At 71.6% G+C, this 47,447-nt stretch carries 38 protein-coding genes; 18 read left to right on the forward strand and 20 right to left on the reverse strand.

Annotated elements, in window-relative coordinates; all coding sequences use genetic code 11:
* The first annotated feature begins 8 nt into the window (after positions 1 to 8).
* Positions 9 to 122 carry an RICIN domain-containing protein gene (locus tag AB0G16_RS30635; protein WP_362812827.1) on the forward strand — a complete coding sequence of 38 codons (114 nt, stop codon included), beginning with the start codon at positions 9 to 11 and terminating at the stop codon, positions 120 to 122.
* Positions 123 to 225: 103 nt separating this feature from the next.
* Here AB0G16_RS30635 and AB0G16_RS30640 read toward each other — a convergent pair whose 3' ends face one another.
* Positions 226 to 1,074, reverse strand: coding sequence for a fumarylacetoacetate hydrolase family protein (locus tag AB0G16_RS30640; RefSeq protein ID WP_362812716.1), 849 nt, complete (start codon positions 1,072 to 1,074; stop codon positions 226 to 228).
* A gap of 114 nt (positions 1,075 to 1,188) precedes the next feature.
* Positions 1,189 to 1,959, reverse strand: a complete 771-nt coding sequence (locus AB0G16_RS30645) for a FadR/GntR family transcriptional regulator (RefSeq protein ID WP_362812719.1) — start codon at positions 1,957 to 1,959, stop codon at positions 1,189 to 1,191.
* A 139-nt stretch (positions 1,960 to 2,098) separates the two neighbouring features.
* On the opposite strand from AB0G16_RS30645, the gene AB0G16_RS30650 reads away from it, so the two are divergent.
* Genes AB0G16_RS30650 through AB0G16_RS30665 form a run of 4 tightly spaced genes read left to right on the forward strand, consistent with a single transcriptional unit; the run spans position 2,099 to position 6,404 of the window.
* Entirely contained in the window at positions 2,099 to 3,367 is a 1,269-nt protein-coding gene (locus AB0G16_RS30650; protein ID WP_362812722.1) for an extracellular solute-binding protein, read from the forward strand.
* Between the two features lie 4 nt (positions 3,368 to 3,371).
* Positions 3,372 to 4,358, forward strand: coding sequence for a sugar ABC transporter permease (locus tag AB0G16_RS30655; protein WP_362812726.1), 987 nt, complete (start codon positions 3,372 to 3,374; stop codon positions 4,356 to 4,358).
* Complete coding sequence (locus AB0G16_RS30660; protein ID WP_362812729.1) at positions 4,358 to 5,185, forward strand: carbohydrate ABC transporter permease; 828 nt, start codon at positions 4,358 to 4,360, stop codon at positions 5,183 to 5,185. Before AB0G16_RS30655 ends, AB0G16_RS30660 begins: the two co-directional genes overlap by 1 nt.
* 25 nt (positions 5,186 to 5,210) lie before the next feature.
* On the forward strand, positions 5,211 to 6,404 hold the full coding sequence (locus AB0G16_RS30665) for a mandelate racemase/muconate lactonizing enzyme family protein (protein WP_362812732.1): 1,194 nt from the start codon (positions 5,211 to 5,213) through the stop codon (positions 6,402 to 6,404).
* Positions 6,405 to 6,500: 96 nt separating this feature from the next.
* Here the strand turns inward: AB0G16_RS30665 and larE are convergent, their stop codons facing one another.
* Genes larE through AB0G16_RS30690 form a run of 5 tightly spaced genes read right to left on the reverse strand, consistent with a single transcriptional unit; the run spans position 6,501 to position 11,347 of the window.
* On the reverse strand, positions 6,501 to 7,328 hold the full coding sequence (gene larE, locus AB0G16_RS30670; protein WP_362812735.1) for an ATP-dependent sacrificial sulfur transferase LarE: 828 nt from the start codon (positions 7,326 to 7,328) through the stop codon (positions 6,501 to 6,503).
* A complete protein-coding gene (larC, locus tag AB0G16_RS30675) occupies positions 7,325 to 8,497 on the reverse strand; it encodes a nickel pincer cofactor biosynthesis protein LarC (RefSeq protein ID WP_362812738.1) in 1,173 nt (390 codons plus the stop codon). The genes larE and larC overlap by 4 nt, the downstream gene beginning before the upstream one ends.
* Positions 8,494 to 9,294, reverse strand: coding sequence for a nickel pincer cofactor biosynthesis protein LarB (larB, locus tag AB0G16_RS30680; protein WP_362812741.1), 801 nt, complete (start codon positions 9,292 to 9,294; stop codon positions 8,494 to 8,496). Before larB ends, larC begins: the two co-directional genes overlap by 4 nt.
* Positions 9,291 to 10,571, reverse strand: coding sequence for a nickel-dependent lactate racemase (gene larA / locus AB0G16_RS30685; protein ID WP_362812744.1), 1,281 nt, complete (start codon positions 10,569 to 10,571; stop codon positions 9,291 to 9,293). Before larA ends, larB begins: the two co-directional genes overlap by 4 nt.
* Positions 10,568 to 11,347, reverse strand: coding sequence for a FadR/GntR family transcriptional regulator (locus AB0G16_RS30690; protein WP_362812746.1), 780 nt, complete (start codon positions 11,345 to 11,347; stop codon positions 10,568 to 10,570). The genes larA and AB0G16_RS30690 overlap by 4 nt, the downstream gene beginning before the upstream one ends.
* A gap of 307 nt (positions 11,348 to 11,654) precedes the next feature.
* Between AB0G16_RS30690 and AB0G16_RS30695 the strand changes: the two genes are divergently transcribed.
* The 7 genes from AB0G16_RS30695 to AB0G16_RS30725 all read left to right on the forward strand — a co-directional run bounded on the left by AB0G16_RS30695 (position 11,655) and on the right by AB0G16_RS30725 (position 23,917).
* Positions 11,655 to 13,034, forward strand: a complete 1,380-nt coding sequence (locus AB0G16_RS30695) for an enolase C-terminal domain-like protein (RefSeq protein ID WP_362812749.1) — start codon at positions 11,655 to 11,657, stop codon at positions 13,032 to 13,034.
* Positions 13,034 to 13,798: an SDR family oxidoreductase gene (locus AB0G16_RS30700; RefSeq protein ID WP_362812752.1), complete on the forward strand. Its 765-nt coding sequence runs from the start codon at positions 13,034 to 13,036 to the stop codon at positions 13,796 to 13,798. The genes AB0G16_RS30695 and AB0G16_RS30700 overlap by 1 nt, the downstream gene beginning before the upstream one ends.
* Positions 13,795 to 14,865: a sugar ABC transporter substrate-binding protein gene (locus AB0G16_RS30705; protein ID WP_362812756.1), complete on the forward strand. Its 1,071-nt coding sequence runs from the start codon at positions 13,795 to 13,797 to the stop codon at positions 14,863 to 14,865. Before AB0G16_RS30700 ends, AB0G16_RS30705 begins: the two co-directional genes overlap by 4 nt.
* Positions 14,855 to 16,417, forward strand: a complete 1,563-nt coding sequence (locus tag AB0G16_RS30710) for a sugar ABC transporter ATP-binding protein (protein ID WP_362812759.1) — start codon at positions 14,855 to 14,857, stop codon at positions 16,415 to 16,417. The genes AB0G16_RS30705 and AB0G16_RS30710 overlap by 11 nt, the downstream gene beginning before the upstream one ends.
* Positions 16,410 to 17,432, forward strand: a complete 1,023-nt coding sequence (locus tag AB0G16_RS30715; protein ID WP_362812762.1) for an ABC transporter permease — start codon at positions 16,410 to 16,412, stop codon at positions 17,430 to 17,432. The genes AB0G16_RS30710 and AB0G16_RS30715 overlap by 8 nt, the downstream gene beginning before the upstream one ends.
* 75 nt (positions 17,433 to 17,507) lie before the next feature.
* Positions 17,508 to 20,363, forward strand: coding sequence for a glycoside hydrolase N-terminal domain-containing protein (locus AB0G16_RS30720; protein ID WP_362812765.1), 2,856 nt, complete (start codon positions 17,508 to 17,510; stop codon positions 20,361 to 20,363).
* An 824-nt stretch (positions 20,364 to 21,187) separates the two neighbouring features.
* A complete protein-coding gene (locus AB0G16_RS30725) occupies positions 21,188 to 23,917 on the forward strand; it encodes a beta-L-arabinofuranosidase domain-containing protein (RefSeq protein ID WP_362812768.1) in 2,730 nt (909 codons plus the stop codon).
* A gap of 158 nt (positions 23,918 to 24,075) precedes the next feature.
* On the opposite strand, the gene AB0G16_RS30730 is transcribed toward AB0G16_RS30725, so the two are convergent.
* From AB0G16_RS30730 to AB0G16_RS30740, 3 genes are all read right to left on the reverse strand, one after another.
* Positions 24,076 to 25,335, reverse strand: a complete 1,260-nt coding sequence (locus AB0G16_RS30730) for a glycoside hydrolase family 16 protein (protein WP_362812771.1) — start codon at positions 25,333 to 25,335, stop codon at positions 24,076 to 24,078.
* Between the two features lie 217 nt (positions 25,336 to 25,552).
* A complete protein-coding gene (locus tag AB0G16_RS30735; RefSeq protein ID WP_362812774.1) occupies positions 25,553 to 27,301 on the reverse strand; it encodes a protein kinase in 1,749 nt (582 codons plus the stop codon).
* The gene (locus AB0G16_RS30740) at positions 27,274 to 28,032 is read right to left on the reverse strand and encodes a hypothetical protein (RefSeq protein WP_362812777.1); all 759 of its coding nucleotides are present in this window, start codon (positions 28,030 to 28,032) and stop codon (positions 27,274 to 27,276) included. The genes AB0G16_RS30735 and AB0G16_RS30740 overlap by 28 nt, the downstream gene beginning before the upstream one ends.
* A gap of 530 nt (positions 28,033 to 28,562) precedes the next feature.
* On the opposite strand from AB0G16_RS30740, the gene AB0G16_RS30745 reads away from it, so the two are divergent.
* On the forward strand, positions 28,563 to 29,333 hold the full coding sequence (locus tag AB0G16_RS30745; RefSeq protein ID WP_362812780.1) for an NlpC/P60 family protein: 771 nt from the start codon (positions 28,563 to 28,565) through the stop codon (positions 29,331 to 29,333).
* 160 nt (positions 29,334 to 29,493) lie between these two features.
* On the opposite strand, the gene AB0G16_RS30750 is transcribed toward AB0G16_RS30745, so the two are convergent.
* The 8 genes from AB0G16_RS30750 to AB0G16_RS30785 all read right to left on the reverse strand — a co-directional run bounded on the left by AB0G16_RS30750 (position 29,494) and on the right by AB0G16_RS30785 (position 38,171).
* Positions 29,494 to 30,732 (reverse strand): iron-containing alcohol dehydrogenase, encoded by a 1,239-nt coding sequence (locus AB0G16_RS30750; protein WP_362812783.1) that lies wholly within the window; start codon positions 30,730 to 30,732, stop codon positions 29,494 to 29,496.
* The gene (locus AB0G16_RS30755) at positions 30,725 to 31,030 is read right to left on the reverse strand and encodes a hypothetical protein (RefSeq protein ID WP_362812786.1); all 306 of its coding nucleotides are present in this window, start codon (positions 31,028 to 31,030) and stop codon (positions 30,725 to 30,727) included. Before AB0G16_RS30755 ends, AB0G16_RS30750 begins: the two co-directional genes overlap by 8 nt.
* Entirely contained in the window at positions 31,027 to 32,487 is a 1,461-nt protein-coding gene (locus AB0G16_RS30760) for an NAD-dependent succinate-semialdehyde dehydrogenase (protein WP_362812789.1), read from the reverse strand. The genes AB0G16_RS30755 and AB0G16_RS30760 overlap by 4 nt, the downstream gene beginning before the upstream one ends.
* Positions 32,488 to 32,793: 306 nt before the next feature.
* Complete coding sequence (locus AB0G16_RS30765) at positions 32,794 to 33,870, reverse strand: ABC transporter ATP-binding protein (RefSeq protein WP_362812792.1); 1,077 nt, start codon at positions 33,868 to 33,870, stop codon at positions 32,794 to 32,796.
* The gene (locus AB0G16_RS30770) at positions 33,870 to 34,937 is read right to left on the reverse strand and encodes an ABC transporter ATP-binding protein (RefSeq protein WP_362812795.1); all 1,068 of its coding nucleotides are present in this window, start codon (positions 34,935 to 34,937) and stop codon (positions 33,870 to 33,872) included. The genes AB0G16_RS30765 and AB0G16_RS30770 overlap by 1 nt, the downstream gene beginning before the upstream one ends.
* The gene (locus tag AB0G16_RS30775) at positions 34,937 to 35,848 is read right to left on the reverse strand and encodes a carbohydrate ABC transporter permease (protein ID WP_362812797.1); all 912 of its coding nucleotides are present in this window, start codon (positions 35,846 to 35,848) and stop codon (positions 34,937 to 34,939) included. Before AB0G16_RS30775 ends, AB0G16_RS30770 begins: the two co-directional genes overlap by 1 nt.
* Positions 35,848 to 36,798 (reverse strand): sugar ABC transporter permease, encoded by a 951-nt coding sequence (locus AB0G16_RS30780; RefSeq protein WP_362812800.1) that lies wholly within the window; start codon positions 36,796 to 36,798, stop codon positions 35,848 to 35,850. Before AB0G16_RS30780 ends, AB0G16_RS30775 begins: the two co-directional genes overlap by 1 nt.
* Positions 36,795 to 38,171: an extracellular solute-binding protein gene (locus AB0G16_RS30785; protein WP_362812803.1), complete on the reverse strand. Its 1,377-nt coding sequence runs from the start codon at positions 38,169 to 38,171 to the stop codon at positions 36,795 to 36,797. The genes AB0G16_RS30780 and AB0G16_RS30785 overlap by 4 nt, the downstream gene beginning before the upstream one ends.
* Before the next feature lie 439 nt (positions 38,172 to 38,610).
* Here AB0G16_RS30785 and AB0G16_RS30790 point away from each other — a divergent pair, with 439 nt between their 5' ends.
* The 3 genes from AB0G16_RS30790 to AB0G16_RS30800 all read left to right on the forward strand — a co-directional run bounded on the left by AB0G16_RS30790 (position 38,611) and on the right by AB0G16_RS30800 (position 40,852).
* The gene (locus AB0G16_RS30790; RefSeq protein ID WP_362812806.1) at positions 38,611 to 39,354 is read left to right on the forward strand and encodes a GntR family transcriptional regulator; all 744 of its coding nucleotides are present in this window, start codon (positions 38,611 to 38,613) and stop codon (positions 39,352 to 39,354) included.
* 87 nt (positions 39,355 to 39,441) lie between these two features.
* Positions 39,442 to 40,011 carry a DJ-1/PfpI family protein gene (locus AB0G16_RS30795; RefSeq protein ID WP_362812809.1) on the forward strand — a complete coding sequence of 190 codons (570 nt, stop codon included), beginning with the start codon at positions 39,442 to 39,444 and terminating at the stop codon, positions 40,009 to 40,011.
* Between the two features lie 19 nt (positions 40,012 to 40,030).
* On the forward strand, positions 40,031 to 40,852 hold the full coding sequence (locus tag AB0G16_RS30800; RefSeq protein WP_362812812.1) for an alpha/beta hydrolase: 822 nt from the start codon (positions 40,031 to 40,033) through the stop codon (positions 40,850 to 40,852).
* A 194-nt stretch (positions 40,853 to 41,046) separates the two neighbouring features.
* Here the strand turns inward: AB0G16_RS30800 and ligA are convergent, their stop codons facing one another.
* Both ligA and AB0G16_RS30810 read right to left on the reverse strand, forming a co-directional pair.
* Entirely contained in the window at positions 41,047 to 43,167 is a 2,121-nt protein-coding gene (gene ligA, locus AB0G16_RS30805; RefSeq protein WP_362812815.1) for an NAD-dependent DNA ligase LigA, read from the reverse strand.
* 162 nt (positions 43,168 to 43,329) lie between these two features.
* Positions 43,330 to 43,554: a ricin-type beta-trefoil lectin domain protein gene (locus AB0G16_RS30810; protein ID WP_362812818.1), complete on the reverse strand. Its 225-nt coding sequence runs from the start codon at positions 43,552 to 43,554 to the stop codon at positions 43,330 to 43,332.
* Positions 43,555 to 44,173: 619 nt separating this feature from the next.
* On the opposite strand from AB0G16_RS30810, the gene AB0G16_RS30815 reads away from it, so the two are divergent.
* On the forward strand, positions 44,174 to 46,054 hold the full coding sequence (locus tag AB0G16_RS30815; protein ID WP_362812821.1) for a ricin-type beta-trefoil lectin domain protein: 1,881 nt from the start codon (positions 44,174 to 44,176) through the stop codon (positions 46,052 to 46,054).
* 132 nt (positions 46,055 to 46,186) lie between these two features.
* Positions 46,187 to 47,447, forward strand: a 1,261-nt coding sequence (locus tag AB0G16_RS30820; RefSeq protein ID WP_362812824.1) for an arabinofuranosidase catalytic domain-containing protein, incomplete at its 3' end; no start/stop codon positions are given.

A 47,447-nucleotide genomic window follows, 5' to 3' on the forward strand; every position in this document is an offset into this window, starting at 1 on the left:
TCACCGGCGTGCAGTCCGGCAAGTGCCTCGACGCCAACGCGGCCGGTACGGCCAACGGCACCAAGCTCATCCTCTGGGCCTGCAACGGCGGCACCAACCAGCGCTGGAGCCTGCGCGGCTGAGCCGGTCGTCTCTCATGCACTCACCCGGGACGGTCCTCCCCGGGGCGGTCCCGCCGCCCCGGGACGGTCGCTCACACGCGGCCGGGGAGCGTTCCGTCCGCTCTCACGCCTGCCCCATCCGCTGGCGCTGGCGGCCCAGGCCGTCGATCTCGACCTCGACCACGTCGCCCGCGCGCAGGTACGCCTCCGGGCCGATGCCCAGGGCGACCCCGGCGGGGGTGCCGGTGTTCACCACGTCGCCCGGCTCCAGGACCATGAATTGGCTGAGGTACCAGATCACGTGATGAACCCCGAAGATCTGATTCTTGGTGCTGCCGTTCTGGCGGAGCCGGCCGTTGACCCACAGGCGCAGGCCGAGCGCCTGCGGGTCGCCCACCTCGTCCGGCGTGACCAGCCAGGGTCCCAGCGGGTTGAACGTCTCGCACGACTTGCCCTTGTCCCACTGGCCGCCGCGTTCGTTCTGGAACTCCCGCTCGGAGACGTCGTTGGCGATCGCGTACCCGGCGATCACGCCCGCCGCCTCCACCGGGGAGGACAGGTAGCGGGCCGTGCCGCCCAGGACCACCGCCAGCTCGACCTCGTAGTCGGTCTTCACGCTGCCGCGCGGCACCAGGACCTCGTCCTCGGGGCCGACGACGGTGTTGGGCGCCTTCATGAAGACCACCGGCTCGGCGGGGACGGCGGCGCCGGTCTCCTCGGCGTGGTCGGAGTAGTTCAGCCCGATACAGATGATCTTCCCCGGCCTGGCGACCGGAGCGCCGATCCGCTCGTACGGCCCGGCCTCGGGCAGGGCGCCCCCGGCGAGGGCGGACCGTACCCGCTCGACGCCTCCTCCGGCGAGGAACGCGCCGTCGATGTCGGCCGTCAGACCCGACAGGTCCAGCGTCCTGCCGTCGGGGCCCATGACGCAGGGCCGCTCCCGGCCCGGCGGACCCACCCGCAACAGTTTCACGAAACGCCTTCTTTCACGTGGTTCGCAGGCACGCCCGTCGGGCCGGGCCTGGCGGATTCATCGGATCGGGGGAAAGTCTCCGGACGCCGCGTCCCGGCCGGGCGGGGTCCGCGTTCAGCGCTCCAGGCGCACGGGCTCGTCCGGCCCGCCGCGACGGACGATCCAGGCGTCGGTGATGTGGGTGAACATCGCCTCGGCGGCGCCGCCGGGGTCGTGGGCGGCGATGCGCTCGTAGATGCGGCGGTGGCCGAGGTTGGAGGCCACGCACAGGGCCCGCTGGGGCTGGCCCATGTAGCGGGCGGTGTTGACGACCTGACTCTCCAGGGCCCGCACCACGCCACGGGCGATCCGGTTCCCGGACGCCTGCATGATCGTGTCGTGGAAGGCGAGGTCGTGCTTGGCGTACGTGACGTGGTCGTCCACGAGCTCGTCCATCCGGTCCACCAGCGCGCGCAGCCGGTCGACGGTGTCCGGGCCCGCGAGACGGGCGGCCAGGTTCGCCATGTCGGACTCCAGCACGCGCCGGGTGACGACGAGGTCGTCGAGGATGGCCAGGCCCTCGTCCTGGGCGATGCTCGCCGCGAGGACGTGCTCGTCGAGCATGTCCCACATCGTCGGCTGGGTGACGACGGTGCCGCTGCCCTGGCGGATCTGCACCAGCCCCTTCTCCTGAAGGATCTTCAACGCCTCGCGGACGACGGTCCGGCTCACCGCGAAGGCGTCGCAGAGCGCGGGTTCGGCGGGCAGCGGCGTGCCCGGGGGGTGCACTCCACGGACGATGCGCTCCACCAGCTCGGCCGTCACCGCCCTCGCGAGGTTGGCCGGGCGGCGCACCCATGCCGGCGGGGACGCGACGCCCGGCGGCGACTCCTGCGATGTCGTCATATCTCCTCCGCTGCCGCGGACGGCGCCACATTTCAACATCAGTATATGACACACATATTGACGTAAGACGTCATACGAATTACGTTTCGCCTCACATCGCGGCCGGGCGAGCCGGCCGTCCTCTGGAGAGTGAACATCGATGAAGCAGCGAATAGTGTGGTCCGCCGTCCTGGTCACGGGGCTGGCCCTGGCCGGCTGCGGAAGCGCCAGCCGTCCCGCGTCGTCGCCGAGCGACTCCGGCAAGGTCACGAAGCTCGTGGTCTGGGACTGGAAGTCCGGTGACGCGGCCGCGGCCTCCTACGTCAAGAAGGCGAAGGACGACTTCGCCAAGAAGCACCCCGGTGTCACGGTCGAGTTCGTGGCCCAGCCGTTCGACCAGTACTACACCCTGCTGGGCGCGGCCATCCAGTCCGGTGCGGGACCGGACGTCATGCTCTTCAACGGGGGCGGCCAGATCCGCGACCGCGTGGACGCGCTCCTGCCGCTCGACCAGTACCTGGCCGAGGACAAGGAGCGCCTGGCGGGCTGGGACGCGTTCAGCAAGGACGGCAAGGTCTACGCCGCCCCGGTGACGTTGCAGGGCCACCCGATCTACTACAACAAGACGCTGTACGAGAAGGCAGGGCTCGCCACCCCCGCCACGACCTGGGAGAAGTTCATCGGCGACTGCGCCGTCATCAAGCAGAAGACCGGGGCCAGGTGCTTCGCGCTCGGCAACAAGGAGGGCGCCGGGATCCAGTTCTTCATGTCGGGCCTCGGCTCGGGCATCATGACCTCGCAGGAGTACGACGACTGGATCGCCGGCAAGCGCGACTGGGACTCCCCCAGCGTGAAGAAGATCTTCAAGCTGTGGAAGGACGCCGGTGACGCGAAGCTGAACAACGACGGGGCCAACTCGACCGCGATGTTCAACGACGCCTTCACGATCTTCAACTCCGGCAAGGCCGCCCACATCATCGGCCTGATGTCGGACATCGGGCACTGGAAGGACTTCAGCGAGTTCCTGGGGCCCGACAAGGTCGGCGTCATGCCGTCCCCGGTCGTCACCGACGGGACCACCCCGAGCCTCGCCTACGACGGCGGCATCGGCTACGCGGTCGCGAAGTGGGCCAAGGACCCGGGGCTGGCCGCCGACATGGTGCGGTCGCTGACCACGACCGACGCCCTGACCTCCTTCTACTCCGAGGCCGGCGCGATCGCGTCCGACACCACGATCGACGTGTCGCAGGGCCCCGCGGCCGTCGGCACGATCGTCTCCCAGCTCAAGGCCGGCAAGCCCGCCCTGCACGTCGCGTTGTCCTCCAAGACGCTGGACCTGATGGGCAGGCTGTCCCAGCAGCTCCTGAGCGGATCGGCGACCGTCGACGAGGTGGTGGAGCAGCTGGCCGCCTCGGATCGGGCGAGCTGATCGCGTGCCGATCCGAGACTCGTCACCGCTGGTCCGCCCGGTCGGCCCCGGGCGGACCGGCGGGGGGGAGACCGGCCGGCGGGCGCGCCGCGGTGACACCGCGACCGCCTCCCGGCCGGCCTCCCGCGCGCTGCGTTCCGAACGCCTCGCGCCCTACGTCCTGGTGGCCCCGGCCGTACTGATCATCGTCGCGCTGCGGCTGTGGCCGCTGCTGATGGGCGTCAACTTCTCCTTCACGGGCGACGGCGAGCGCAACGGGACGATGGTCGGCCTCGACAACTACGTGGAGATGTTCCAGGACGCGACGTTCCAGAGCGCGCTGCGCAACGTCGGGCTGCTGGTGCTGCTGCTTCCCGTGGCGGTGGCCATCCCCGGCCTGCTCGCGACGTTCATCTACCTGCGCGTTCCCGGGCACCGGGTCTTCCGCGGCGTCTACTTCTTCCCGGCCGTGCTCTCACCGGTGATCATCGGTGCGATCTTCAACCTCCTGCTCGCCTTCGACGGCCCGCTGAACACCGCCCTCGCGGCGATCGGCGCCGGCCCGGTCGACTGGCTCGGCGACCCGGACGTCGCGATGTTCGCGGTCGTCGGCGTGCACGTCTGGGCGACCTTCGGGATGTCCCTGGTGGTGTTCCTCGCCGGGTTCGCCACCCTGGACCCCGCGCTCCTGGACGCGGCCCGGGTGGACGGCGCGTCGCTCCCCCAGATCATCCGCCACGTGATCATCCCGGGCCTGACCCGCACCATCCAGTTCGTCTTCGTGACCACGATGATCGGGATGCTGACGTCCATGTTCGGCCTGCTGTACGTCATGACCAGCGGGGGCCCGGAGGGGTCCACCTACCTGCCGGAGTACTACGTCTGGATCCAGCAGGGGCAGATGAACCGCCCCGCGCTCGCCTCGGCCGCGTCGACGGTCCTCTTCCTCGTCATGCTCGTGGTGGGGCTCATGCAGATCAGCGTGCTCCGCCGCGCCGGAAGGGAGGACTGATGTCCGGCAGCCGCCTGACCAGGTGGGTGGTCGCCGTCCCGATGGCGCTCCTCGCGCTGGCGACGATCTACCCCCTGGTGTTCACCACCAACGTCGCCATGAAGAGCCGGCGCGAGTACGTCCTCGACCGGTTCTCCCCGACGACCTCCCTGCAGTGGGAAAACATCGCCACCGCGTGGAACAGCGTCGGCATGGCGCGGTACTTCGCCAACTCGCTCGTCGTGGTGACGATCTCGGTGGTCGTCCTGCTGCTGCTGGGGTCGATGGCGGGCTTCGCGCTGAGCCAGCTGCGGTTCCGCGGTTCCAAGGCGCTCTTCCTGGGCTGTCTCGCGGCCCTGTTCATCCCGTTCCAGGTGATCATGGTGCCGCTCGCCCGGGTCATGGCGGACACCGGCCTCATCGACACCTACCCGGGGCTGATCCTGGCCTACGTCGCGCAGTTCCTCCCCTTCACGATCTTCCTGATGACGAGTTACTACAGGACCGTTCCGGGGGAGATCGTCGACGCGGCGAGGATCGACGGGAACACCACCTACGGCGTCTACCGGCGGGTCATGCTGCCGATGGGCACCCCGGCCCTGTTGTCGGTCGGCATCCTCAACGCCCTGTTCTGCTGGAACGACGTCCTCATCTCCCTGCTGATGATGCCGTCGGCCGACCACCGCACCCTCATGGTCGGGGTCACCTCGCTGCGCGGGCAGTACTCCGACGACATCCCCACCTTCGCCGCCGGGGTCCTGATCGCCGCCGTACCGGTGCTGATGGTCTACCTGTTTCTCCAACGCCAGATCGCCGACGGTGTCACCGCCGGTTCCACGAAGGGCTGACATGCGTATCTCGGGGTATCGCACGTTGACGACGGTCCAGGAATGGGACCGTCCGGTCGGCGACGCCAACGGCGTCTACGCCGACGGGACCGTCCCGGTGTCGATCATCATGGTGGACACCGACGAGGGGATCACCGGCGCCGGCATAGGGCCGCGCGTGGAGCTCGACTGCGTCTTCGCCGCCATCGAGGGTGAGGACCCGCGCGGCGTCACGGCGCTGTACGACCGCATGCTGCGGCAGACCTTCAAGGCGGGTCACGCGGGCGCGGTGTTCGGCACCATCGGCGCGCTCGACACCGCCCTGTGGGACATCAAGGCGAAGGCGGCCGGCGAGCCGCTCTGGCGCCTGCTGGGCGGGCGCGACAGGCGGGTTCCCGCCTACGCCTCGGGCCTGGACATCGGCCTGACCGACGACGAGCTCGTCTCGGCGTACGAGGTCTACGCCCGGCACGGCCTGCGGGCGGCCAAGATCAAGGGGGGCCTCGACATCGAGCGGGACCGGCACCGCCTGACGCTGGTCCAGGAGGTCCTGACCGAGGCCGCACGCGGCACGCGGCCGGGCCTGATGCTCGACGTGAACGAGTCCTGGTCGCGCAAGCAGGCGATCCGGCACGTGCACGAGCTCGAGCGCACCCTGGACCTCATCTGGATCGAGGAGCCCGTCCGGCGCTGGGACGCCGAGGGCCTGGCCGTCGTCGGCCGCGGGATCCGCGCGTCGGTCGCCACCGGGGAGAACCTCACCGGGCTGGAGCAGTACCGTCCGCTGCTGGCCGCGGGGGCCGTCGACATCGTCCAGACGGCCTCGGTCTGGGGGGTCACCCACTTCCTGCGGGTGTCGGCCCTGGCGCACGCCCACGACCTGCCGGTCAGCCCGATCGGCAACATCCCGGTCGGCCTGCTGCACGCCGCGACGTCGGTGCCGAACCACCTGGTCAGCGAGCTGCAGGACCTGCGGCCACCGGTGGGGGTGTCGGTCGACCTGAGCGTCGAGGGCGGCGCGTTCCTGCTCGGGGACTCGCCCGGCCTGGGTCTCGCGATCGACGAGGACGCCATCGGGGGGCTCACCCGCCTGCCGGGCACCCTGACGGCCGACGGTCCCGGCGTCCGGCCCGAACAGGCCGGGCGGCGGCTGCTGCCGGGGTCCGACAACGGCCACGTCGAGCGGCAGCGCCCACTGGCCCCCCTGGTCGTGGACGGCCGGCGTCCGACGCCGGGGTGAATCCACGACGCGGGCCCCACCGGCCCGTACCGCGGCGCTCCCGGCCGGCCGGGCGTGCCCCGCGCGCGTCCCCGCGCGCGGGGCACGCCCGGCCGGTCACGGGCGGAGCGGCTCGATGTTCAGTGCCCCGGAGCGGAAGGCCGACACCTCCACCTCGGCGCCGGGGAAGCCGGCCTCGCGCACGGCCGGCACCAGGCCCGCCAAGGCGGCGGCCCGCGACGTCAGGCCGGCGTCCAGCTCCACCCGCACCCGGTCGCCGAGGTCGCGCACCCTCAGGTCGGTGACGAGCAGGCCGGCCCGGGCCAGCAGGCGGCGCACCGCCCGCTCGGCCGTCTCGACCCGGTGCAGCCGGGCCGGCGTCACCTCCACGCCGTAGGCGATCCGGCTGGCCAGGCAGGGCGCGGCCGGCTTGTCCCAGACGGCCAGCCCCCACGCCCTGGCGGTCCGCCGTACCTCGGCCTTGGTCATTCCGGCGTCGCGCAGCGGGGCGATCACCCCGCGCTCGTCGGCGGCCCTGATCCCCGGCCGGAACGGGTCGACGGCGTCGTCGGCGTTGGTGCCGGTGGCGACGTGCGCGAAGCCGTGCTCCCCCGCCACCCGGCCGATCACGTCGAGCACCTCCGACTTGCAGAAGTAGCAGCGGTCGCGGCCGTTGGCGCGGTAACCGGGGTTCGCCGTCTCGGCGGTGGCCGGCAGCAGGTGCGAGACGCCGAGGGAGGCCGCGAACCGCAGGGCCGTGTCGCGTTCCTCGGCCGCCAGGCTGTCGGAGACCGCCGTCACGGCCAGCACCCGCCCCGTCCCGAGCGCCCGGACCGCCGCCGCCAGCACCAGCGCGGAGTCGGCCCCGCCGGAGAAGGCGACGGCGAGCGAGGGCAGGGCCGCCAGCCGTTCGAGCAGTGCGTCGATCCTGGCGTCGGGATTCATCCCGCTCCCTCCTCCTGCGCCGGGCGCCGTTCGCGGGCCGACCGCAGCGCGCGGGCGGCCGTCTCGCGCAGGGACAGGCCGAGGGCGGCCGAGGCGGCGGCCACGTCGTCGTGTTCGGGTTTGGCCGAGTGGGGACCGTGCTTGACCCGCACGCGATGGCCGGCCAGGTCCACCTCGACGGTGTGGCGGGGCAGGGCCGTGCGCCCGACCGCGACCTCGCGCACGCCGAGCGCGCCGGTCTCGGCGAGGACCAGCTCGCGCAGGGCCGGTACGGCGAGGGGGCGGCACAGCACGTGCAGCACGTGCGCGGGCCGGCCCTTCTTCATGACGGCCGGGGTGACCCAGGCGTCCAGGGCGCCGGTGTCGAGGGCCCGTGCGATCGTGTGGCCGAGCACCTCGCCGGTGACGTCGTCCAGGTTGGTCTCCAGGACGACCAGGGACTCGGTGCCGGCGTCGCGGGCGGGCTCGGCGACGGTGACGGCGACGACGTTCGGGCGGTCGGGAAGCTCACGGGTGCCCGCGCCGTAGCCGGTCGCCACCGGGATCATCGCCGGCGGCGGGGTGTGGCGCGCCCCCATGGCGCGCAGCAGCGCCGCCCCGGTGGGGGTCACGGTCTCCCCGGGCAGGTCGCAGCCGGTCACCACCGCCCCGCGCAGCAGGGCCGCGGTCGCGGGGGCCGGTACGGGCAGCACGCCGTGGCGGGTGGTCACCGTGCCGGTGCCGAGGGGGATCGGGGCGCAGTGCACGTCCGTGACGCCGAGCAGGTGCAGCGCGGCGGCCACGCCGACGATGTCCACGAGCGCGTCGTGGCCGCCCAGCTCGTGCAGGTGCACCCGCCCGGGGTCGGTGCCGTGGATCGCCCCCTCCGCCTCGGTGATCGCCCGCAGCGCGGCGGTGGCCAGGGCGGCGACCGGTTCCGGCCGGGCGGCCGCGGCCATGGAGATCAGCTCGGCCGCCCGCCGTTCGGTGGCCGTGTCGGTGGCCGTGACCCGTACGCGGGTCGCCGCCAGCCCGTGGGTGAGCACCCGCCCGGCCGTCAGCTCCCACCCGGTCAGGCCGGTCGATCCCACCGCCGCGCGGATGCCGTCCGGCGGTGCCCCGGCGTCGACGAGCGCCGCCAGCAACATGTCCCCCGCCAGCCCGGTGAACGGGTTGATCCAGCAGATCACGGCCCGTCCCCCTGCTCCGCCGCCGCCCCGCCCGCCGGGAGCGGGGTGGGCGCGGCGGCCGGGGACGGGGAGGACGCGACGGGCGGGGCCGGGGCGGCACGGCGGGCGGCGGCGCGGGCGAGCCGGTGGGCGGCCATGGCGGCGCCGAAGCCGGAGTCGATGTTGACCACGGTGAGGCCGGCGGCGCACGAGGACAGCATCGCCAGCAGGGCGGTGACGCCCTCCAGGGCCGCGCCGTACCCGACGGAGGTGGGCACGGCGATCACCGGCGCCGCCACGAGACCGCCGACGGCGCTGGCCAGCGCGCCCTCCATGCCCGCGACGACGATCACCGCGTCGGCGGCGCGCAGCCGCCCGGTCTCGGCGAGCAGCCGGTGGATGCCGGCCACGCCCACGTCGCGGATCACGGTGACGTCCAGCCCGAGCGCCCGGCCCACGGCCGCCGCCTCTGCCGCCACCGGCCCGTCGGAGGTGCCCGCCGTGACCACCGCGACCGCGAAGGCGCCGGTCGCCACGGGCCGCCACACCAGCAGCCGCGCCACCGGGTCGTACGACCCTCCCGGCACGGCCGCCAGGACGGGCCCGGCGACCGCCTCCTCGACCCGCGTGGCCAGCACCGGGCCGACGTTGCGGTCGAGCAGGGCGGAGACGATGGCGGCGACCTCCCCGGCGGTCTTGCCCGGCCCGTAGACGACCTCGGGCGTCCCCTGGCGGGCCTCCCGGTCCACGTCGACCCGGGCGAACCCCAGGTCCACCGCGTCCACGGCGTCCACGGCGTCCACGGCGCGTTCGCTCATGGCCGGCCGCCGGACAGGTAGGGAATGGTCTGCGGGCCCTCCGGCAGCACGCACACGCGGGCGCCCGGCCCGGCGGCGGCCAGCGCCTCGGTCACCGTGGCCGCGATGTCGCCGGTCCGTTCCAGGTGGGCGGCCGCCAGGTCGGCCTCGCCGAGGTGGGAGGTGTGCATCACCACCCGCGCGCCCGCCTGGACACGCGCCTGGATCTGCACCTGCCACTGGTCGGGGACGGTCACCGGCCGGGCGGCGATCGCGTCGAGCAGCGCCCGCGGGGAGGACTCCGAGGCCAGTACCTCACGGTAGGAGCCGTGGTCGGGGAAGCCGTCGCGGCACTCGGCGGCGCAGACGATCACACCGCCCGGCCGGACCACCTGGAACGCCGCCGACATGCCCTTGACCGACTGGTAGAGGTTCTGGTCGAGGGGGTAGCCGGAGTTGGTGGTGACCACCACGTCGAAGGGCTCCTCGACCCGCCGCATGGCGACCCGGCGGGCGGCGGCGGTGGCGGCGGCGTGCATGGGCAGGATGTCGCCCCCGAAGGCCGCCACGATGTCCTTGTCCCGGTTGAGGATCACGTCGAGGGCGAAGGTCACCCCGGTGCCCTCGGCGATGGCCCGCACGTCGTCGTGCACGGGGTTGCCCTCGATCACTCCCCAGGTGGCCCGGGGGTCGCCGATGCGCGCGGCGTCGTGCAGGGTGAGCACGGTCTCCAGCGCGGCCAGGCCGGGGGCGACCAGCTTGGGGCCGCCGGAGAAGCCGGCGAAGAAGTGCGGCTCCACGAAGCCGGTGGTGATGCGCACGTCGGCCTCGACCCAGGCGGTGTTCAGCCACACCGGCACGTCCTTGCCGAAGCGGCCGAGGTAGGTGAGCGATCCCGGGTCGCGGGCGTCGTGGTTGACGATCCGCACGGAGTCCACGACCGTGTCGCCGAACATCGCGCGCAGTTCGGCCTCGGTGTTGCCGCGGTGGGTGCCGGTCGCGACGAGGATCGTCACGTCGCCGGGGTCGACGACGCCGTCGAGCTCGTCGAGGATCGCCGGGATCATCAGGTGCCGCGGCTGGGGGCGGGTGATGTCGCAGGCCGAGATGGCGACGGTCTGGCCGGGCCGTACCCTCTCGCGCAGCGGCGGCCCGGAGACCGGGTGGCGCAGGGCCGCCCGCAGCGCGCCCGTCTGGTCGGGCGCGGCCGCCTGGTGGACGGGGGTGACCACCGTGGTGGCCTCGTCGGGCAGCTCGATCGTCAGGCCGGTCTCCCCGTAGGCCAGGCGGATCCTCATCGTGTCCCCTCGTCGGCCGGCTCCGGCCAGAGCCCGCCGGCGATCCCGGCGCCGGCGGGGGGCCGATCGCCGTCGGCCCCGGCCGGGGAGCCCTCCACGTTCTCCAGCACCGAGCGCAGCCACGTCTCGGTCGTGCCGATGTGCACCAGCGCCGCCGCCTGGGCGAGCGCCGCGTCACCGGCGGCCAGGGCGTCGTGGATCGCCTCGTGCTCGGCGATGGTCGTGTGCGAGCTGCCGGCCTCGACCGTGCCGCGCCACACCCGCATCCGCAGGGTACGGCCGGAGATCCCCTCCAGCAGGGTGGACAGCGTCTCGTTGCCGGCCGCCCGCACCACGGCGTGGTGGAAGGCGGCGTCATGGTGGTTCAGCTTCTCCACGTCGTCGCGGGCCGCGCGCATCGCGGCCAGGTGCTCGCCGACCTCGGCGAGCTGTCCGGCGGAGATCCGGGACGCGGCCAGCGCGGTCGCGGCGGGTTCCAGCATCCGCCGCACCTGGACGATCTCCAGCAGGGTGTCGTCACGCAGCAGCTCGACGGCCAGCCCCAGCCCTTCCAGCAGCAACCGCGGTTCCAGGCTGGTCACGTAGGTGCCGTCGCCCCGGCGCACGTCGAGCACCCGGGCCACGACCAGCGCCTTGACCGCCTCGCGCAACGGGTTGCGGGAGACCCCGAGCTGGGCGGCGAGCTGGTGCTCGGGGGGGAGCCGCGCCCCGGGGGGAAGGTCGCCCGACCGGACGAGCGCCCGGATGCGGGAGATCGCCTCGTCGGTCAGGGACATGGGCACGGCCTCCGGTCGCGGGAGCGCTCGATCGGTACGCGGGTCACCGCGGGAACATAACAGACATCCCATGTTCGCGCGAGAGGCCGGCCCACCGCAAGACCGGCGTGGGCTACGCGCGCACAGTGGCGTCTGAAATATTCAGCTTTTTCATCATATTTGCGGTATTTCGCCGCTGGGTCTGGACACGTCGCGTGCGGCGGATTACAAAGACATCCCATGTCCATGTGGTGAAAATTTCTTCACCGTCCGGAAACATTCGCTGGAGGTAGACCTTCGTGCGCACCCATCGCCGGAACGGGGCACCGTGACGGAGCTGATCACCGCGGTCGAGGCCCACGACATCCGGTTCCCCACCTCTCGGCACCTCGACGGTTCCGACGCCATGAACCCCGAACCCGACTACTCCGCCGCCTACGTGATCGTGCGGACCGGCGGCGGGCAGGAGGGGCACGCGCTCGCCTTCACCGTCGGGCGCGGCAACGAGCTCGCCGTCGCCGCCGTGGAGTCGCTGGCGCCGCTGGTCGCCGGCCGGCCGGTGGCGGAGGTGCTCGGCGATCTCGGCGGGGTCTCGCGCCGGCTCACCGGCGACAGCCAGCTGCGCTGGCTCGGCCCGGAGAAGGGCGTCATCCACATGGCGGCGGGGGCCGTGCTCAACGCCCTGTGGGACCTTCGCGCGCGCAGGGCGGGCAAGCCGCTGTGGCGGCTGCTGTCGGAGCTGTCGCCGGAGGAGATCGTCGACCTCGTCGACTTCCGCTACCTGGAGGAGGCGCTCACCCGCCAGGAGGCGCTGACCATCCTGGGCGACGCCGAGCCGGGCCGCGCCGGGCGCCGCGCGCGCCTGCTGGCCGAGGGCTACCCGGCCTACGCCACCACCCCCGGCTGGCTCGGCTACACCGACGACAAACTGGTCCGGCTGGCCAAGGAGGCGGTCGCCGACGGGTTCGGCCTCATCAAGCTGAAGGTCGGCGCCGATCCGGCCGAGGACGTGCGGCGCGTGCGGCTGGCGCGCGAGGCGGTCGGCCCCGACGTGCGCATCGCCGTGGACGCCAACCAGGCGTGGAACGTCGGCCAGGCGATCGAACGCCTGGCCCCGCTCGCCGAGTTCGACCTGTACTGGATCGAGGAGCCCACCTCCCCCGACGACGTGCTCGGCCACGCCGCCGTCCGGAGGCGGGTCGCGCCCATCAGGGTCGCCACCGGCGAGCACGCCCACAACCGGGTGATGTTCAAGCAGTTCCTGCAGGCGGACGCGATCGACGTCCTGCAGCTCGACGCGGCCAGGGTCGCCGGGGTCAACGAGAACATCGCCATCCTGCTGCTGGCCGCCAAGTTCGGGGTGCCGGTGTGCCCGCACGCGGGCGGCGTCGGCCTGTGCGAGATGGTCCAGCACCTGGCGATGTTCGACTACGTGGCCGTCAGCGGCACCGTCGAGGACCGCGTCATCGAGTACGTCGACCACCTGCACGAGCACTTCACCGACCCGGTGGTGATCGTGGACGGCCACTACGTCGCTCCCCTCGAACCGGGCGGGGGCGGCGAGATGCACCCGGCGTCGCGCGCCGAGTACGCCTACCCGCACGGCCCCCGGTGGGCCACCGGCGCGGTCACCGGCACGGCCATCGGCACCGGCGCGGTCCTCGGCACGGCCTTCGACACGGCCGCCGGCGCCGGAGAGGTGGCGTGATGGGCACCTTCGACGGGCTCGCGGCCGTCGTCACCGGCGGCGCCTCCGGCATCGGCCTGGCCACCGCCACCCTGCTGGCCGGGAGAGGGGCCCGCGTGGCCTGCCTCGACCTGTCCCCCGGCGTGCCCGAGCCCCTGCTCGGCATCCGGGCCGACGTGACCGACGACGCGTCGGTGCGGGCCGCCGTGGCCGAGGCCGCGGACCGGCTCGGCGGCATCGACGTCCTGGTGAACAACGCGGGGATCGGCGCCCAGGGCGGGATCGAGGACAACGACGACGACGAGTGGCGCCGGGTCTTCGACGTCAACGTGTTCGGCATGGTCCGGGTGGCCAGGGCGGCGCTGCCGTACCTGCGGGCCTCGCGGGCCGCGGCGATCGTGAACACCTGCTCCATCGCGGCGACCGCCGGGCTGCCGCAGCGGGTCCTGTACTCCTCCACCAAGGGCGCGGTGCTGTCCATGACGCGGGCCATGGCGGCCGACCTGGTCGCCGACGGCGTCCGCGTCAACTGCGTCAACCCCGGCACCGCCGACACCCCGTGGGTGAACCGGCTGCTGGAGGCCGCCCCCGACCCCGAGGAGGAGCGCCGGGCGCTCGCCGCCCGCCAGCCCATGGGCCGCCTGGTCTCGGCCGACGAGGTGGCCGAGGCCGTCGCCTACCTGGCGAGCCCTCTCTCCGGCTCGACCACCGGCACCGACCTGGCCGTGGACGGGGGCATGCACGGCCTCCGGCTGCGACCGAGCACAGGAAAGGAACGACCATGAGACGAGGACTCGCCCTGGCGGCGGCCGTCGCCCTGGCGGCCGGTCCGGCCGCCGCCTGCGGGGGCGACGCCGGCGGCGGCACGGCGGCCGCCCCGGGAGGCGACAGGCCGGTCGTCGGGGTGGACTACCCCCGCTCCGACACCGACTTCTGGAACTCCTTCATCACCTACGTCCCCCGGTTCGGCGCCGAGAACGGGCTGGAGCTGAAGACCACCAACTCGCAGAACGACATCTCCACGCTCACCGCCAACGTGCAGAGCCTCGTCGGCCAGGGCGTCAAGGGGCTCGTGCTGGCGCCGCAGGACACCGCCGCCGTGGCGCCCACCCTCCAGCAGCTCACCGCCAAGAAGATCCCCGTCGTCATGGTCGACACCCGCCCCGAGCAGGGCGAGGCCTACATGGTGGTACGCGCCGACAACCGGGCCTACGGGGAGAAGGCGTGCAGGTTCCTCGGCGAGAAGCTGTCCGGCAAGGGCAAGGTCGTGATGCTCCAGGGCGACCTGGCCTCCATCAACGGCCGCGACCGCACCGAGGCGTTCAACGAGTGCATGAAGGCCGACTACCCCGGCGTCACGGTGTTCGGCGAGGCCACCAACTGGGACGGCGCCGTCGCCTCGCAGAAGCTCCAGACGCAGCTCACCGCCCACCCCGACATCAAGGGCGTCTACATGCAGTCGAGCTTCGCCCTGGCGGGCACCCTGCAGGTGCTCAAGCAGCGCGGCCTGCTGGTCCCGCCGGCCGACCCCAAGCACGTCTTCGTCATCTCCAACGACGGCATCCCCCAGGAGCTGAAGGAGATCGCCGCCGGCAACATCGACGCCACCGTCTCGCAACCGGCCGACCAGTACGCCAGGTACGCGCTGGAGTACACCAAGGCCGCCATCGAGGGGAAGACGTTCAAGCCCGGCGCGACCGACCACGACAGCACCATCGTCCAGGTGCGTCCGGGCCTGCTGGAGGACCAGCTCTCCGCGCCCCTGGTCACCGCCGACGGCGGCACCTACGGCGGCGTCCCGAGCCTCAAGGCGGACGACTCCTCGCTGTGGGGCAACAACCTTGGCGGCTGACCCGGCGCCCGCCCCTGTCGTCGAGGCGGTGGGCGTCAGCAAGCGATACGGCGAGACCGTCGCGCTGGACCGCGCCGGAATACGGGTCATGCCCGGCCGGACCCACGCCCTGGTCGGCCGCAACGGGGCCGGGAAGTCCACCCTGGTCTCGATCCTCACCGGCCTGACCTCCCCCGACGAGGGCGAGGTGCGGTTCGGCGGCGAACCCGCCCCGCGCCCGGCCGACCGCGACGCCTGGCGGCGGCGGGTGGCGTGCGTCTACCAGAAGTCCACGATCATCCCCGAGCTGAGCGTGGCGGAGAACCTCTGCCTGAACCGCCACGACCTGAACCGGTTCGGGCTGGTCCGCTGGGGCGCGCTGCGGCGCAAGGCGACCACGCTGCTCGCCGACTGGTCGGTGGACGTCGACGTACGCCTGCCGGCCGGCGAGCTGGACGTCGAGCGGCGGCAGTTCGTGGAGATCGCCCGCGCGCTGTCCTTCGGCGCCCGGTTCATCGTCCTCGACGAACCGACCGCCCAGCTCGACGCCGCCGCCATCACCCGGCTGTTCACCCGCGTCCGCGCCCTGCAGGAGCAGGGGGTGACCTTCCTGTTCATCAGCCACCACCTGCAGGAGATCTACGAGATCTGCGACACCGTCACGGTCTTCCGCGACGCCCGGCACATCCTGACCACCGCGGTGGCCGACCTGACGCGCGCCGAGCTGGTGGCGGCGATGACGGGGGAGGCCACCGGCCTGACCGAGGCACTCCCCCGGGCGCCCGTACCCGCCGGCGCCGGCGAGGTGCTCGGCGTGCGCGGCCTGTCGTACGGCGACGCCTACCGGGAGGTCGACCTCACCGTCCGGGCCGGCGAGATCGTCGGCCTGGCGGGCGCGGCGGCCAGCGGCCGGACCGAACTGGCCGAGACCGTCGCCGGGCTGCGCGCGGCCGAAGCGGGCGTGATCGAGGTCGCCGGCCGCCGTCCCCGTCCCGGCAGCGTGCCCGACGCGCTCGCCGCGGGTGTCGGCCTCGTCCCCCGCGACCGGCACCACCAGGGATTCGTCCCGATGATGTCGATCGCCGACAACGCCACCATGACCGTCCCCGAACGGCTCGGCGAGGCCGGCCTGATCAGCGGCCGGCGGCGTGACCGGCTGGCCAGGACCCTGATCACCAATCTGGCGATCAAGACCCCCGGCCCCGGCCTGCCCGTGACGGGCCTGTCCGGCGGCAACCAGCAGAAGGTCGTCATGGCCAGGGCGCTGGCCTCCGGCCCCCGGCTGCTCGTACTGATCACCCCCACCGCCGGGGTGGACGTGAGGTCCAAGGAGTTCCTGCTCGGCAAGGTGGAGGAGACGGCCGCCGGGGGAAGCGGCGTGCTGATCGCCTCCGACGAGCTCGACGACCTGCGGCTGTGCGACCGGCTGCTGGTGATGTTCCAGGGCCGTCTCGTCGCGGAGATGGCCGCCGGATGGCACGACCACGACGTGGTGGCGGCCATGGAAGGAGTCCGGCTCGATGTCCCCCACGCCCCCGACACCCTCGATGTCCCCGATGACCCCGATGTCTGAGAAGACCCTCACGCCCGCCGCGGAGAGCGCCGCCCCCCGGCGGGAACGGCCACGGGTGCGGCTGGCCGGGCTGCGCGACTTCGCGCTGATCCCCGCGATCGTCGTGATCGCCGTCGTCGGCCAGACCGTCAACCCGATCTTCCTGCAGGCCGACAACCTGATCAACATCCTGCAGACCATGTCGGAGATGTCACTGCTGGTCATGGCGCAGACGATCGTCCTGGTCGCCGGCAAGATGGACCTCTCGCTGGAGTCGACCTTCGGCCTGGCGCCGGGCGTGGCCGCCTGGCTGACCGTCGCCGTCGGCTCGGGCGCCGGGCTGGGCGTGCTGTCGGGCGTCTGGGCGATCCCGGTCACGCTGGCCGTCGGCGCGCTGATCGGCGCGGTCAACGCCCTGCTGATCGTGCGGTTCGGGCTCAACGGCTTCATCGTCACCCTCGGCATGCTGATCGTGCTGCGCGGCCTGCTCACCGGCGTCTCCGGCGGCCAGACCTTCTTCAACCTGCCGCCGTCGATGCTCTACCTCGGCTCGGCCCTGTGGCTCGGCGTGCCCGCCTCGATCTGGCTGTGCCTGCTGCTGTTCGCCTTCGGCGTCGTGCTGCTCGGCTTCACCCGCTACGGCCGCGCCCTGTACGCCATCGGCGGCAACGTGGACGCGGCCAGGGCCGCCGGCATCCGTACCGGCCGGGTGCTGTGGACCGCCCTGGTGGGCGCGAGCCTGCTCGCCGCCCTCGGGGGCCTGCTGCTGTCGGGACGCCTGGCCTCGGTGGCCGCCTCCCAGGGCGACGGCGCCATCTTCACCGTGTTCGCCGCCGCCGTCATCGGAGGCGTCAGCCTCAACGGCGGCAAGGGCACCATGTTCGGCGCGTTCACCGGCATCCTGCTCCTCTACATGATCCAGAACGTCCTCACCCTGGCCGGCGTGCCCGCCCAGTGGATCCAGGCCCTCAACGGCGCCATCATCCTCATCGCCCTCGTCCTGTCCCGACTGACCGGGGGCAAGGTCCAGGAATGACCTCCCCCGGTCGTCCCCTCCCGTTCCTCCGCCCTGGCGCCTCCGGGCGCCGCACCCCCTACCGATGGGAACGACATGTCCGACGAGAACCACCTGTCACGCAGACGACTGATGCAGATCGGAGCGGCCGGAGCCGGCTCCATGCTGTTACCGCTGCAGTGGACGGCGGCCGCGCGGGCCGCCTCGGCGCCCCCTCCGGCGGTGAGCGCCGCCGGTGACCTGGCGCTGTGGTACGACGAGAGCGCCGGCAACGACTGGCTGCGCGCGCTCCCGATCGGCAACGGCCGCCTGGGCGCCATGGTGTTCGGCAACGCCGACACCGAGCGGCTGCAGCTCAACGAGGACACCGTCTGGGCCGGCGGCCCCTACGACCAGAGCAACCCCCGGGGCGCGGGGGCGCTCGGGCAGATCCGGCAGCTGGTCTTCCAGAACCAGTGGGGCCAGGCCCAGACCCTGATCGACCAGAACATGCTCGGCAGCCCCGCGGGCCAGCTCGCCTACCAGACCGTCGGCAACCTGCGGCTGGCCTTCGGCAACGCCTCCGGGGTCTCGGAGTACGTCCGCTACCTGGACCTGACCACGGCCACCACGACGGTGTCGTACCTGAAGAACGGCGTGCGCCACCAGCGCGAGACGTTCGCGAGCGCGCCGGACCAGGTGATCGTCATGCGCCTGACCGCCGACAGGCCCGGCTCGATCTCGTTCTCCGCGACGTTCGACAGCCCCCAGCAGACCACGCGGTCCAGCCCGGACTCCGCGACGGTGGCACTCAGCGGCGTCTCGGGCAGCATGGAGGGCAAGACCGGCGCGGTCCGGTTCACGGGCCTGGCCAAGGCCGTCGTCGAGGGCGGCACCGTCACCAGCTCCGGCGGCACGCTGCAGGTGACGGGCGCGAACAGCGTGACGGTGCTGATCTCCATCGGCTCCAGCTACCGTAACTACCGCGACGTCGGCGGCGACCACCAGGGCATCGCACGGCAGCACCTGGGCGCCGCCGCCGCCAGGAGCTTCACCGAGCTGCGCGACCGGCACGTGGCCGACTACCAGCGGCTGTTCGGGCGCACGACGCTGGAGCTCGGCCGCACCTCCGCGGCCGACCAGCCGACCGACGTGCGGATCGCGCAGCACAACGGCGTCAACGACCCGCAGTTCTCGGTGCTGCTGTTCCAGTACGGCCGCTACCTGCTGATCTCCTCGTCCCGGCCCGGCACCCAGCCGGCCAACCTGCAGGGCATCTGGAACGACTCGCTGGCGCCGGCCTGGGACTCGAAGTACACCATCAACGCCAACCTGCCGATGAACTACTGGCCGGCCGACACGACGAACCTGTCGGAGTGTTTCGACCCGGTCTTCGCGATGATCAACGATCTCACGGTCACCGGCGCCCGCACCGCCCAGGTCCAGTACAACGCCGGCGGCTGGGTGACCCACCACAACACCGACGCCTGGCGGGCCACCTCCGTCGTCGACGGCGCGGCGTGGGGCATGTGGCAGACCGGCGGCGCGTGGCTGGCCACCCTGATCTGGGAGCACTACACCTTCACCGGCGACATCGAGTTCCTGCGGCGGTACTACCCGGCGATGAAGGGCGCCGCGCAGTTCTTCCTCGACACCCTCGTGCAGGAACCGAGCCTGGGGTTCCTGGTCACGAACCCGTCGAACTCCCCGGAGCTGCCCCACCACAACGGTGTCACCGTCTGCGCGGGCCCCACGATGGACAACCAGATCCTGCGCGACCTGTTCAACGGCTGCGCCAAGGCCGCCCAGGCGCTCGGCGTCGACGCCGACTTCCGCACGCGGGTCCTGGCCACCCGCGACCGACTCCCCCCGATGAAGACCGGCTCGCGCGGCAACATCCAGGAGTGGCTGTACGACTGGATCGAGACCGAGCCCGCCCACCGGCACATCTCCCACCTGTACGGCCTGCACCCCAGCAACCAGATCACCAAGCGCGGCACCCCGGCGCTGTACAACGCCGCGCGGCGGACCCTGGAGTTGCGCGGCGACGACGGGACCGGCTGGTCGCTCGCCTGGAAGATCAACTACTGGGCGCGGATGGAGGAGGGCGCCCGCGCGCACACCCTGATCCGTCTCCTGGTGACGACGGCCCGGCTCGCGCCGAACATGTTCGACCTGCATCCGCCGTTCCAGATCGACGGCAACTTCGGCGCCACCTCCGGTATCGCGGAGATGCTGCTGCAGAGCCACAACGGCGAGCTGCACGTGCTCCCGGCGCTGCCGTCCGCCTGGCCGGCCGGGAAGGTGCGGGGCCTGCGGGGGCGCGGCGGCTACACCGTGGACACGACGTGGAGCGCCGGCACGGCCACCGAGATCCTCGTCAGGTTCGACCGCGACGGGACCGTCAACGTCCGCAACCGGATCTTCACCGGCACCCACCAGGTGGTCGACGCCGAGAGCGGCGCCGCCGTCACCGTCACCAAGCCCGAGGCCGACGTCGTCGCGCTGACCGGCCAGGCGGGCCGCACGTACCGCCTGACCGGGACCGGCGCGCCGCAGCCCACCTATGTGCGGATCACCAACGGGACCACCGGCCTGGCCCTGGACAGCGGCGGTAACGTCGCCTCCGGGTCGAACCTCAAGCAGTGGAACTACGACGGCAGCGCCAACCTGCAGTGGCAGCTCGTCGACCTGGGCGGCGGCTGGTACCGCATCGTCAACCGCGCCAACGGCATGGTCGTCGACAGCTGGGGCAACGCCGCCAACGGCGCCGTCGCCCGGCAGGCGGCCTGGAACGGCGGCAACAACCAGCAGTGGCGCCTCAACCCCACGGGCAACGGCCGCAACCAGATCGTCAACCGCGGCACCGGCACGGCCCTGGACGGCATGGGCAACGCCACCGCCGGCTCCAACGTGGCCATGTGGGCGCCCAACGCCAACGCCAACAACCAGTGGACCGTCACGGGTGTGTGACGCCCGGCGACCCGTCCCCGGCGCGGTCGTCGTGCGCCCGGCCACGGCCGGGGACGGATCTGAGGTGGCCGGCGACGGCACTCCGGACGTCCTCGGATGAGCGGGCTTATCGCCCGGGGGCGGGTCCTCCCCGGGCGAGCGGTCCGGCCGCCGGTCCGGCGGGCGCCGGAAGCCGCTCGCCGAGGGGAGCCGCCATGCCCGATGGCCGAGGCACCGACCGGGCACCGACCGGGCACCGACCGGGGACCGGCCGGGCACCGGCCGGGACATCACCCGGGTCGTCGGCCGGGACGGTGACCGGACAGCGACCAGGGCGTCGACCGGGTCATGGGAACCGGCGGAAATGAATCTGAAACTTACGGTTGCCATCGTGTGACTTCTGTGAAATTTTCACTTGTGCGGGAACCGCCGGGAGATCTTCCTCCGGGCGAATGTCCAGGCGGTGAGCGTGCCGATGACGACGCCGGGGCCGGCGAGGGCCGAGGCTCGTTGACGCCGGCCCGCCGGTCGGATGTACTTCGCGACACACCCTCTCCCGGGAGCAGGCCATGACGATCTCGGACCACGAATGTTAGCGATAACAACCACCGGCGGCCACCCCGTCCCCGACCGGCCCCGGAACGCCGGGCGCACCCTCTCCGTGACGCTCGCCCGCCACGGAGGCGCCGCTCCCCATGACACCCTCCACCGGCCCTCTCCCACGATGTTAGCGCTAACACCCCTCGAGGCGTGATCCCTCCCGACGCCCCAGCGACCTGACCATGTGAAACGGTCGGCCGAACCCGATGCCCCGGCCGGTCGCCGCACCCCCTAGGAGCCTCCTCATGTCCTTGAGCCGCCGCCAGCTCTTCCGGGCCGCGGGCGCGACCGCCGCGCTCTCGGCCGTCGGCCAGGTCGTGGGCACGTCCCACGCCATGGCCGCCCTCCCCTGGGCCAGATCCGAGATCGGCGCCTCGGCCTACGAGTTCGACCTCGGCCAGGTCCGGCTGACCTCCGGCCGCTGGCTGGACAACCAGAACCGCACGCTCAACTACCTGCGCTTCGTCGACGTCAACCGGCTGATGTACGTCTTCCGCGCCAACCACCGCCTGTCCACCAACGGCGCGGCGGCCAACGGCGGCTGGGACGCGCCCAACTTCCCGTTCCGGTCCCACATGCAGGGCCACTTCCTGACGGCCTGGGCGCAGGCCTACGCCGTGCTCGGGGACACCGTCTGCCGGGACAAGGCCAACCAGATGGTCGCCGAGCTGGCCAAGTGCCAGGCCAACAACGGCGCGGCCGGGTTCACCGCCGGTTACCTGTCGGGCTTCCCCGAGTCCGACATCACCGCGGTCGAGAACCGCACCCTGAGCAACGGCAACGTGCCCTACTACTGCATCCACAAGACCCTCGCCGGGCTGCTGGACGTGTGGCGGCACATCGGCAACACCCAGGCCAGGAGCGTGCTGCTGGCCCTCGCCGGGTGGGTGGACACCCGCACCGGCCGCCTGTCCTCCGGCCAGATGCAGGCCATGCTGGGCACCGAGTTCGGCGGCATGAACGCCGTGCTCACCGACCTGTACCAGATGACCGGGGACTCCCGCTGGCTGACGGTCGCCCGGCGCTTCGACCACGCCGCGATCTTCGACCCGCTGGCCTCCAACCAGGACCAGCTCAACGGCAAGCACGCCAACACGCAGGTGCCCAAGTGGATCGGCGCCGCGCGCGAGTACAAGGCGACCGGGACCACCCGCTACCGCGACATCGCCGCCAACGCCTGGGCCATCACGGTCAACGCCCACAGCTACGTCAACGGCTCCAACAGTCAGGCCGAGCACTTCCGCGCCCCCAACGCCATCGCCGCGCACCTGGCCAGGGACACCGGCGAGGCCTGCAACACCTACAACATGCTCAAGCTCACCCGCGAGCTGTGGACGCTGTCGCCGAACCGGGCCGACTACTTCGACTACTACGAGAACGCCCTGATGAACCACCTGATCGGCCAGCAGAACCCGGCCGACAGCCGGGGGCACGTCACCTACTTCACCCCGCTCAACCCCGGCGGGAGAAGGGGCGTCGGCCCGGCCTGGGGCGGCGGCACGTGGAGCACCGACTACAACTCGATGTGGTGCTGCCAGGGCACCGGCATCGAGACCAACACCAAGCTGATGGACTCGATCTACTTCCACAACGGCACCACGCTGTTCGTGAACCTGTTCGCGCCCTCCACTCTCGACTGGTCCCAGCGCGGCATCACGGTCACCCAGACGACGTCGTACCCGGTGAGCGACACCACGTCGCTGCAGGTCACCGGGAACGTGAGCGGGTCGTGGACGATGCAGGTCCGCATCCCGGCCTGGACCCAGGGCGCGACGATCAGCGTCAACGACGTCCAGCAGGACATCGCCACCACCCCGGGCACCTACGCCTCGATCACCCGGTCCTGGACGTCGGGCGACACGGTCACCGTGAAGCTCCCGATGCGGGTGATCCTGAAGGCCGCCAACGACAACCCGAACATCCAGGCCGTCACCTACGGCCCGGTCGTGCTGTCGGGCAACTACGGCAACACCTCCCTGTCGTCGACGCCGACGCTGACCCCATCGACGATCACCCGGACCAGCACCTCGGCGCTGGCGTTCACGGCCACGGCCAACGGGGCGACGGTGAACCTGGGCCCGTTCTACGACGCCGCCAACCACAACTACGTCGTCTACTGGAACGCCACCGGGCAGGGCAACGGGGGCGGCACGGCGAGCTTCCGGCTGATCAACGCCGCCAGTGGGCTGGCGCTCGGCATCCAGAACATGTCGACCGCGGACGGCGGCCTGGCGTTGCAGTGGACCGACAACGGCAGCACCGACCACGACTGGGTGCCGATCGTGGACGGCAACGCCCTGCGGTTCCGCAACGTCAACAGCGGCAAGGTGCTGGGCGTCGAGAACATGTCGACGGCCGACAACGCCCGGGTCATGCAGTGGGCCGACAACGGCACCGCCGACCACCGGTGGACGGTCACCGACGTCGGCGACGGCTCGGTCAAGATCCGCAACGTCAACAGCTCGAAGCTGCTGGGCACCCAGAACGGCTCGACCGCCAACGGCGCCCAGGCGGTGCAGGACCCCGACAACGGCTCGGCCGACAACCAGTGGCGGTTCGTGCCCAACGGGGCGCGCCGCATCCAGAACGTGGCGACCGGCATGGTGCTCGGGGTGACCAACATGTCCACCGCCGACGGCGGGCTCGTCGTCCAGTGGGGGGACACCGGCACCGCCGACCACCTCTGGACGGCCGTCGTCGACACCGGCGGTTACCTGCGCCTGCGCAACTCCAACAGCCAGAAGGTGCTGGGGGTGGAGAACGCCGCCACCGCGGCGGGCTCCCGGGTCATGCAGTGGGCCGACAACGGCACCAGCGACCACCGCTGGCGGCTGCGCCACGGAGGCAACGCCACCTTCCGCATCCAGTGCGCCAACGGCGGCCGGGTCCTCGGTCTGTCGGGCACCGCCCAGGGCGCGCAGGTCGTGCTCTCCGACGACAACGGCTCGAACAACAACCTCTGGAGGTTCCTGTAGGGGACGCGCCGGCCGGCCCTCCGGGCCCGCTGCCGGGTACGGCCGGCGCTCCACGTCTTCCCCGTCCCGGTTCGGTGACCTTCCCCACCGGACCGCGGGCACCCGGGGCCCTCGGCCCCGGGTGCCCCGAGGCGCCCGCGGACCGCGGGCACCTCGGGTCAGCGGTACTGGGTGTGGGCGTTCGGGTACATGCGGATCCAGTCGACGTCCTGGCGGGCCGGGCGCATCAGGGTCCCCGAGGGGGGGAACATGTCCATCTGGGCGCCGCCGTTGGTGGAGTTGTAGCGATCGATCGAGGCGTTGACCGTGCAGACCAGGTTGCCGTCGACGTACCACTTCACCGAGCTCGGCTGCCAGTCGACGGCGTAGTTGTGGAACTGCGTCGAGTCCACGGTGATCGAACAGTGGGTCTGGGTCCCGCCGTGGTGGACGAAGAGGTACACGGCGGACGAGGCCACGTCGCGTTCCGCGAAGTCGATCTCCGCGTTGACGTAGTCGGCGTCGTTCTCCGGCCACAGCAGCGGCACGGCGTGGTAGGCGCGCCCGCCGTTGTCGGTGAGCGGGACCGCGCGTTCCCGCACCTCGACCCGGCCGTACCTGAAGTGCCGCATCCGGCTGTACAGGCCGCCGGTCCTGCCGTCGGCGGTGCCGGTGACCGACAGGTACCCACCGCCTTGCGTGGTCTGCGACGCGCATCGCTGGCCGTGGCCGTTGTAACCGGCCGAACACCCGGTCGTCTGGCCGGGATCGGCGCCGAACAGCCCCCACTTGGTGAGGTCGACCGCCGTCCCGTTGTACTCGTCGGACTGGCCGGGCACGGGGGTGCCCCAGCCGTGGCGGACCGCGGCCTGGTCGCTCGGCGCCACCGCGCCGAGCTGATAGTCGCACCTGGTGGCCTTGAAGTTGGTGCCCGTCGCGGAGCCGAAGTCACCCACCTGCAGCACGTGTGCGGAAGTCGCCCCGGCCGGGGCGGTGAAGGTGGCCGACACCGGCGTCCAGGTTCCGCCGGTCGAGGTGGACGCCGGCAGGCTGACGAGCGGTCCGTGCTGTTCGGTCATGTACTGACCGGCGGAGTTGTACCACTCCACGACGATCCGGGCGGTGCCGGAGCCGTACACCACCCGGTCCTGCGCGGAGAACGTCCAGGTCTGACCGGCGGTCACCCCCACCTGCGGCATGTAGAACTCGCGGCCCCCGGTGTCGAACGCCCAGCTCGCACCGGCGAGGTCGCCGACGGGGTCGCGGGTGACCCAGCCGCCGTCCATGGAGCCCCAGCCGTTGAGGTTGGAGGCCAGCACCGGATTGCCGCACGCGTTGGCGAGCGCGGTCACGGGATGCGCGGGCAGGACGAGCAGGGCCGCCGCCAGCACGGCGACGCCGGCGGCCGCCAGGCTCCGCCGGAAACGGGAGTACCTCATGCGGGCTCCTGACGTGATGTCGGTGATTTCACGCCTGCAATGAGACGCCGGGGGGCGGCAGGACCGACAGTGCGGGGGTGCACTGTCTCCGGCCGCCGGGCGGGATGCCCGGCCGTGCCCGGCGCACGGCCGGTTCACCCGGATCCCCGGGAGGGTTCCCCGGCCCCGCGGGCCGGTCGACGCGCCCACGGCACGCGAGTGCCCGCTCCACCGCCGGCTACCCGCCGGGCGGGCCGACGCAGGCGTTCGGCACCGTACCGGCGATTCGGTGCACGCGCACGCTGGCCAGCAGTTCTCCGGAACTCACCAGCGCGTCGTTGGTCGCGGCGCCGGATTCGTGGTCGCGCCGGGCGGCTTCGAGATCCACCGCGATCAGATCGACCTGGTAATCCTGATCGATTCCATGGCGTTTGCCACCGAAATACTGCGCTCCTCGCCACGCGGGAAGAGCGGCGGGCCGATCGTAGTCGAATACGACCTGAACGTACCTGGCGAGGTCCCCGTTGTCGACGTTCTGTACCACCAGGAGCAACGTGGTCTCCGGCGGGAGCGACGAGGTGCCCGAGAAGTAGGCGCAGGCCTTGACGTCCGCGCCGTCGACGGGTGAGGTGATGGTCCCGGTGGCCGTGGTGGCGTCGCCCGCCGGACTCGCCGCCCCGGGAGGCGTCACACCGGCGGTCGCGGACGAGGCGGTGGGCGGCTGCCGTCCTTCCCGTGTGTCCGAGCCGTCCGGAGCCGCGATCAGGCGCGGCAGGACGACCACGCTCGCGGCCACGATGACGGCCAGTGCCGACAAGGCCGGCCTGGTCGTCCGCCGGCGGGGGTGACGTGGCCGCCCGCCGTGGCCGCCCGCGGCACCGGCCGCCTCACCGGCACCGGCCGCGGCCCGGTCGCTCCCGGGTGACGCCGCCTCCCGCAGGTCGCGTGCCCAGTTCCGCAGGTCCTTCGGACGCCGGGCGGCCTGAGCGTCCAAGGTGGTCAGCAGGTGAGAGGTGAGACGGCCGGGGTCCCCCACCCCCGCCTCCTCGGCCACGGCACGCAACTCCCCGGCGATGTACCCGGCGGCGCCGGGGGTGTCCGCGGCGGGAGGGTCCTGCCCGGTGAGGCAGAAGAAGGCCAGCGCGCCGAGCGAGTAGACGTCCGCCGCCACCGAGCGCGGCAGGTGCGGCGCGGCCAGCACCTCGGGCGAGGTGTAGGCGGGGGTGTGCCGGCCGGCGGAGTCGTGGCCGTCGTCGATCAGGCGCAGGGTGCTCACGTCGATCAGCACCACACCGCGTACGGCGTGCACGATGCAGTTTGTCGGCTTCACGTCCCGGTGCAGGCTCGGGTTGCCGCCGGAGCGGGTCATCGACGCGAGGCTGGCGAGCGCCTCGCAGACGTGCGCCACGTGTTCCAGGCGCTCCCGGATCGTCGCCCGGGTGGCCCGGACACCGCCCAGCAGGGCCTGGAGGGTCGGCCCCTCCACCCACTCCATCACCAGGTACGCCATGGTTCCGGCGTCCGGCCGCGCGGTACCCCGGAGATGGGGCGGCGCGCCGAGGAAGACCTCGTCGAGCCGCACCAGGTGCTCCAGGTCGAGATGCCGCAGGAGCACCGCCTGGTCCTGCCATCGTCGCCGGTCACGCGCCGAGGGCCGCTCGGGTCCGGCGTCCCGGGGCGGGTCGAGCAGTTTGATCGCCAGGGGAAGCGGTGCGGCCAGGTCGCCCCGGTAGCGGGCCTTCCAGGTGGTCCCCTCGCCACCGGACATCCCGTGGCCGAGGAGCTCGTACCGGTCGGGCGCGTCCGCGGGACCCACGAACAGGCCGTTCGGTTCCGGCGAGCCCGCCGCTCCGGCCGGCTCGCCGTCCCGGCCGGTCACGGACGCGGGGGGCGGGAGATCGGGCCCGCCGCGCGTGACCGGCTCGTGGTCCGGCGGCGAACCGTGGTCGCCGGGGTCCGTCATTCCCGTCCGCCCTTCGAGGCGCACGGCAGCTCCTCCAGTTCCTCGGTCGTGACGGTGCCGGTGCGCACGGCCCAGCGTGCCAGCGCCCACCGGAAGTCGTCGTGCGCGGCACCGTCGTCGTCCGCCGTCAAACCCGGGACGCCATGGCCGGACAGGCTCTCTCGCAGCGCCTTGAGCACATTGCGGACGTACCCCGGCTGCCGTCGCAGCCGCCTGCCGATCTGCGCGTACGTCGCGGGAACGGCTCGCGGACCGGTCTCCATCAGCAGTGGCTCGCACAGCGCGGCCAGCATGATCCGCTGCGAACGGGTCAGCGCGAGCGGCGGTGCGACGGTCCTGGGGGAACACGTCGGCGATCCGCCCGCGCGCCGATCCTCGCTCGGCGTCACCGACCGGGCGTCCACGCTCACCGTCACCACCGTCCCGCCGCGGCCCGCGAAGACGACGGAGAAGATCGGAAACGGCAGGGACGTCGTGGCCGCCCCCGGCTCGACGACACGATCCTCACCGGCCGGCGGCCGGACGACGAGCGGCTTGCGCCGCGAGTCATTGCGTATCAGGACGCAGTCGTCGAGGACGGTCAGCGAACCCGCCCGGCGGGACAGGTGCTCGTCGTCGGGAAGGCGCACGTCGCAGGTGGCGCTGCGGCCCACGGTCAGCGACTGTCCGGGACAGGCCCGCCACTGCCGGCCCATGAACGCCACGAGGACCGTGCCGTCCGGCCCCGACGACCCGATGGTCCGCGCATCAGTCATGTTCGGTACCCGCCTGCTCGGGTGACCCCTCGGTCACCTGCCTCGCCGGAAATCGGAATTCAATGATCGCCGCAACATTCGCAGGTTATTCCTGAACTTCAGATAATAACGTCTTGCGGGCAATAGTTAAGGGCGCCGATGAAAGTGATCAACGCTTTCCTCCCGGCGCGCGGCGGCGATGCCGGACGGTCGCGCGTCAATCCCGCGACGCGGCCCGGAGGATGTTCCAGGAGTGCCACGCGGCCTTTCCGCCCGAGGAATCCGTCCATGTCCCTTCGCGCCTTTCCATGATGTCCCCACGTACGTAAGAAATTCTCATGTCATGGCACACGACCTCCGCGATCATCGGCCGCGGCACTTCACGAAAGGCGGTTCCCCCGCCGCGCGGACGCCGCGGACGTCGAGGTTCGCTCGTCCGGGCACCAGGGTGCGGGGATGCACTGTGGCTCCTGCGTACCCGGTCCTTTACTTCTGCCGAGGCCCGCGAAACGGGTCTCCGGAAACATGACCCCGATCAGGAGGAAATACCGATGCGCATTCCCCTGCGCCGCTTACGCCACTTCCTGGCCACCACCGGTACCGCGCTCGTGCTCGTATCGTCGGCCCTCACCGCCGGTGTCGCGCCCGCCCAGGCCGCGGCCGGAGGCGACACCCTGTACGGAGCCTCCAACGAGACCCTCCACGGCGCCCAGAACCAGGCGTTGTTCTCCCCGGGCGGGATTTACGAGGCTCGCATGCAGAGCGACGGCAATTTCGTCGTCTACGGCCCGAACGGCCCGATCTGGTCCAGCAACACGCGCGGATCCAACCCCCGGCTCGTGATGCAGTCCGACGGGAACCTCGTCATCTACGCCGACTCCGGCGTCATCTTCTCCACCAACACCTCGGGCCGGGGCGGCACCCGCCTCCAGCTCCAGACCGACGGCAATCTCGTCATGTACGGCGGCGGCCCGGTGTGGGCGAGCAAGGACGCCGGCGAGCGGGCCATCCAGTGGTTCCACGACAACCTCGGGCGCACGGACCTGGACGGCTGGTGCGAGAAGGCCGTCGAAACCGCCTTCGGGTACGTCAGCCCCCACTACAACCGTGCCGTCGACAACTGGAACGCGCGGTCGAAGCAGCAACCGTACACGGCCGCCCCGCGGGGCGCGCTCGTCTTCTACAACACCAGTTCGGCCGGGCACGTGGCCGTGAGCCTGGGCAACGGCCGGATCGTCTCCACCAGCACCGGCGGGGGCATCGGCATCGTTTCGGTCTCCTACTTCCAGGCCCCGCTCGGCTGGGCACGCGCCCCCTGGTAGACCCTTACGCCCGCCTCCAGAGGAAGGACGAGTCCGACGAGGAGGCTGACATCAGATCAGCCTCCTTCGGGGCGGGTGTCACACCCGGCGCCGTGAGGGTGACGACGCGTACGCCGAGAGCCTCGGCCTTGGCCCGCTTCGTCGTCATGTGAAAGGCCCGTCACCGTCCCTGCTCCGGAGTCAGGACGCGTCGGGCCCGGTCCCCGGCCCAGGCCGCCTCGAGGATCGCGGTCAGGCTGGCGGTGTCGGTCGGGCCTGGATGGTTCTGGATCAGGCGGGTGACGCCACCGGCCATCTCCGCGAAGCGCGGGAGGTCGGCGCGTGCCACGCCGATGTCCGCCAAGGTGGCGGGGATGCCGATGTCGGCGAGGAGCCCGTCGAGCCAGGTGAGGAACGTGTCCGCGGCCTCGGCCTCCGAGGCGCCGGTCACGTCGAGCCCGCACACCCCGGCGAGGACGGCCAGCCGGTCGCCGATGGCGTCCCTGGCCGCGTCCAGCGCGTAGGGCAGCAGCAGCCCGACGCCCAGGCCGTGCGGCGTGTGGGTGGCCGCGCCGATGGGGTACTGGAGGGCGTGCGGAGCCGCGTTGCCCGCGTGGGAGAACGCGAGCCCGGCCAGCATGGACCCATAGGACATGTCCGCGCGCGCGTCCTTGTCGCCTCCGTCCCTGACGGCACGGGGCAGGCTGCGGGCGATCCGCTCCGCGGCCAGGAGCGCGTAGTGATCGGTGATCGGGTTGCGGCCGAGGAAGACCTGCTCCACCGGGTCGCGCGGTCCGTGGGCCCGGGGTCGCGCGGTGTAGCTCTCCACCGCGTGACAGAACGCGTCGATGCCGGAGTGGGCGGTGACGGTCGCGGGACAGGTATAGGTGAGCTCGGGGTCGACGATGGCGAAGTCGGGCACGATGTGGACGCTGGAGACCCCCACCTTCAGCTCGCGGTCCGGGTCGGTCAGCACCGAGACGGGCGTGAGCTCGGAGCCGGTGCCCGAGGTCGTCGGGACCGCGACGAGGGGAATCGTCGGCCCGGGCACCTTCGACTCGCCGTAGAAGTCGCGCGGCGTCCCACCGTGGCACCGGATGACGCCGACGATCTTGGCGAGGTCGATCACCGTGCCACCCCCGATGGCGAGGATCACGTCGGCGTCCACCTCCGCGGCGACCGAGACGGCCAGGGCGACATCGGCGAGTGGCACGTCCGGGGTCGCGTCGGCGAACACCCCGGCGACCGCGACCTTCTCCCGCACCGCGGCCACGATCCCGGCCACGCCCGGCTGCCCCAGAAGAACCCGGTCGGTCACGATGAGGACTCGCGAGCCACACTCGGCCACCACTCGTGGGATGTTCTGCGCGACCCCTTCGCCCACTATCAACTGGCGTGGTCCGCGGACGGTCTCAAGCATGTCGGTGCCTCTCCGGAACGTCGGCGGTGATGTGCGGGGCGGGCGTCCAGGTCACCTGCGAGACCGGGACGGCACCGGCAAGGCCGGCCGCGGGGTGGCGCGGGCGCGCGCCGGGCTCCCGGACCCGGTCGTGCCCGGGCGCCCCCGGGTCCGTCACGATGAGGACCTCGCCCTCGGTGGGCGGGCCGGTCGGGCCGGTCGGGCCGAGGGTCCCGCCCCACGGGTGGAGGCCGGTCAGGTCATGCGCGCACGGGGCGCGGTGATCCTCGGCGGGCACCCGGAGCGGCGGGCCGGTCACGGTAGGTCGATCGCCGCGTAGGTGACGTCGAGGTACTCGAGGATGCCCTCGTGCGAGCCCTCCTTGCCGATCCCGGACTGCTTCACGCCTCCGAACGGGGCCGACGGGTCCGAGATCAGGCCACGGTTGACGCCGACCATCCCCGTCTCCAGCCCCTCGGTGAACCGGAGCGCCCGCCGGAGGTCACGGGTGAAGACGTATCCGACCAGGCCGTGCTCGGTGTCGTTGGCCTTCGCCATCACCTCGTCGTCGGACGTGAACGAGATGATGGGCGCCACCGGGCCGAAGATCTCCGCCTTCAGCATCCGCGCGTCCTCGGGCACGTCGACGAGGACCGTGGGCGGGTAGAAGTGGCCCGGCCCGTCCGGACGCTCGCCGCCCACCACGACACGGGCGCCGCGATCGACCGCGTCGGCGACGAGCTCGTCGATCCTGGCGACCGAGGCCTCGTCGATCAACGCCCCGACGTTCACGCCGTCGTCGAGACCATGACCCATCGAGAGCGCGCCCATCCGCTCGGCGAAGCGCGCCGTGAACTCCTCGCGCACCGGCTCCTCGACGTAGATCCGGTTGGCCGCGATGCAGGACTCCCCGATGTTGCGCATCTTGGCCACCATGGCGCCGCCGAGCGCGACGTCCAGGTCCGCGTCGGCACACACGATCAAGGCCGCGTTGCCGCCCAGTTCCATGGAGGTGCGCAGCACGTTGTCCGCCGCCTGTCGTAGCAGCACGCGCCCGACCTCGGTCGACCCGGTGAACGAGAGCTTGCGGGTGCGGCGGTCGGCCAGCAGCGCCGAGACCACCTCGCCGGCACGCCTGGTCGTCACGACGTTGACGACGCCCGGGGGAACGCCGGCCTCCTCCATGACGCGGGCCAGGAACAGCATGGTGAGCGGCGTCTGCGCCGCCGGCTTGGTGATCGTCGTGCAGCCCGCCGCCAGCGCAGGAGCGATCTTGCGGGCGCCCATGGCCAACGGGAAGTTCCAGGGCGTCACGAAGACGCACGGTCCGACCGGCTTCGGCACGGTGAGGATGCGATATCCACCGGCGGGAGCGGTGTTGTAGCGCCCCTCGACGCGCACCGCCTCCTCGGCGAACCAGCGGAAGAACTCGGCGCCGTAGACCACCTCTGCCCGAGCCTCGGCGAGCGGCTTGCCCATCTCGAGCGTTATCAGCCGGGCGACCTCCTCGGACCGCCCGGTCAGTGCCCGGTACGTCGCGGTCAGCAGCTCCGCCCGTTTTCGCGGCGGGGTCGCCGCCCACTCCGCCATCGCCTTGCTCGCCGCGTCCAGGGCGGCGAGCCCGTCGGCGACGCCGGCGTCCGCCACCTCGGCGACGGTCTCGCCGGTGGCCGGGTCCTCGACGGCGAAGGTGGCTCCGCCGGCGGCGTCGCGCCAGGCGTCGCCGATCCGGAGCCGCCGGTGCTCGGGGGCCAGGACGTTCATCGGGTCACTCATCGCGTCGCCTCCTGTGATGTTCTCGGTGATGTCCGGCGTGACCTCGGTGATCGCGCCACGCGCGTCGCCGAAGGGGTCACACGGCCCTGTCGGGGTCGGGGTGTCGGGGTGTCGGGGTCGGAGTGTCGGGGTCGCCGAGCGGGTCGAGCGTGGCCGTGGCCGTGGCCGTGGGGCGACGCCCCGCGCCACCGATCGCCCTCTGGGGCCACGGTCGTTCCGGCGTCGTCAGGCCGCGCTCACCGGTGACGGTCCGCCGGGGCTCGGTCGCCACGTGCGGGCGCGTGCCGACGTCGCCGCCCCGCGCGGTTACCTCCCGGCCTCGGACAGCGCCAGCCCGGTGCCCGCGTCGAACAGGTGCGCTCGGTCCAGGTCGACCGTGACGAGCAGCCGCTCGCCCGGCGTACCGGTGACGGTGGGTCGTGCCTTGACCTTGAGGATCTTCGTCCCCACCTGGACGTCGACCACCGTCCGGTCACCGAGCGGCTCAAGGCCGTAGAGCTCACCCGGCAACGACGCCTCCCCGCGCCGCTCGACGGACAGGTCCTCCGCGCGCAGGCCCAGCAGCAGCGGACGACCGTCCTCGGCCGTGGTCCAGCGGGGCCGCGGCAGCGTCCAGCCCTCCTCCCCGACCAGACGATCTCCCTCGGCGTGGCAGGCGAGCAGGCTGATCGGCGGGCTCCCGACGAAGCCCGCGACCCACTGGTTGGCCGGACGCTCGTACACCTCGGCCGGCGTTCCGACCTGTTGCACCTTCCCCTCCTTGAGGACCGCGACCCGGTCGGCCATGGACAGGGCCTCGACCTGGTCGTTGGTCACGTAGACGAAGGTCCCCCCGAGGCTGCGGTGGATGCGGGTGAGCTCGGTGCGCATCTCGACGCGGAGCTTGAGGTCGAGGTTCGTCAGCGGCTCGTCCATGAGGAACGCGCGCGGGCTGCGGACCAGCGCCCGGGCCAGGGCGACACGCTGCATCTCACCGCCCGACAACTGCGCGGGACGACGCTGGAGCAGACGTTCGATGTGCAGCAGGCTCGACATCCGCTCGACGGCGGCGGCGATCTCGCTCGAGGAACAGCGGCGTGCCCGCAGCGGCGAGGCGATGTTCTCGTACGCCGTGTGCCGCGGGTAGAGGGCGTAGCTCTGGAAGACCATGGCCAGGTCGCGTGCGGCCGGGGTGTCACCGGTCGCGTCCCGCCCGTCCAGACGCACCGACCCGGCGTCGAGCCTCTCAAGGCCGGCGATCGCTCGCAGGGTCGTCGTCTTGCCTGCCCCGGAGGGCCCGAGCACGACGAAGAACGAGCCGTCCGGCACGTCCAGCGTCACCCCGTCCAGGGCCTGGACCTTACCGAAGGACTTGCACAATCCGTGCGCGGCCACGGTTCCCATCAGGCCACCAGCTCTTCCGTGCTCACGTCGTAGACCGGCGGGGGCCCGCCGGTGTGCCGCAACCCGACCGGCGCGTCGGCGGCGAAACGGACGGTGGGTGGCATCCGGACCCGTACGTCGCGCCGGCCGCCGTGGTCGACCACGTAGATCATTTCGTCTCCCAGCCACTCCGCCGATACCACGCGGGCCGGGACCGAACGTTCCGCCCCCGGTTCCGTGACCTCCAGCGCCTCCGGCCGGACGCCCGCGACCAGGCGACGGTCGCCCGGCAGGCCCGGCGGTGGCGTGAGGACCAGTCCACCCTGACCGCGCAGCCTCCCGTCGGCCACCTCCACCTCGATCAGGTTCATCGGCGGGGAGCCGATGAACGCGGCGCAGAAAAGACTCGCCGGACGGTCGTAGACCTCCAGCGGCGTGCCGATCTGCTCGACGCGGCCCCTGTTGAGGATGGCGATCCTGTGACCGAGCGACATCGCCTCGACCTGGTCGTGGGTGACGTAGACCATCGTCGTCCCCAGCTCCCCCTGCAGGTGCTTGATCTCCGTGCGCATGTCCGCCCTCAGCTCCGCGTCCAGGTTGGTGAGGGGTTCGTCCATGAGGAACGCGCGCGGTCGTCGCACCAGGGCGCGGGCGAGCGCGACGCGCTGCTGCTCCCCGCCGGACAGCCGGTGCGGCCGCCGGTCCAGGAGCGGACCGAGCCGCATCAGCCGGGCGGCCTCGTCGACCCGCTCGAGCACCTCCTGCTTGGGCAGTCCCTCGGCCCGCAGCGGGAACGCCAGGTTGTCGCGGGTTCTCAGGTGCGGGTAGAGAGCGTAGAACTGGAACACCATGGCGATGTCGCGCTCGGCCGGCGGCAGGTCGTTGACCAGCGTGTCGCCGATGCGGATGTCGCCCGTGGTCTGCCTCTCCAGGCCGGCCACGGCCCGCAGCGTGGTCGTCTTGCCGCACCCCGAGGGGCCGAGCATCACGAACAGCTCGCCGTCGCCGATGGACAGGTCCACGTGCTCGACCGCGACCGTCCCGTCCGGGTAGCGCTTGTGCAGGGCGGTCACCTCGATGCCCGCCATCAGCGTCGCACCGCCCCGAGCGTCACGCCGGCGACGAGGTGCCTGCGCACCAGGTAGGCGAAGACGAGCACCGGCAGGGCGAACACCACGGAGGCGGCGGCCACGAGACCCCAGTCCACGGTGGTTCCGCCGATGAGGCCGGCGATGGCGGGCGGGGCCGTCCGCACACTGTCGCTGGAGGTGAGGAAGATGGCGAACACGAACTCGTTCCACGAGAAGATGAGCGCGAAGACCGCCGTCGCGGCGATACCGGGCAGGAGCAGGGGAAGGGTGAATCTCCAGAACGCCTGCAGGCGGGTGTAGCCGTCGAGCATGGCGGCGTCCTCGTACTCGGCGGGCACCTCGTCGACGAACCCCTTCATCATCCAGATCGTGAACGGGACGTTGAACGCGGTGTAGATGAGGATCAGGCCGAGCTTGGTGTCGATGAGCCCGACCTGGCGGTACATGAGGAAGATCGGGATGACGACCACCACGGGCGGCATGAAGCGGGTGGACAGGACGAAGAACAGCTGGTCCTTCTTGGCCTTCAGGGCGAAGCGTGAGTAGGCCCAGGCCGCCGGGACCCCCAGCACGGTGGCCAGCGCCGTGGAGACCCCGGCGACCACGACGGAGTTGAGGAACGCGGCGGACAAGGTGGAACGGCCACCGCCGGAGGCGACGAACACGTCCTTGAAATGGTCCAGGGTGACCTTGAAGTCGAAGAACTTGGCCGGGATGGCGTAGACGTCCCGGTTCTCCTTGAGGGACGTCTCGATCATCCACAGCACCGGGAAGAGCATCACGACGGCCAGCACGGTCAGCAGCGCGACCTCCAGCACGGCACGGCCCCGGCCGCCCAGGCGGCGCGCGGGGGGCGTGCGGTCCCGGACAGGGCCCGGGGACACGGCCTCGTCGACGGAGAGGGCCATCAGTCCTCCTTGAGCTTGTTCAGGTAGCGCAGGTAGAGCTGCGTGAGGACGATGACGACTCCGACCATGAGGATCCCGTACGCCGAGGCGGTTCCGGTGTTGAAGCCCAGGAACGCGACCTTGTAGACGTGGAACGACAGCGTCTCTGTGGAGACCCCCGGGCCTCCGCTGGTGAGGATGTAGACGAGGTCGAACAGCCGGAAGGCCTCGATGGCCCTGAACAACACGGCGATGAGGAGCAGCGGCCACACCAGCGGAAGGGTGATGGTGCGGAACCGGAACCACTCGGACGCCCGGTCGATCGAGGCGGCCTCGTACAGGTACTTGGGGACCGCGGTGAGGCCCGCGAGTGCGATGAGCATGATGAACGGCGTCCATTGCCAGGTGTCGACCACGATCAGGGAGATCAGTGCCGTCCGCTGCCGGGTGAGCCACTCCACCGGCTCCAGGCCGAGCGAGCCGAGCATGCTGTTGATCACGCCGAACTGCGCGTCGAGCATGAACCGCCAGAACAGCCCGACCACGACCTGCGACAGCATCATCGGAACCAGGAAAAGGGTGGTCAGCAGTCCTCGCCCGTGCGTGCGCCGTGAGATCAGGTAGGCGATGGTGAAACCGAGCACGGTCTGCAGGGTGACCGCGCCGACCACGTAGATCAACGTCGTCAGGGCCCTCAGGTGGACCTGCGGCGACGTCAGGATGGCGGTGTAGTTCTCGAACCAGACGAAATGGGCCGGTCCCCCGCGGGTGGCCGAGTAGTCGGTGAAGGACAGGTACAACGCCCACAGCAACGGGAACACCGACATCGCGAGCAACAGCAGCAGCGCGGGGGAGATGAAGGCCACGGCGAGCCCGCGGTCGCTCAGCCGGCGGGACCGGCCCGGCGCGGGCGGCGTCGCGGACGCCGCCCGCCCGGGGTGTTCGGTCGTCAGAGGGGCGGGGTCACTCACAGTCCGCCGCCGCCCTTGCGGTTGCCGGAGTCGAGCACGCCCTGCTGCTCCTTGGCGATGGCGTCGAGCGCCTCCTTCGGCGTCTTCGCGCCGTTGAGGGCCGCGTTCACGTTGGTGTTCTCGATGTCGACGAGGCGCGCGTACTCGGGGACGTTCCACATGTCCCGCATCCGCGAGACCGAGTCGGCGTACACCTGGTTGAACGGCCCGGCGTTGAGGAACTCGGGCGACTCCAGGGCGTCCGTACGCGACGGCACGCCACCGGCGGCGGCCCACTTCTTCTGGACGTCGGCCCGCTCGAACCACTTCATGAAGTTCAGGGCCTCGGCCTGCTTCTCCGCGGAGGAGTAGGCCGACACGTGCATCCCCATGCCGCCGAGAGGCACCAGGTTCGTCTTCTGGCTCGGCAGGGTGGCGAAACCCAGCTTGTCGAGGATCTGCTCCCGCGTGGTGCCGAGCGTCGACTGCTTGGGGTCGAGCAGGCCGCCGCTCGCGGCGATCCAGTTGAACGCGATGCACGCCTTGCCCTGGGCGACCGCCGCGTTCACCTCGTCGATGAACCAGTTGCCGGAGCCCTTGGCGGTCAGCGGCTTCATCTTGTTGACCAGGACGTCCATCGCCTCCTGGCCCGCGGCGTCGTTGATGACACCGTCGATCTTGCGCGTCTTGGGGTCCCAGAGGTTGCCGCCGTAGACGCCGTTGACCGTGTTGTAGGTCACGGCGGCGGCGTCGGAGCCGTTGGCCTGGTGGAAGGCCAGCCCGCTGACACCGGGGTTGTCCGCCTGGCACTTCTCGGCGGCCGAGATCATCTCGTCCCAGGTCTGCGGCGGCTTGTCGCCGATCAGGTCCTTGCGGTAGATCATCGTCCAGGTGTCGCCGAGCAGCGGCAGTCCGTACAGGCTGGCGTTCTCGTCGCGCTTGCCGGTCTCGGCCTGGGGGTACTGGCCGTAGGCCGCCAGGAGGTACGGGTTGTAGGCCTTGACGTCGATGTTCTTCTTGACGAAGTCGGTGAGGTCGAGGATGTTGCCGTTCGTCACGGCCTCGCCGATGTGCTGCGAGTCCAGGATCGCGATGTCGAAGTCGGTCTTGTGCGCCGCGAACTGGGTGAACATCGCGTCGTGCCAGTTCGCGTTCGGCACGGTGTTGACCTTGATGGTCACGTTCGACCGCTCCTTGGTGTACTCCGCGTTCGCGAAGTCCTCCAGCGCGTGGGCGGGGGGCCAGTCGAACCAGATGAAGCTGAGGGTCAGTGGGTCCTTCGTGAGCTCCGGGATGGTCGCCGGCGCCTTGGGAGCGCTCGCCTTCTCGCCGTCGTCCTGACCGCAGGCCGCCATGGTCGTGGCCACCAACATGGCCGCCGTCGCCAGCCGCACCTTCCGACCGGGAACGGACAGTCGTCCTGTTCGCTGCGGATACCGCATCTTCTTGCCTGCTTTCTGGGGGGTGAACCTCTGGAGCCTTGCTGCGTGCTTCGCCGAGCGGTCGCCGGGTCGTTCAGGCGTGTTGCCGGCTGTCGCAGGGGCTGACCCGCAGACCGGCGTCACGAGTACGCCGCGACGTGATGGGGCTTCGAGCGGTCGGGAAGCCCTTCGGTCCTCGTGCGGCCCGGGGGCGGATCGAGGGGACGTCGAGCTTGCTCTTGGGTGCTCCAACTGATCGAAGCGGAGCGATGGCGGGCGGTTCCGCGATGGGTGAGGATGGGTGGCATCCGTCACCTTTCCTATACGATCTGAGTGGAGGCGTCAACATCCCGTAGCGTTGCGACCGATCTGAGCAGGTTCCCCAGGACGCAGGAAAGGACCTCACGTCACGATGGACGACGAAGCGGTGATCACGCGGCGCCGCGGGGCCACGACGGGCGGGACGCCACCGGGAAGATCTCGCGGCCGGCTCGCCGACGAGGTGTACGACACGCTGCTCGGACAGCTGATGTCGCTGCGGATCGAGCCCGGCTCCCGCGTCACGATCGACGTCCTGGCGCGGGAGCTGGGGGTCTCGCAGACGCCGATCCGAGACGCTCTGAACCGCATGGAGGCCGAGGGCCTGGTCGTGCGCGTGCCCCATGCCGGCTATCGCATTCCCCCCCAGATCACCCGTCACCAGTTCGAGGACATGCTCGAGATCCGCCTGCTCCTCGAGCCGGCGGCGGCACGCAGATCCGCCGAACGCGCGTCCCTGGAGCAGGTGGCCGGTCTGCGACGGATGCTGGAGGAGATGGCGGAGCTGGAGGGGGGCGACGGGCCCCTGGCCTATGGCGCCTTCGGGCTGCGCGACGCCGCCTTTCACGATCTCGTCGCCCTGAGCGCGGGGAACCAGGTCATCCGCGAGGCGCTCGCCCGCCTGCACACGCACGTGCACCTGTTCCGGCTTCTCCACGACACCCAGGTCACCCACCTGGCCATGGCCGAGCACGACGAGGTTCTGGCCGCGATCGCCGCGCGTGACCCCGACGCCGCCGCCTACGCCATGCGCCGGCACATCCTGCTGTCCGGCGAGCGGTTCCGGCGTCTGTTCGACGAGGCCGAGGGCGCGGACGGGATGGCGGCGGAGGCTTGACGGGCGGGCCGGGCCGAGGAATGCTGACCCAATCGGATCGGATTGGATCCGATCCACCTCACCCGCTCCAGATGCGAGGAGAAGTAGGTGCCCAGAGCGCTGCTCCTGACCGGCGACGCCGCCGAGGAGCTCGACACCATGTATCCCTACTACCGCGTGCAGGAGGGCGGCTGGGACGTCGACGTCTCGTCACGGACGATGCGTGACGTTCAGCTGGTCATCCACGAGTTCGACCCCAACTCCGACGCGTACGTGGAGAAGAACGGCCGAAAGCTGCCGGTCGACGTGCCCTGGGCCGAGGTCGACGTCGAGCGCTATGACGCCCTCATCATCCCCGGGGGGCGCGCCCCCGAGTGGATCCGGGTCGACGCCGACGTCAGGCGCATCACCGAGCACTTCTTCGCGCGCAACCTCCCGATCGCGCTGGTGTGCCACGGCGCGCAGGTGCCGGCCGTGTACGGGCTGCTGAAGGGCCGGAGGACGGCGTGCTTCCCCCCCATCACCGGTGACATGGAGAACGCGGGCGCGACGGTCGTCGACGCTCCCGACGTCGTGGACGGCAACCTCGTCTCCTGCCGGGGATGGCCTGACATGCCGCAGTTCGGCAGGGCGATGATGGAGGTCTTCTCGAAGTCCGTCGGCTCCGCGTCGGCATGAGCGCACCGGACCCGTCCCGGTGACGGCACTTCGGACCGTCACGGTCGACGGCTCCCCCGTCCATGTCCTGGAGGGCGGCGCCGGGCCCGCGGTGCTGATGCTGCACGGCTCCGGACCCGGCACGACCGGATCCGGCGCCTGGGCGACGACGGCACAGGCGCTGGGCACGTCCTGGCACCTGGTGGCTCCCGACCAGGCGGGGTTCGGCCGCACACCGATCCCGGCGGGCTCCAGGGGTGGGCTCCGGCTGTGGACGGAACAGGCCGCGGGCCTGATGGACGCCCTGGGCGCCGAGCGCTACGCCGTGGTGGGCCACTCCATGGGCGGTGCCGTGGCGCTGGCGTTGGCGGCCGCGCGTCCCCGGCAGGTCACCCGTGTCGTGGCGGTCTCGACGATGGGCGCCCCCGGGGCGCCGCTGTCCGCCGACCTCGACGCGGTCTGGGCCGCCCCCGCCGGCCCGCTCGGGGCACGGGACATGTTGAGTCGCCTCGTCCTCGACCAGGCGCTCGTGACCGAGTCGGCCGTCGCCGCCCGCGCGGCCGCGATGCGGGCGGGGGCGGCCGCGTTCGCGTCGTTGTTCCCTCCGCCCAGGGCACGCTGGGCCGACGACCTCACCCTCTCGGCGCGAACGCTGGCAGGGGTCCGCGCGCCCGTGCTGCTCGTCCACGGCGCCGAGGACCGGGTCACCCCGCTGGGGACGGCAGCCCTGCCCCTGCTCGAACACCTGGCCGATGTCCGTCTGCACGTGCTCGGCCGATGCGGGCACGTGCCGGCGCTCGAGCACCCGCACGACTTCAGGCGACTCCTGGCGTGCTTCCTCGGCCGGGAACGAGGTCACTGATCGCCGCGACAGGCCCGCGGCCCGTGCTCAAGCGGGTCAGCACGACGCAGGCGTGATCCGGCAGGCAGTTCACAGCGTCACCGCTGTGAGCGGATGTCCTCATGAGTGGTCCGAACAGCCCGCGGTTGACGGTCGTTGACGGTCATGGCCGTCGATCCGCTCTCCGGCCGCCGCCCCCACGGCTCCGGTCCCGATCAGAGGAGTTCGCCGACGAGGCCGGCGAACTCCTCGGGGCCGACGACCCGCACACCCAGGGTCTCGGCCTTGGCGCGCTTGGAGCCCGCGTTCTCCCCGGCCACCAGCAGGCTGGTCCTCTTCGAGACGCTGGAGGAGGACTTGCCCCCGGCGCGTTCGATCAGCTCGTTCATCTGGTTGCGGGTCAGCGCCTCCAGCGCACCGCTCATCGCGCCGGTGACCACGACGGTCATCCCGGCCAGCGGCAGCCCGGACGCGCCCCCCGCCCCCGGGGCCTCCTGTGCGCCGGGGTCGGCGTCGGTGCCCGTGCCCGTGCTCGTGCCGGGGGCGGCGGGCGGCCTCCAGCCGGGCTCGGTCATGGTGACCCCGGCCGCCACCAGCTTGTCGATCAGCGGCGCGAGCTCGGCCAGCTCGGCCACCACCGCCGGCGCCTTCTTGGGGCCGATGCCCTCGACCGCCTCGATCGCCTCGGCGTCGGCCGCGCGGATGGCGTCCATGCTGCCGAAGTGCCGGGCGATGCGCCGGCTCATGGAGCGGCCCGTGCCGCGCACGCCCAGCGCGCAGAACACACGGCTGAGCGGCTGGGCCTTGGCCCGCTCGATGGCGGCCAGCAGGTTGTCGGTGCTGGTCTCCCCCATCCGCTCCAGCCCCAGCACCTGCTCGCGGGTCAGGAGGAACAGGTCGGCGAAGTCGGCGATCAGCCCGGCCTCCAGCATCTGCAGGATGCGGTTCTCGGCCAGGCCCTCGATGTCGAGCTGGTCGCGGCCGGCGGCGTAGCCGATGGAGGCGATGATCCGGCAGGCGCGGCCGCGCACGCACCGCCACCGCTCCTGCGAGGCGTCGATGGCGTCCCCGCAGGTCGGGCAGACCTCGGGGATCGGGATCGGCCGCTCGTCGCCGGTGCGCAGGTGCACGACCGGGGCCTCGACGCGCGGGATGACGTCACCGGCCTTGTAGACGGTCACGTGGTCGCCGAGCATCAGGCCGCGGCGGGCGATGTCGGAGGCGTTGTGGAGCGTGGCGTAGGTGACGACGCTGCCGTCGATCTCGACCGGCTCCAGCACCGCGCGCGGGGCGATGATGCCGGTGCGGCCGGTGTTCCACTCGACGCCGACCAGCTTGGTGATCTTCTCGGTGGCGGGCAGCTTGTAGGCGACCGCCCACCGGGGCGCGCGCGAGCCGAAACCGGCCCGCGCCTGGTCGGCCGCCAGGTCACACTTGATCACGATGCCGTCGATGCCGAAGGGCAGGCCGGCCCGTCTGGCGGCGATCTGCCCTACGCGCTCCTGGATCTCCTCCAGGGTGGTGGCGACGATCCCGCCGACCTCGGTGACGGCCGGGGTCCGCACGCCCTGGGCGGCGACCCAGGCCATGACCTCACTGTGCGGCAGCTCGCGCAGCCGCGCCGCCCGCTCGGAGACGTCGTCGGGGTGGGGCAGCGCGCCGTAGCCGAAGAACGTCAGCTCGCACACGTAGGGCCGGTCCTGGGCGCGCAGCGTGCCCGCGGCGGCGCTGCGCGGGTTGGCGAACGTGGTGCCGTCGTGCGCCTGCCGCTTGAGGCACGCCGCCTCGAACTGCTCGGCCGTCATCATCACCTCGCCGCGCAGCTCCACCGTGACCGGCTCGGCCAGCCTGGCGGGCAGCCCCACGACGGTGCCGATCGCGTGGCTGACGTCCTCGCCCTTGGTGCCGTCGCCCCGGGTGACCAGTTGCGTCAGTCGCCCGTCGCGATAGCGCGCCGCGATCGCCAGCCCGTCGAGCTTCGGCTCCACGCTCCACGCCGTGACCGGCCGGCCCAGCCTGCGCTCCAGCGACGCGGCCCAGCCGGCCAGCTGCTCGGCGCCGAAGACGTTGTCCAGGCTGAGCATCGGCACCGTGTGCGGCACGTCGCCGACCACCGCGCCACCGGCGACCTTGCCCGTCGGCGAGGTCGGCAGCACCTCGTCGGGGTGCTCGGCCTCGTACGCCTGGATGCCCCGGACCAGCCGGTCGTAGGCGTCGTCGTCGAGCGCGGAGGTGCCGTCGCCGTAGTAGGCCGCGGCGGCGTCCACGGCGAGCTGGACGGCTTCGGCGTAGGCGGTCTGATCAGCGAGAAGGGTGCTCGGAGGCGCGTCGTTCATGATCTCATCATCTCGCCAGGCACCGACAGTTTCTGGCCGCGGAACCCGCTACGGAGCCACGTGATGACGTCCGGCGCGGGCGATCGGACCCGTGCCGGACACCGTGCCGGACACCGTGCCGGACGCACGTGGCGAGCGTGGGACCGCCGTCCTCGGAAGACCTCAGACGCGGTTCCACCTCTGGTCGGCGCCACCGCGACAGGTCCAGATATGGATCTTGCTGCCGTTGGCGGTGCCGTAGTTCGACACGTCCGGGCACTCGCCGCTCGCGACCGCGACGATCGTGCCGTCGGCGTTGAGGCGCCGCTTCTGGTTGTTCTGGCCGTCGCAGTCCCAGACGATCACCGCGGTGCCGTCGGCCGTCCGGCGGCGTTGACGTCCGGGCACCTGCCGCCGTGATCGCGCACGGTCGGCGGCGGCGACGGGCCCTGCGTTCCGGCAGGCGGACGAGGACAGGTTCTCCGGGCGCGGGTGTCCCGAGCGGGCGCGGTCTCCTGACGGAGGTGAAAGTTTCATACTCATCTCGCGCCAGGGTGATCGATTCCACCGGCCGCGAATCCTCCGTGACGACGGGGACGAGCCGCCCGTAATGCGGTTGTGCTTCCTGGTGACGACGGCTGCCCGGCCGAAGGGGACAGGGGGTCGACCCGCGGGGCGAAGGACCTTCGCCACTTCCGCATAAGCCTTCTTATCATGCATCGTGGATATGTCCATCTCGTCCTGGAACGACTCACTCCTCACCCCGGCCCCCCTCCCGCCACCCGCGCCGGACATCGTCCGACGGCGGGACCGATGACCGCCGCAAAGAGGAGCGGGTCGCGCTCGAAACCACGCGTTCATCCCCTGACACACGTTGTTGACATCACTGATAGCGGGATCTAGGCTGCGGTCGAATTGAATCGAACCGATTCGATTCGATGTGGGACGCTCTGGTTTTCGCGTCACCCCCCACGAAGCCATTCCGCTCACCTGTGCGCACAGCACTCACGAGTGAGGAGAGTCCACGATGAACGTTGGCGACATCGTCCGCCGAGCCCGACTGTGGCGTTTCACGCCATCGCCCCCGGCCCGTCCGTCCCGCCCCCACCCGCCCGAGGAGCCGGGTGAGGACGTCGCACCCGGCAGGCGGCACCGGAGCCGCCGCGCGATCGCCGCCTTTCTCGCCGTCTGCGCACTCGTCGCGGGCCCCGTCGTGGCGTCCGCCACGCCGGCTCAGGCCGCGGACCAGTCCATCGCCGTCGACTTCTCCGCCGGCGGTGGCACCCCGACCTACCGGGCCTCCGGCTGGATCTACGGCATGACCGAGAACGCGTCGGGCCCGCCCGACCGGTTCTTCACCGACGTGAAGTTCCGGTACATGCGAGCCGGTGGGGCACAGCTCGACGGCCCCGGCGGCTGGGTGTCGGGCAAGTACGACCGCCGGTGGAACGCCACCCGCGCCCAGCTGCTGCGCACCCGGTCGCTGGGCGGGGAGTTCATCCTGCTCGTCCACGACCTCTGGGGCGCCGACGGCTACCCGATCTCGCGCTTCCCCGGAGACAACGGCAACTGGACGGACTACGACAACTTCCTCACCCGCCTGATCAACGACGTGCGGGCGACGGGCGCCCCGGTGCAGTGGGACCTGTGGAACGAGCCCAACATCACCCTGTTCTGGAACCGGCCCCAGTCCCAGTACCTCGAGCTGTGGCGGCGCACCTACCAGCGCATCCGGGCCGCGTTCCCGACGCAGCTCATCGTCGGGCCGAGCTGCGCGTGCGTGCCGTCCACCGGCCACGCCTTCTGGAACCAGTACCTCGACTACGTCAAGGCCAACAACGTGGTGCCCGACATCATCAGCTGGCACTCCCTGCCGGGTGACCCGGTGGCCAACGTGGCGGCGGCCGACACCACGTTGAACTCCCGCGGCATCCCGCACCCGCGGCCCTACCAGATCAACGAGTACGGGGCCTCCAACGAGCAGAACCCCGCCGACGGGTCCTGGTACATCGCACGCCTGGAGCGGGCCGGCGCCGACGGCCTGCGCGCCAACTGGGCGGGCGGCGGAAACCTGCACAACGACCTCGGCAACCTGCTCGTCCGCAACTCGGCGGGCCAGTACCAGCCGAAGGGCGAATGGTGGGCCTACCGCTTCTACGGCTCGCAGACCGGCCAGATCGTGTCCGTCACCCCCAGCGCCTCGTACGACGCGTTCGCCACCAAGGCCGCCGGGACGGCCAAGATCCTGGTCGGCGGCGGCACCACGACCGGCAACATCGCCGTCGACCTGCGGCGCCTGGACGCCACGAGCGGCATCGTGGAGAACAACCAGGTGAGGGTCGTCGCCGAGCGCATCCCCTACAACGGCGGCGGCGCCGTCACGGCTCCGATCACCGTCCAGAACTCCGTGGTGACCCTGTCGGGCAACGGCGCGACGGTCAACCTGCCGCACACCGCCATCGACGACTCCTACACCATCACGCTGCTGCCGCCCTCCTCCGACCCCGGCAACGGCAACGGGTCGACGTCGGTGCTGCGCAACGTCAACGCCGGTCGGTGCCTGGACGTGCCGAACGCGACCACCGTCAACGGCACCCAGCTCCAGCTCTGGGACTGCGGCAGCGGCACCAACCAGCAGTGGACCCTGACCTCGGGCAAGCAGCTGCAGGTGTACGGCAACAAGTGCCTGGACGCCAACGCACAGGGCACCGCGAACGGCACCCAGGTGATCATCTGGGACTGCAACGGCGGCACCAACCAGCAGTGGAACGTCAACGCCGACGGCACCGTCACCGGCGTGCAGTCGGGCAAGTGCCTGGAGGCGAGCAACTTCGGGACCGCCAACGGGACCAAGGCGCAACTGTGGTCCTGCACCGGCACGAGCAGCCAGAGGTGGGCCAGAAGCTGACCCGGTGACCGGCGGAGGTCACCGGGATCTGTAAGGAATCCGTTTCTTCGGCAAGCCGCGCCCTCGGGAAGTCGCAAGACGACCCCGCACATCCGCAGGGCGCGGTCCGGCAAGAGGCAAGAAGGAGGCATCATGCCCCTCACAGGCTTGAGAAGGACGCTCGCGGCCGGCGCGAGCGCGTTGATCACCGCGGCCTGCCTGACCGGCGGCGGCACCGCCGAGGCCGCGGCGGCGCAGTCGTGTGACATCTACGCCGCGGGCGGGACACCGTGCGTGGCGGCGCACAGCACCACCCGGGCGCTGTACGGCGCCTACGACGGCCCGCTCTACCAGGTGCGCCGCTCCTCGGACAACACCACTCGCGACATCGGCGTGCTGAGCGCGGGCGGTGTGGTCAACGCCGCCACCCAGGACGCGTTCTGCGCCAACACGAGCTGCCTCATCACCGTCATCTACGACCAGTCCGGCCGCAACAACCGCCTCACCCAGGCACCCCCCGGCCACTGGCCCGGCCCCGGTCCCGGCGGATGGGACAACCTCGCCGACGCCAAGGCCGCCCCGATCACCATCGGCGGCCAGAAGGCCTACGGCGTGCGCATCGAACCCGGCACCGGCTACCGCAACAACAACACCAACGGCGTGGCCACCGGCGACCAGCCCGAGGGCATCTACGCCGTCGTCGACGGCACGCACTACAACCAGTGGTGCTGCTTCGACTACGGCAACGCGCAGACCGACGGCCTGGCCGACGAGCGCGCCATCATGGAGACCGTCTACTTCGGCGCCAACAAGCAGTGGGGCTACGGCGCCGGAGCCGGTCCCTGGATCATGGCCGACCTGGAGTGGGGACTGTTCTCCGGGGTGAACGCGGGCTACAACAACCTCGCGCCCATCAACCACCGCTTCGTGACCGCCATCGTCAAGGGCGAGCCCAACCACTGGGCGATCCGGGGCGGCAACGCCCAGTCGGGCGGCCTGACGACCTACTACGACGGACGGCGCCCCAACGGCTACCACCCGATGAAGAAGGAGGGCGCCATCCTGCTCGGCATCGGCGGCGACAACAGCGTCTCGGGCCGCGGCACCTTCTACGAGGGCGTGCTGACCTCCGGCTACCCCACGGCCGAGACCGAGAACGCCGTACAGGCCAACATCGCCGCCGCCGGTTACGCCCCGGCCGGCGGCACCCCGCAGCAGGGCTCGCAGATCGTCGGGGCCCAGTCCAACCGGTGCGTGGACGTCACCGGCAACAGCACCGCCAACGGGGCCCAGGCACAGCTGTGGGACTGCGGCAGCGGCACCAACCAGCGCTGGACGCAGACCTCGGGCAAGCAACTGCAGGTGTACGGCAACAAGTGCCTGGACGCCAACGCACAGGGCACCGCCAACGGCA

Origin of the sequence: Streptosporangium sp. NPDC023615, assembly GCF_040640155.1 — a bacterium.
In the GTDB taxonomy this organism is placed as follows: domain Bacteria; phylum Actinomycetota; class Actinomycetes; order Streptosporangiales; family Streptosporangiaceae; genus Streptosporangium.

Bases quoted from the DNA above. Each gene is read 5' to 3' on its own strand.
- AB0G16_RS30645 (WP_362812719.1), bottom strand. From the start codon at position 1,959: ATGACGACATCGCAGGAGTCGCCGCCGGGCGTCGCGTCCCCGCCGGCA.
- AB0G16_RS30650 (WP_362812722.1), top strand. From the start codon at position 2,099: ATGAAGCAGCGAATAGTGTGGTCCGCCGTCCTGGTCACGGGGCTGGCC.
- AB0G16_RS30660 (WP_362812729.1), top strand. From the start codon at position 4,358: ATGTCCGGCAGCCGCCTGACCAGGTGGGTGGTCGCCGTCCCGATGGCG.
- larE (WP_362812735.1), bottom strand. From the start codon at position 7,328: ATGAATCCCGACGCCAGGATCGACGCACTGCTCGAACGGCTGGCGGCC.
- larB (WP_362812741.1), bottom strand. From the start codon at position 9,294: ATGAGCGAACGCGCCGTGGACGCCGTGGACGCCGTGGACGCGGTGGAC.
- larA (WP_362812744.1), bottom strand. From the start codon at position 10,571: ATGAGGATCCGCCTGGCCTACGGGGAGACCGGCCTGACGATCGAGCTG.
- AB0G16_RS30690 (WP_362812746.1), bottom strand. From the start codon at position 11,347: ATGTCCCTGACCGACGAGGCGATCTCCCGCATCCGGGCGCTCGTCCGG.
- AB0G16_RS30700 (WP_362812752.1), top strand. From the start codon at position 13,034: ATGGGCACCTTCGACGGGCTCGCGGCCGTCGTCACCGGCGGCGCCTCC.
- AB0G16_RS30705 (WP_362812756.1), top strand. From the start codon at position 13,795: ATGAGACGAGGACTCGCCCTGGCGGCGGCCGTCGCCCTGGCGGCCGGT.
- AB0G16_RS30715 (WP_362812762.1), top strand. From the start codon at position 16,410: ATGTCTGAGAAGACCCTCACGCCCGCCGCGGAGAGCGCCGCCCCCCGG.
- AB0G16_RS30720 (WP_362812765.1), top strand. From the start codon at position 17,508: ATGTCCGACGAGAACCACCTGTCACGCAGACGACTGATGCAGATCGGA.
- AB0G16_RS30725 (WP_362812768.1), top strand. From the start codon at position 21,188: ATGTCCTTGAGCCGCCGCCAGCTCTTCCGGGCCGCGGGCGCGACCGCC.
- AB0G16_RS30730 (WP_362812771.1), bottom strand. From the start codon at position 25,335: ATGAGGTACTCCCGTTTCCGGCGGAGCCTGGCGGCCGCCGGCGTCGCC.
- AB0G16_RS30740 (WP_362812777.1), bottom strand. From the start codon at position 28,032: ATGACTGATGCGCGGACCATCGGGTCGTCGGGGCCGGACGGCACGGTC.
- AB0G16_RS30745 (WP_362812780.1), top strand. From the start codon at position 28,563: ATGCGCATTCCCCTGCGCCGCTTACGCCACTTCCTGGCCACCACCGGT.
- AB0G16_RS30750 (WP_362812783.1), bottom strand. From the start codon at position 30,732: ATGCTTGAGACCGTCCGCGGACCACGCCAGTTGATAGTGGGCGAAGGG.
- AB0G16_RS30760 (WP_362812789.1), bottom strand. From the start codon at position 32,487: ATGAGTGACCCGATGAACGTCCTGGCCCCCGAGCACCGGCGGCTCCGG.
- AB0G16_RS30765 (WP_362812792.1), bottom strand. From the start codon at position 33,870: ATGGGAACCGTGGCCGCGCACGGATTGTGCAAGTCCTTCGGTAAGGTC.
- AB0G16_RS30770 (WP_362812795.1), bottom strand. From the start codon at position 34,937: ATGGCGGGCATCGAGGTGACCGCCCTGCACAAGCGCTACCCGGACGGG.
- AB0G16_RS30775 (WP_362812797.1), bottom strand. From the start codon at position 35,848: ATGGCCCTCTCCGTCGACGAGGCCGTGTCCCCGGGCCCTGTCCGGGAC.
- AB0G16_RS30790 (WP_362812806.1), top strand. From the start codon at position 38,611: ATGGACGACGAAGCGGTGATCACGCGGCGCCGCGGGGCCACGACGGGC.
- ligA (WP_362812815.1), bottom strand. From the start codon at position 43,167: ATGAACGACGCGCCTCCGAGCACCCTTCTCGCTGATCAGACCGCCTAC.
- AB0G16_RS30815 (WP_362812821.1), top strand. From the start codon at position 44,174: ATGAACGTTGGCGACATCGTCCGCCGAGCCCGACTGTGGCGTTTCACG.